Source organism: Blastococcus sp. SYSU DS0617, from assembly GCF_054051075.1.
On record NZ_JBJHAO010000011.1, the window covers coordinates 57,672 to 112,929 of the forward strand.

The following is a 55,258-nucleotide window of genomic DNA, read 5'->3' on the forward strand; positions in this document are numbered from 1 at the left end:
CGCGGTACCGGCGGTGCCGCGGCAGCGGCCCCCGTGGACGAGGCAGTCGCCTCTCCCACGGGGGTCGCTTCCATGTCCGGGAGGAACAGTGGTGCTGCCGGAGGAGCGGTGGTGCAGCCGGTGAAGTCGCGCGAGGAGCGCTGGCAGGACCGGCTCGCCCTGCCCGTCCTGATCGCCGCGCTCGCGTCTATCCCGGCGATGTTCCTGACCGTCGCAGACGGTCACCTCGGCACCGCGGGGCACGTCATCGACATCGCCAGCGGGGCCGTCCTGGTGGCGGAGACGGTCATCCTGCTGGTCGTCGCCGAGAGCAAACGGGCCTGGATCCGCGGGCACCTCGGCCTGATCGCGCTGACCCTCGCGGTCGTCGTCGCCATCGTCTTCGCCCTCGGCCCCGTGCAGATCCTCCGGCTGGTCCGAACCGTCGGCGCCCTCCGCATCCTCCGCGCCCGCCGGATCGTCAAGGCCGCCCGCAGCCTCGGCGATCGCCTGGGCTTCTCCGGCCGGCTGGCGCACGTGGTCTCCGCGGGCGCCGGGCTGCTCGTCGCCGTCTTCGTCGGCGTCGTCCTCGCCGACCCGACCTCGCGCTCCCGGGACCTGATCACCTGGGTCCTCGGTGACATCGGCACCCCGGCCATCGTCGCGCTGTCGGCCGTGGCGGGCCTCGTCCTCGGTGGCGCCACCTACCTCCTGGCGCGCGACCCCGGGAGCGACGTCGACGCCGATCCGGACGCCGAGGACACCCGCGCCCGGCCGGAGTGACCATCGCATGACGATCGGGCCGGGATGGTTCCGCGACGGCCCGGGTGGGCATCCCTCGGGGCATGGGACTCATGAGCAAGTTCGCGAAGGCCGGCGTCGCCAAGAAGGTCATGGACGAGGCCCGCAAGCCGCAGAACCAGCAGAAGATCAAGAGCGCGATCTCCAACTTCACCAACAAGAACAAGGGTGGCGGCACGGGCACCAAGCCCCGCTGATTGCCTGACTCCGGGGTCCCCGGCGGCGGTCGACCGCTCCGCGCGGTCGGCCCCCGGGACGCCGGGCCGCACCACTCGCGGCGCATGTAGTACACCCGGGACGTGCAGCGCATCGCCGTCCTCGACGACTACCAGTCCGTGGCCGCCGACTTCTGCGACTGGTCGCAGGTCCCCGGGCAGGTGCAGGTCGTGGAGTTCCACGACGCCGTCCCCGACGAGGACGCCCTGGCCGCGCGGCTGGAACCCTTCGACGTCGTCGTCGCCATGCGGGAGCGCACCGGCTTCCCGCGCAGCCTGCTCGAGCGGCTGCCCCGCCTGCGGCTGCTGGTCACCACCGGCATGCGCAACAAGGCCATCGACGTGGTCGCGGCCGGCGAGCTCGGCATCACCGTGTGCGGCACCGGCGCGGGCGCCGACGCCACCGTCGAGCTGACGTGGGGGCTGATCCTCGCCACCGTCCGGCACATCCCGCGGGAGGACGCCTCCGTGCGCGCCGGCGGATGGCAGCAGACCCTCGGGAGCGACCTGGCCGGGGCCCGGCTCGGGGTCGTCGGCCTCGGCCGCCTGGGCAGCCGCGTCGCCACCATCGGGCAGGCGTTCGGGATGGACGTCGTCGCCTGGAGCCAGAACCTCACCGACCAGCGCGCCGCCGAGGTCGGGGCCCGCCGGGTGGAGCGCGAGGAGCTCTTCGCCACCGCCGACGTCGTCTCGATCCACCTGCTGCTGTCCAGGCGCACCCGCGGGCTGATCGGCGCCGGCGACCTGGCCCGCATGAAGCCCACCGCCGTGCTGGTGAACACCAGCCGCGGGGCGATCGTCGAGCAGCAGGCGCTGCTCGACGCGCTGCACGGCGGCCGCATCGCCGGCGCCGGGCTCGACGTCTTCGAGACCGAGCCGCTGCCCCGGGACCATCCGCTGCGCTCGGCGCCGCGCACCGTGCTCACCCCGCACCTGGGCTACGTCACCCGCGGCACCTACGAGGTCTTCTACCGCGAGGCGGTCGAGGACGTCGCCGCATGGGTGTCCGGCGAGCCGATCCGGGTGCTCGGGCAGGCCGGCACGGCGGAGCGGGACGCTCACTCGCCCGGCCGCACCACGCCGCTCTCGTAGGCGAGGACGACCGCCTGGATCCGGTCGCGCAGGTCCAGCTTCGCCAGCACCCGCGCCACGTGGGTCTTCACCGTCGTCTCGCCCAGGAACAGCTGCCGGGAGATCTCCGCGTTCGACAGACCGCGGGCCACGAGGCCGAACACCTCCAGCTCCCGGGCCGTGAGCCGGTCGACGACGGCGGGCCGCGGCCGGTCGGGCGGGCGGCGGGTGAACTCCTCGATCAGCCGCCGGGTCACCGCCGGCGCCAGCAGCGCCTCGCCCGCCGCGACTGCCCGGATGCCCTCGACCAGCCGCTCCGCGGTCGTGTCCTTCAGCAGGAACCCGCCGGCGCCGATCCGCAGCGCTTCGTAGACGTACTCGTCGAGGTCGAAGGTGGTCAGCATCAGTACGCGCGTCCCGCCTGCGTCCGCGAGGATCCGCCGCGCCGCCTCCAGGCCGTCCATCCCCGGCATCCGGATGTCGAGCAGCGCGATGTCGGGACGCAGCTCGCCGGCCAGCCGCACCGCCTCCGCCCCGTCGGCGGCCTCGGCCACGACCGACAGGTCGGGCTCGGTCTCGAGCATCGTCCGCAACCCGGTGCGGATCAGCGCCTGGTCGTCGGCAACCAGCACCCGCAGGGCCGTCACGCGTGCTGCTCCTGCCGGGCGGTGCCGAGGGGGAACGTCGCGGACACGGCGAACCCACCAAGAGCGGCAGGCCCGGCGGTGAACTCGCCGTCGTAGAGGCGCACCCGCTCCCGCATACCGGCGAGCCCGTTCCCGGGGGTCCCGCCGGGGTGGGGTGTGCCGTCGTCGCGGACCCGCACCACGAGTCGGCCGTCCACCACGTCGAGGTGGACGGTCACCCGCGTCGCCCCGGCATGCCGGATCACGTTGGTCAGCGCCTCCTGGACGATCCGGTACGCCGCCAGGTCGACCCCGCCAGGGACGTCGCCGAGCGGACCGGCCGTCCGCAGATCGACATCCAGCCCGGTGGATCGGGCCCGGCCGACCAGCGCCGAGAGCCGACCGAGGCCGGTGTCGGAGGGGGCCGCCGGGGCATCGACGACCGACAGCACCCGGGCGAGCTCTGCCAGCGCGCTGTTCCCGGTGTCGACCACGACGGCCAGCGCCGCCGCCGAACGGTCCGGGTCCACGTCGAGGGACCGCCGGGCGGCGCCGGCCTGCACGACCATGACCATGAGGGTGTGCGCGACGACGTCGTGCAGCTCCCGCGCGATGCGCAGCCGTTCCTGCGCCGAGGCCGTGGCCGACCGGACGTCGCGCAGCCGGGCCAGCTCCGCGCTCTGCCCGGCCACCCGCTCGCCGAGGGCCACCTGCTCCGCCATGGCGCGACCGGCCAGCCAGGCCAGGCCGACCAGCACGACGGGGACGGCGAAGTCGCCGGCACCCGCTCCGCCGGCGGCGACGTTGACCCCGGCCACGCCCGCCCAGCCCACCGCGAGGCCGGCCCAGCTCCACCGCTCGGCATGCGCCCCGGCCGCGAAGGCGAGCACGGGGGCCGTCAGCCCCAGCGCCAGCACCGGGAGGGGGACGACCAGGACGGCGCCGGTGGCCAGCGCCCACGTCGCTGCCGACGCGGCGACCGGGGCGCTCCGGTGGGCCACGAGCGGGGCGGCGACCATCGCACCCGCGACGCAGGCGGCGACCACGGCCGGCCGGGCGGCACCAGCGTCCGCCGCCGACCACGCCGCCTCACCGGCTGCCAGCACGATCACCGCCGGGGGCAACCAGTCGGAGCGGGTGCGCGGACGCCCCGACCGCCCGGGGAGCGGTGCCGGTGCCGGTCCGGTCGGTCCCGGGTCCGCGTGCGGTCGCAGGGGAACGGTCCGGTCGTGGTCCCGCAGCAGCCCGAGCATCCGCCGCAGCTCGTCCAGCGCCTCCCTGCCGGCGGACTCCACCCCGGCGATGAGGGTCGTGGCGCGGTCGGGGTCGCCCGTTCGCCGCTGGGCCGCCCGGGCTCCGGCCAACATCCGCTCGACGTGTCGCTGCACCACGTCCTGCACGTCGCCGGCCAGCTGCGTGCGCACTGCGGTCGCGGCCGCTTCCTCCGCGACCGCTGCGGACGCCGCGATCTCCCGTGACTGCTCCTCGAGCAGCTCGCGCAGCGTGGCCCGGCCCGCCACCGCGTGCCCCATCCCGACGGCCGTGCCGACGAGGGCGGCCCCCAGCACGCCCGACAGGAGCGACGTGTCGGCGACGCCGATGACCACACCGACTGTGGCCGCGATCGCCGCGCCGCCCAGCCGGACCGACGACGGCGCGCCGTGCCGGCCCAGGGAGTACAGCGCCAGCATCAGGACCACGTAGCAGGTGGCGGTCCGGTCGAACGCGCGCACCGGTTCGGCCAGCTGGACGGCGAAGCCGGCGGCCACCGCGAGGGCTGCTGCCAGGGGGTGGGACCGCCGGCCGAGCAGGGGCAGCGGGAGGAGCAGGGGCGTGACGAGGGCGCCCGGCCGATCGCCGACGCCGACGAGCACCGCCTCGACCAGGCCGACGGCGCTCAGCCCGGCGGCGAGCGCGGCGTCGGCCGACCGGGGCCGGATGACGCCGAGGGGGCGACCCGGCGGGCGCGACGGCACGCGGCCACGCTAGCGAGCACGGCGCGGCACCACATCGTCCTGCGGAGCGACCCGTCGTCCTCCGCGCGGAGGAGCCGGCGGTGGTCCGGCCCGGCCACCGATCCGCCCGGCAGGCCGACGACGCGCGGCGGCCCGCCGACCAGCCTGGATTCCGCCAACGCCCACCGATCCAGGAGCTCCCCATGCACGCACGCCGTCTCTATGCCGCAGCACTCGTGGCCGCCCCGCTGGCCATGGGGGTCGCGGCGCTGGTCGATCCCACTCCAGAGGCCGACAGCACCGCAGCGCTCCTCGACCTCGTCGCCGAACGGCCGGGTGCCTGGTCGGCCGGGTTGCTGCTCTTCTTCCTCTCCGGGCTGCTCTGGGTGCCGGCGGGGCTGGGGCTGCTTCGGGTCCTGCTCCGCGGGCAGCTGCTGGGCCGCATCGCCGCGCTCGCCGTGCTCGTCGGCGGTGCGGCACTGGTCCCGCTCGACGCGGCCTCCCTCTACCTCGCCGAACTGGCCGGCAGCTCCGTGCCGCTCGCGCAGCAGGTTGCCGTCGTCGAGGGGGTGGAGGGCTCGCTCGCGCTGGTGCTGGCCGAGGTCGTCCACGTCGTCGGCCTGTTCGCCGGCCTGCTGCTGCTCGCCATCGCGGTGTTCCGGGCGCGCATCACCCCCGTCTGGGTGCCGGTCGTCCTGGTGGTCGCCCTCGCCGGTCTGCTCGCCGCCCCGCACCGGGCCGTCCAGGCGGTCGCTCTGGTGCTGCTCGTCGCCGCGTTCGCCGGCCTGGCCGTGCGGCTGACCGGCGCCGGTGCCGCCGACCGGTCGGACGAGGCGACGGCGGTGCGCGCCGGAGCGTGATCCGCACGCATGACGGGAGCCGGCGCCGGGTGGTCGGTGCCGGCTCCCGGAGCGCGCTATCCGGCGTCCCGGCGCAGCAACGACCAGCCGCCGGCAACCAGGGCCGTGGCCGCCCAGCCGACCAGGAGCGCGCCCGCCTGCCACGCGGTCATGTCCGGCTCGCCGAGCAGTGTCCAGACCGCTCCCGATCCCGGCAGGAACTCAGCCACGTCGGCCGCCCACGCCCCGAAGGCCGGCAGCAGCGCCGGCAGCACGAGCTGCAGCAGGAACACCGCCGCCAGCGCGGCGGCCGTGCTGCGCAGGAGGAATCCGAGGCCGGCGGTCAGCACCCCGGCAGCGAGGAGCACGCCGGCGACCCGGCCGAGACTCCCGGTCAGCTCCCCGGAGGAGAGCGCCAGGTCCGGCGCGAGCAGCTTCGCGAGGACGTCGGCGACGAAGGCGAGCAGCACCGCGGCCGCGGTGGCGACGGTGACCGGCACGGCCACCCGCGCGGCGAGCAGCACGCCTCGGCGCGGGGTCCACTGCAGCGTCGGCGCGATCGCCCCACTGCCGTATTCGGAGGTGACCGCGAGCAGCACCATCACCAGCAGCGCGAACTGCCCGATCAGCGTCCCGTACTCGCCGGCGACCGTCGCGGCCGTCGTCGTCCCGGAGGCGTTCGCCGTCTCCGCCTCGTCCAGGGCGGAGAGGGTCCCGATGCCGACGACGGTCACGGTGGCCGCCAGCAGGCACCACCAGGTCGTCCGCACGGTGCGCAGCCGCACCCACTCGGCGGCGGCAGCCCGCCCGAGGACCGTTGCCGTGCCGGGCCCGGCGGTCGGCGGGGCGAGCACCCCGGCGCTCATCGCTGCACCTCCCCGGCCGGCTGCGGGTCGGCCGCGACCCGGTATTGCACGCTGTCGCCGGTGAGATCGAGGTAGATCTGCTCGAGGGAGTTGTGCACCTCGGTCAGCCGGTGCACGGCCACCCCGACCTCCAGGGCGACATCGCCGACCGTCTCGGGCGACGCGCCCTCGACCAGCAGGTCGCCGACGTCGGTGGGGTGCACCCGCAACTGCCGGCGCCGCAGTGCGCCGGCCAGCTCGTCGGGGGACGGGGTGCGCACCTGCACCTGGCGGCGTGCGCTCTCGCCGCGCATCACCTCGGCCATGGCGGCATCGGCGATCAGCCGGCCACGCCCGATGATCACCAGGTGGTCGGCGGTCTGCTCCATCTCGCTCATCAGGTGGCTGGACAGCAGCACCGTGCGGCCCTCGTCGGCCAGCCCGCGCACCAGGCGCCGGATCCAGCGGACGCCGTCGAGGTCCAGGCCGTTCATCGGCTCGTCGAACAGCAGGACGGCGGGGTCGCCCAGCAAGGCGGTGGCGATGCCGAGCCGCTGACGCATGCCCAGCGAGTAGCCCTTCACGCGGCGCCGGGCGGCCGGGCCGAGGCCGACCTGGTCGATCACCTCGTCGACCCGGCGCAGCGCGATGCCGTTCGAGCGGGCGGCCACCCGCAGGTGGTCCCGGCCGCTCCGGCCGGGGTGCACCGCCTGCGCGTCGAGCAGCGCACCGGCCGTGCGCAGCGGCTCGGCCAGCCGGCCGAACGGGCGGCCGGCCACCAGCGCCGAGCCCGACGTCGGGCGGTCCAGGCCGAGGACCATCCGCATGGTGGTCGACTTGCCGGCGCCGTTCGGGCCGAGGAAGCCGGTCACCTTGCCCGGCTGCACCTCGAAGGTCAGGTCGTCGACGGCGCGCACGGCGCCGTACTGCTTCGTGAGCCCGCGCACCTCGATCATGCGGAGCCCACCGGCGGGCGGCACTGCCGCCAGGAGTTCGTCTCGGTCATGATCAGCAGCGTGGCGACCCGGGACGTGCGCGCGGATCACCCCGCAGGGCCGACCTGGGTCCCCCGCGTGGGGGAGGTGCGGAGCACGCCGCCGGGGGAATCGCCGGGCGGTGCGGCGCGTCAGGATCGACCCATGCCCCCGACTCCGCCCGCGAGCAGAGCCGCTGCCCTGTCCGCCCGCGTGCGCGACCAGATCGAGGCCGCCCGTCCCGGCTGGCCCGGTCGCGCCGCGTACGTCCTCGCGACGCTCCCGCTCGGGGCGCTGTACCTCGCCCTGTACTTCGCGCTGGCCGGCTCCGTCGTCGCGCTGATCTACGGCGTCGGGCTCGTGCTGGTCCCGCTGGTGCTCGCCACCACCCGCGGGCTCGCCGGCGTCGAGCGCCGGCTGGCCCGCGGACTCCTCCGCGTCGACCTCCCGGACGGCGAGCGGGTGCGCGACCAGCGAGGTCTGGTCCGCCGGGTCCGGCGGCTGGTGTTCGCGGCGGACACCTGGCGGGCGTTCGGCTGGCTGGGTGCCCGGGTGCTCATGGGCCTGGTCAGCCTGGCCACCCTGGCCCTCGGCGCCGGCCTGCTGGTCGTCCTCGGCTTCGACGCCCAGTGGAACGTCCTCACGGCGATCCCGCTGATGGCGCTCATCGTGGTCGTCGTCTGCGCCGTCCTGGTGGTGCTGGAGCTGCTCGTCCGGCTGGCTGCCGCCGTCGCACCGCGGCTGCTCGGCGCCGGGGCCGAGCAGCAGATCGCCGCCCTGCAGCAGAGCAGCCGCCGCCTCGCCGACCGCAACCGGCTGGCCCGCGACCTGCACGACACCATCGGGCACGCGCTGACCGCCAGCCTGCTGCAGGCCACCGCCGCCCGCCGCACGCTGACCCCGACCGACGACCGGCCCGCGCAGCCCGACTTCGCCCGCCAGGCGCTCGGGCACATCGAGGCGAACACCCGCACCGCGCTCGCCGAGCTGGACCGGGTGCTCTCGGTGCTGCGCGCGGAGGACGGCGGTCGCGACCCCGTCCCGTTCGCCGCCCCGTCCCTCGGTGACCTCGACCAGCTGCTCGCCGGGCTGCGTGACGGCGGGCTGCCGGTGGCCCTGGTCGTCGACGGTGCCGTGGACGACGTGCCGCCCGAGGCGCAGGAGCTGGCCTACCGGGTGGTGCAGGAGGGGACGACGAACGTGCTGCGGCACGCGGGCACCCCGCTGACCGTGGCGGAGGTGGTCCGCGACGGCGGCACCCTCGTCGTCCGCGTGTGCAACGAGCGGGCCGCGCAGCCGGACAGCCGGCCCGGTCCCGGCGGTGGCCGTGGGCTGGCCGGCCTGCGCGAGCGGGTGACGGCGTCCGGCGGCACGCTCCAGGCCGGGCCGACCCCGTCGGGCGGCTTCGACCTCACCGTCACCCTGCCGCTGCCGGGGGCCACGTGAGCCTGCGGCTGGTCCTGGTGGACGACGACGTGCTCGTCCGGTCGGGGCTGCGGGTGATCCTGGAGAGCGAGCCCGACCTCACCGTCGTGGGCGAGGCCGGCACCGGGCGCGAGGCGCTGGAGATGGCGGGCCGCACCGATCCGGACGTCGTCCTCATGGACGTGCGCATGCCCGACATGGACGGCATCGCGGCCACCGCCGAGCTGGTCGCCCGCGATCCGCAGCGGCCCCGCGTGCTCGTGCTGACCACGTTCGAGGACGACGACTACCTGTTCCGGTCGCTGAAGGCCGGGGCGAGCGGCTTCGCCCTGAAGCGGGCCGACCCCGACGAGCTGGTCGACGCCATCCGCGTCGTCGCGCGGGGCTCCTCGCTCGTGCTACCCGACCTGACCCGCCGGCTCATCGCCTCGCACGTGCCGTCGGCCGCGCGGGGGGCCGCCGCGCTGCCGGCCCTGACCGCTCGGGAGGCCGACGTCCTGCGGCTGGTCGCCGGCGGGCTGTCCAACGCCGAGATCGCCACCGAGATGTTCCTCAGCCGGGAGACGGTGAAGACCCACGTCAGCAGCGTGCTGCTCAAGCTGGGGGCCCGGGACCGCACCCAGGCCGTGATCGCCGCCTACGAGAGCGGCTTCATGACGGTCTGAGCGGGTCAGACCAGGAAGCGGTAGGCGGTCGAGCCGGGGGTGAGGTGCTCGATGCGCAGCGGGCTGGCCTCCACCCGCGCCAGGAGCTCCACCAGCCCCTCGACCCGGCCCAGCTCGATGCCGGTCAGCGCCGCACCGGTCTCCCGGTTGTCCCGCTTGACGTACTCGAAGCGCACGATGTCGTCGTCGGGGCCCAGCACCTCGTCGAGGAAGCGACGCAGCGCACCGGGCTCCTGCGGGAACTCGACCAGGAAGTAGTGCTTGAGCCCGCGGTGCACCAGCGAGCGCTCGACCACCTCGGCGTACCGGCTCACGTCGTTGTTGCCGCCGGACAGCACGCAGACGACGGTCTGGCCGGGCTGCAGCGTCACCAGCCCGCCGCTCAGCGCCGCCGGCGCCAGCGCCCCCGCGGGCTCGGCGATGACCCCGTCGGCCTGGTAGAGGTCGAGCATCTCGGTGCAGATCTGGCCCTCGGGCACGGCGAGCAGCTGCGCACCCGAGTCGCGCACGAGGGGATAGGTGACCGCGCCGGCCCGGCGCACGGCGGCGCCGTCCACGAAGGTGTCCATCTCCGGCAGGTCCACCGGCCTCCCGGCCGCCAGCGCGGCGGCCATGTTCGCCGCACCCGCCGGCTCCACCCCGACCAGCCCGGTCGTGGGGGAGTGGGTCCGCAGCCAGCTGCCGGCGCCGGCCAGGAGCCCGCCCCCGCCCACGGGGAGGACGACGACGTCGGGCCGCTCGGGCAGCTGCTCCAGGATCTCCACCGCCACCGTCGCCTGCCCGGCCACCGTCGCGAGCGAGTCGAACGCCGGCACCAGGGTCGCCCCGGACGCCGTCGCGAACTCCGCCGCCGCGGCCGCCGCGTCGTCGTAGGAGTCGCCGGTGATGATCAGCTCGACCATGTCGCCGCCCAGCGCGGCGATGCGTTCCCGCTTCTGCCGCGGCGTCGTCCCCGGCACGAAGACCCGGCCGCGCACCTGCAGGGCCCGGCAGGCGTAGGCGACGCCCTGCCCGTGGTTGCCCGCGCTGGCGCACACCACACCGGCCGCGCGCTCGGCGTCGGGGAGCGCGGAGATCATGGTGTACGCGCCGCGGATCTTGTACGAGCGCCCGACCTGCAGGTCCTCGCGCTTGAGCCACACGTCGGCGCCGGTCAGCCCGGACAGCCGGGCGTTGCGCTGCAGGGGCGTCCGCTCGGCCACCCCGTCGAGCCGGCGGACGGCGTCGAGCACCTGCGCGGTCAGGCGATCGGGGGAGGAGGTCGCGGCGCTCACCCCCTCATCGTCGTCCACCGGCCCCGGCATCCCCGCAGGGAGGCCGCCCCGGCGCGGTTGCGGCCCGATGGGATGAGCGGGCGCACGCCGATGCACCCCCTCTTCGCCACCGGCGGGGACCATGGACCACAGGTCGAGGCAGGAGGCGTGGATGGCGGGGTTCGAGCGAGGCGACGACGGGCGGCTGCCCGCGTCGCCGTCCGGCCGCATCCCGCAGTGGGTCCGCGACGAGGCCGCCGGGCGGCCGGTCCACCACGAGTCGTGGCGGACCTCGTCGCCACCGCCGGGCGGCACCGCGCCGGCGCCGCGACGCCGGCGTCGACGGCTCGCACGTCTCCGCCGGTGGCTGACCGCGGCGGTCGTCCTCGCCGCGGTCGTCGCCGGTGCCCTCCTCCTCGACCGCGCCGGCCTCCCGGGCAGCCGTGTCGCTCCGCTGGCCGGGAACGCGGGATTCCCGTCTCCCGGCGGTGACGCGGCCGGAGAACCACTCGGCGTCCCCCTGGACGCGCCCGCCGTCGGCGGCACGCACGCCTTCGTCGCCCTCCAGCCGGGGTCGGGCAGGCCGGTCGCGTACGACCCCTGCCGACCGATCCGCTACGTCGTCCGGCCGGACGACGCGCCACCCGGGACCGAGGGTCTGCTGGAGGAGGCCTTCAGCCGCGTCAGCGCGATCACCGGACTGCAGTTCGTCGAGGAGGGCCCGACGGACGAGCAGCCCTCGTCCGACCGGGAGCCCTTCCAGCCCGACCGCTACGGCGACCGGTGGGCACCGGTCCTGGTCTCCTGGCAGACGGAGCGGGACGACCCGGAGCTGGTCACCGCCGCCGGTCGGGCCGGCAGCGCGTGGGTGTCGCGGCCGGGAGGACCGCGGGTGTACGTCACGGGTTCGGTGACGCTGGATGCGGCCGATTTCGCCGAGATCCTCGGCTACCCGGGCGGGTACGACATCGCCCGCGCGATCGTGCTGCACGAGCTGGGCCACCTGGTCGGTCTGGGCCACATCGACGACCCGAGCCAGCTGATGTACCCGGAGACCGGGACGGCCCTCGATTTCGCGTCCGGCGACCTGACCGGTCTGGCCCAGCTGGGCCGCGGGGAGTGCGTGCCCGAACTCTGAGGCCCTCCGCCGGCGCGGCGATCAGGTCGGGAGCAGGCGCAGCTTCGGCTCGGTGCGCAGCCGCTTGAGGAGCTCGACCCGGTGCCGCCCGTCGGCGGAGCGCACGAACTGCAGGTCGTCGACCAGCGCCTTCATGAGCACCAGCCCGCGGCCGACCTCCAGCGGCGAGCCATCGGGCGCCATGGCCGACTCGAAGTCGAAGCCGTGTCCCTCGTCGAGCACGCTGAGGTGGCACACGTCGTCGGTGAGGGCGACGTCGACCTGGTACTCCTCGTGCTCACCGGCGTGCTGGACCACGTTCGCGCACGCCTCGGTCAGCGCCAGCAGGATCTCCTCGGTCGTCTGCGAGGCGACCTCCAGGTGCTCCAGCGCCTGCCGCACCAGCCCGCGCATCAGGGGCAGGCTGCGCGCGTCCCTGGGCAGGCGGACGCTGAACGAGATGTCCATGGCAGGTCTGTCCCCTCGGCACCGATGTCCTAGTCTCGACGAGGACGACGAGGTGAGGGGGGCGGTGCTGTGCTGTTCGACGTGGAGCGGTCGACCGTCGCCGGCCGACCCGCCCTCACGGTACGGGGTGAGCTCGACATGGCCACCGCCCCACGCCTCGACGCGGCCGCCGAGGCCGCGCTGGCCGGACCGGGCGACGAGCTGGTCGTCGACCTGACCCACACCGCCTTCCTCGACTCCTCGGGCGCTCGCGCCCTGCTCGGCGTGGCCCGCAGGGCCGAGGCGGCCGGTGTCCGGCTGCACGTGCTCGCCCCCCGGTCCAACGGCCCGGTGCGGCTCACCATCGACCTGCTCGACCTGGGCGCCTTCGTGCCGCTGGTCGCCTCGGGGGGGGAGATCCCCGCGGGCATCGCCGGGCGCGACGCCGGCACGTGACCTCCCGCCCGGTGGACGACGAGGCGCTGCGGCGCTGCGCCGACGAGCCGATCGCGATCCCCGGTGCCGTCCAGCCGCACGGGGTGCTGCTCGCCGTCACCGAGCCGGGTCTGGACGTCGTCGTCGCCTCGGCGAACGCCGCGGCCCTGTTCGGCCGACCGGTGCGGAACCTCGGCGACGTGCTCGACGACGACGCACTCGCGGTGCTGCGCGACGGGCTCGCCGGCGACCTGGGCGAGGTCAACCCGCTGCGCATGACCGTCGGCGGTGCGGAGGTCGACCTGGTCCTGCACCGCGCCGACGGGCTGCTGCTCACCGAGTGGGAGCCGGTCGCCGGCGCGGAGCAGGCCGGTGCGGCCTGGCACCGCCGGCTGCCGAGCGTGCTGCAGCGGCTGTCGTCGTCGGGCACGCTCGAGCGGCTCGCCGCCACCCTGGCCCGCGACGTCCGCACGGTCACCGGGTTCGACCGGGTGATGGTCTACCGGTTCGACCCCGAGTGGAACGGCGAGGTGATCGCCGAGGACCGGCGCGAGGACCTCGAGCCCTTCCTCGGCCTGCGGTTCCCGGCCGCCGACATCCCCGCCCAGGCCCGCGCGCTGTACACGACCAACTGGATGCGGCTGATCCCCGACGCCGGGTACGAGCGGGTGCCGCTGGAGCCGGCCGCGAACCCCCTGACCGGGCGCCCGCTGGACCTCTCGGGCGCCATGCTGCGCAGCGTCTCGCCGGTGCACCTGGAGTACCTGGCCAACATGGGCGTGGTCTCGTCGATGTCGGTCTCGCTGATCGACCGCGGCCGGCTCTGGGGCCTCATCTCCTGCCACCACTACGCCGGGCCGCACCGCCCCTCCTACGCCGACCGCACCGCCGCGGAGTTCCTCGGGCGCACCGCCTCGCTGCTGCTGCACACCGTCGTGGCGGAGGGGGAGCAGGAAGGTGTCGTCGAGGTCGCCGAGCGCACGGCCGATTTGGCCGCCGCCGTCGGCCGGACCCCGCGGGCCCTGGGCGCCGCGCTCACCGAGCAGGACGTCACCGTGCTCGACCTGCTGCCCGCCACCGGTGCCGCCGTCCGGCTGGACGGCCGGCTCCGGCTGCTCGGGACGACACCGCCGGCCGACCGCGTCCCCGGGCTGGTGGGAGAGCTGCTGGCCGCCGGCGTGACCGCGACCGACGCTGCCTCCCGCGTCGTGCCCGGCGCCGACGACCTCCTCGACTCCGCCAGCGGTGTGCTCGCCGTGCCGGTGGGCACGGGTGACTTCCTGGCCTGGTTCCGCCCCGAGACGCTGCGCGAGGTGACCTGGGGCGGCAACCCGTACGCGTCCAAGGTCGCGCAGACCGACGACGGACCGCGGCTGAGCCCGCGCCGCTCCTTCTCCGCCTGGAGCGAGACGGTGCGCGGGACGTCCCGCCCGTGGCGGGAGCACGAGGTGGCCGCCGCCCGCGCGCTGGCCGGGCACCTGGGCGCGGCCACGCTGAACCGCTCCGAGGAGGACAACCGGCTCGTCGGCGCGCTGCAGCGCACGCTCCTGCTCCAGGAGCTGCCCACGGTGCCCGGCCTGGCGCTGGCCGCCCGCTACCGGCCCAGTGCCGAGGACGTCGTCGGCGGTGACTGGTACGACCTGGTGCCGCTGCCGGGCGGGAAGCTCGCCGTGGTCCTGGGCGACGTCGCCGGGCACGGGCTGGCCGCCGCCTCGGTCACCGCCCAGCTGCGCCACGCGCTGCGGGCCCAGTTGCTGCGCGCCGCCGGGCCGGCCGCCGCGCTGCAGCTGCTCAACGAGGTCACCAGCGCGCTGCTGCCCGGCGAGATGGCCAGCGTGGTGGTCGCCGAGGTCGACACGGGCACCGGGGACGTCGTCGTCGCCAGCGCCGGCCATCTGCCGGTGCTGCACGCCCACGACGGCCACGCCGAGTACGTCATGGGCGGCCGCGGCCCGGCGCTGGGCGTGCTCGACCGGCCCACCTACGCCGAGGCCCGGCTGGCCCTGGCCGGCGACGACCGGCTGCTGCTGTTCAGCGACGGCCTGGTGGAGCGGGGGCGCGGCGGGCTGCAGAGCGGGTTGGACGCGCTGCGCGAGGCAGTCGCCGGCGCGCCGGCCGCACCCGAGCCGCTGCTCGACGCGGTGCTGGGGGCGCTCGCCCCGCCGGACGCCGACGACGTGACCCTGCTGGCCCTCGGGCGCACCTGAGCCCTCACCTGTCACAACCGGAGTGGCGTCACCGGTCGTGACCGCAAGTGCGCCCTAACGTGACGACGAGCCCGCTCGGCGGGCGGTCCTCACGCACGCCGACGCAGGAGCGCACAACCATGTCCCACCGGATGCTCACCCGCCGCAGCTTCGGCCGCACCGCCGCTGCGCTCGCCATGACCGGGGCGCTCGCGCTCACCGCTGCCTGCGGGTCGGACAAGAAGACGGAGCCGGCCGCGGCGAGCACCTCCGCCGCGCCGCCCCCGCCGGCCCTGGTGCCGTGGCCGCTCACCGGCGTCGAGGTCGAGGCAGTGCCCGCGCGGCCCGCGCTGGCGGTGAAGATCGAGAACTCGACGGCAGCCCGCCCGCAGAGCGGCCTGAACGCCGCCGACGTGGTGTGGGAGGAGGTCGTCGAGGGCGGCATCACCCGGTTCGTCGCCGTCTTCCACTCCACCCTGCCGCCGGACATCGGGCCGATCCGCTCGGTCCGGCCCATGGACGCCGCGATCGCCGGGCCGCTGCAGGGCCTGTTCGCCTTCTCGGGCGGCCAGCCGAAGTACGTGGACGCGATCGCCGCCACCGGCGCGCAGGTGCTCAGCCAGGGCGCCGGCGCGCCCGGCTTCTTCCGGCTGAACACCCGGAGCGCGCCGCACAACGTCTACGCCAACCCGGCGGACTTCGTCGCCCAGGCCGACCCCGCGCACCAGGCGTCCCCGGCCGGGGAGTTCGTCTTCGCGGGCGCCGGCCAGCCGGCCACCGCGGTGGCCCTGGGGGCGCCGGCCGCCGCGGTGCGGCTCCAGCTCTCCGGCAGCAGCCGCCCGAACTGGACCTGGAGCCAGCCGGACAACGGCTGGCTGCGGGCCGAGGGGGACACCCCCGCGACCGGTGCCGACGGCGCCCGGCTGCGCGCCAGCAACGTGGTCGTGCTGCGGGTCGACGTCGTCACCACCGGAGCCCGCGACGGAGCCGGCAACCCGGTGCCCGAGACCGTGATGGTGGGCGGGGGAGAGGCGCTCGTCGCCAGCGGGGGCAGCACCATCGCCGCCACCTGGTCCAAGGCCTCGCCGACCGCCCCGGTCGTGCTCGCCGGTCCCGGAGGCGCGCCGGTCGAGCTGGCACCCGGCAACACCTGGGTCGAGCTCGTGCCCAACGGCACCGGATCCGTCGCGCTGGGCTGAGCCGCTCGCGGGTCCGGCGATCAGGCGGCGGACAGCGGTGGCCCGTGGCCGGTGCCGCGGACCAGGACCTCCCCACCAGGCTCGGTGCCGGGAGCGTGCAGGCGCAGCGGCACGCTGCGCGCACCCGGCTCCGGGTCGGGCTCGTAGGCCAGCCGCCAGACGCCGGCCCGGGCGGTGAGCTCCTCCACCTGCCGCCACTCGTCCGGGTCGACGTAGGTCCGGACGATGCTGTGCCACACCACCGGAACCCCTGCCTGGGCCGTCGCCCCTGCTCCCAGCCGGCGGCCGAGCCACTCGGCGGCGCCGGCCCGCTCGACCGGGACGCGGGAGGAGCCGGCGACCTCGAGGGCGCCGCGCAGGCGCCGGAACCGCTCCACCTGGTCGCCCCAGATGCTGGCGCTCAACCGGAGGCGGGCCTCGTCGTCGCCCGGGTCGAGCGGCGCCGGGTCGCAGCCCGCCCGGTCGACGATCACCACCCCGTCCAGGTCCAGGTCCAGGTCGACGCCGGGAGCGGGCAGCCGGCACGGGGAGTCCGGCGGCCCCCAGACCTCGCCGAACCGGAACCGGTCGACCAGGAGGTTCAGCCCGGCCGAGGCGCCGATCTCCATCAGGTGCAGCGGCCCGCCGGTGCGGCGGGCGACCTCCGCGAGTCCGACGAGCAGCGGGACGGTCCGGCCCACCTCGTTGGTCTGGCAGGGCTGCCCGGTCAGCTCCCGCACCTGCGCCGTCTCGCGCTCCAGGACCCGCCGGGCCGGCGCCCAGGCCAGCTCCGGGGCGGCGGTGCCGCCCACGGTGGGGTAGTGCCCGGCCAGCTCGGGCGCCTGCCCGGTCAGCACCAGCCGGTGCAGGGCCGCGGCGAACCGCAGCGGCAGCGCCGATCCCTGCCGATCGTGGGCGTAGGTGTCCAGCACGGCACGGGTGACCCCGCCGGCGTCCCAGTCGTCGGCGGCACCCAGGAGCAGGGCCTGCATCAGCGGGGACGTGCGCTCTGCCTCGTGACCCGCGTGCTCCCGGAAGACGTCGGCGACCGTCATCGACATGGGCGCAGCATGGCGCAGCGCAGCATCCAGCGCTCTAGAGGTAGCCGCCCGGGGCCGGCTCCCGGCGGCCGCCGGACTGCGCGCGCTGCTCGCGCTGCGCGAAGAGCGAGGCGAGTGTCATCGGGCCCTCCGGGGCGCCTCCGTCGTCCCCGAGCCAGGCGCGGGCCTCCGCGGCGGACAGCGGCTCGAACTCCACCTGGCTGAGGCAGCGTCCGGGGCGGGTGATCGCCGGGTGGAGCCGGCCCACGTCCTCGTTGGTGGTCAGCAGGACGACCACCTTCAGCCCGTGGCCGAGGATGCCGTCACACAGGTTGAGCAGCCGGCCCAGCGAGGCACCCGAGCGGAGCTTGGCGTCGGCGGCGAGGTACTCGTCGCAGTCCTCCGCGACGATCAGCCGCCAGCGGTCGTCGCCGTCCTCGTCCTCGTCGCCGTCGGCACCGGCCACCTCGAGCAGGTAGCTGGGCTCGGCGAAGAGCCTCTCCGGGTCCATCACGTAGTGCGGCCTGCACCAGCTCGACCACTCCCGGCTCAGCGCGCGGACCGCGGTGGTCTTCCCCGTCCCCGGCTCGCCGTGCCACAGGACCAGGCGTCCGGCGCGTCCGTCGACCTCGGTCAGGGACATGAGCGCCGCGAGGCCCTCCGCCGTGCGGCCCGCGTAGTTCGCCGCGGCGTCGGCCCACCTGGGCGTGGTCACGCGGCGGGTGGACATCCGGCCGTAGCCGTCGGCGTAGGCCCAGAAGCCCATCCGCAGCGAGCCCTCCGGCTCCCTGACCAGCCGCCGGGCCGTCGCGGCCGCCGACTCCACGAGCGCCTGCACGGTCGTCAGGTCGCGGCCGACGACGTTCACCCGGGTCACCCCGCCACCGGCGGTGACCACGGTCAGCGTGTCGGCCGTCTCGAGGGCGAGCGTGCGCGCGCCGTCGTCATCGCGCTGGTCGAGCCGGCACGTCGCCCCGTCCGGCACCAGCCGGTGGAGGTCGGCGACGGTGCCCGCCACCTCGACCGCACGGAGGTAGGGCATGGCGTCGTCCCACTGCGCGCGGATGAGCAGGGCGTTCGCGACGTCGTCCGGCTGGTGCAGGGGGACGGTCGGCCGCAGGCCGCCCGCGGGCGGCTGATCGGGGGTGGACACGCTTCTCCTCGAGTTCCGGACGTCGGTGCCGCGGACGGTACGGCCGAGGGGTGACAGTGCCGACCGAGCCGGGCCGGCGTCCCGTGGGGGAGCGCCGGCCCGGTGTCAGTCGCCCTTGACGTTGACGATCTGCCGCAGCGTGTGCCGCACCTCGACCAGGTCGGCCGCGTCGGCCATCACCACGTCGATGTCCTTGTACGCGTCGGGGTGCTCGTCGAGGAACGCGTCCGAGTGCCCCCACGCGATGCCGGTCATGCGCGCGTTGAGGTCCTGCCGGGTGAACCGCTTCCGGGCCGCCGAGCGCGAGAAGTTCCGGCCTGCACCGTGCGGCGAGGACATCAGCGAGGGCACGTTCCCCTTGCCGACCACCACGTAGGACGCCGCTCCCATCGACCCCGGGATGAGGCCGAGCTGGCCCTCCCGCGCCGAGATCGCGCCCTTCCGCGACAGCCACACCTCACGCCCGTAGTGCGTCTCGCGCTCGGTGTAGTTGTGGTGGCAGTTGACCGTCTCGGTCCGCTCCACCTCAGTGCCGAGGAACCGGCCCAGCTGGTCGACGCAGCGGTCCATCATCTCCTCGCGGTTGAGGTAGGCGAACCGCTGCGCCCAGCGCAGCGCCTCGACGTACCGGTCGAACTCCGGCTCGCCCTCGACCAGGTAGGCCAGGTCGCGGTCGGGCAGCTGGATGTGCCGGCGACGGCACTGCTCCTGCGCCACCTTGATGTGCTTCTGCGCCAGCTTGTTGCCGACGCCCCGCGAGCCGGAGTGCAGGAACAGCCACACCCGGTCCTGCTCGTCGAGCGAGACTTCCGCAAAGTGGTTGCCTGCCCCGAGGGAACCGAGCTGCAGCGGCCAGTTCGTCGCGGCGCCGTCAGCCTGGTTCACGCCGGGCATCGCACGCAGCTCCTCGACCCGCGGCTGCGCTGACTCACGAACAGACTTGTTCTGCCGCCCAGCCGACAGGGGTATCGAGCGCGATATCTGCCCGTGCAGCACGTCCAGCGGGCGGCCGGCGACGTCGTCGGCGGTGAACTGGGTGCGGACGGCGATCATGCCGCAGCCGATGTCCACCCCCACCGCGGCCGGGATGATCGCGCCATCGGTCGGGATGACCGAGCCGACGGTCGCGCCCATGCCCAGGTGGGCATCGGGCATCAGAGCGAGGTGCGGGTAGATGAACGGCATCTGCGCGGTGCGCTCGGCCTGCTCGCGGGTGTTGTCCTCCAGGATCGACGCCCAGTTCAGCAGGCGTCCGTTGATCTTCTCCATCGTCCTTTCGATTCGCTCCGGTTGCGGTGATGTGTGCCCGAGGGCCGGTGCAGTCAACACACGCATCCGGAACGGCGCAGCTCCATTTGTCCGGGGAGCACCGGGAAGCAGGACGCCCCCCGCAGTCGATCATCGACTTCGTGCACGCGCCTGCGGCGTGTCCGGCCGTGTCGCCGGCAACAAGTCGATGATCGACTCGCGGCGCGGCGATCCGAGGGCGGCAGCGGCTCAGACGGTGAGCAGGCCGTTGGGCTGCTCGGTGAGCTTCCCGCGGTCGATCGCCGCGGTCAGCGCCTTCTCCAGCACCGCGGTCACCGCCGGCGAGCGGCGCTTGTGCCCGAACACCGCCGCGGTCTGGGTCAGCAGCTCGCCGCGCCCCATCCCGGCCGCGGCCCGGCACAGCGCGGCCATCGCGTTGGCGATCTCCTCCGGCGCCACCTGGTCGATCGGCCGGTCGGTGCTCGACACCTGCCGGCGGAAGCCCTCGTAGCTCTCCGGCGTCACGCCCTCGGGCCACAGGTGCTCGCCCTGCACGGCCGACGGCGGCAGCAGCGACAGCAGCATCGACTTCCGCGACTCGGTCGCCCGGTTCAGCCCGAACGCCCCCACGGTGAGCTTGGCCAGCCGGTCGACGTGGATCGGCCCCTCGGCCTTGATGCCGGCAGCCATCACCCGGCGCACCACGCGCGCCGCCTTGGACGCCGGCAGCTCGTCGAGCACCGACTTCTCCCCGGCGGTCTTCGGGATCCACGGCACGAAGGCGGTCTCGCCCTCCATGACGACCGGTCCGGCGGGCTTCTGGGGCGCCGGCTTCGCGGGCGCCTTGGCCGCCGGGGCCGTGGGCACCGCCACCGACGCGGTCACCGACGAGCGCAGCGCGGCCACACCCTTGAACGACTCGACCGCCGCCGTCGGCAGGGGGATGGGCGCGGGCGCGGCGGCGGGAGCCGGTGCGGCGTCGACCGCCTCGACCAGCCGGTCGGTCACCGCCGACGGGTGCAGCAGCCACGAGGGCAGCCACACCCGCTCGACGACCGGCCAGCGCAGCAGCCCGCCGAGCACCTCGACCGGCAGGCCGTCGCGGTCGCCGACCGTGCCGCGGCGGGCCCATGCGGGGCCGTCCAGCAGCACGGCCGCCACCGGGGTCTCCGGGTCGACAGGCCGGGAGATCGACAGGTCGACACGGAACTCCGACAGTCCGACGTCGGTGCGCACGACCAGCCCGCGCTCGCGCAGGGCGGCGGCGATCTCCTCGCGGTGCCGGTCGACGACGGCGACCGACCGCGGCGAGCGCGGCAGCACATCGGTGCCCCGCTCGGCCATGTCCAGGTAGGCGCGCAGGTGCTTGATGCCGACCGAGCTGGTCTCCTCCGCCCGCAGCTGCTCCGGGTCGAAGGAGGAGAAGACGACGACCTGCCGCCGGGCGCGGGTGATGGCGACGTTGAGCCGCCGCTCGCCACCGCTGCGGTTGAGCGGGCCGAAGTTGAGCGGCAGCGTGCCGTCGGCGGTGGGGGAGAAGCCGGTGGAGAAGAAGACGACGTCGCGCTCGTCGCCCTGCACGTTCTCCAGGTTCTTGACGAACAGACCCTCGCCGTCGGTGCGGTCCAGGGCCGCGGCCAGCCGCTCGTCGTCGGCGTCGCGCAGCAGCGACTCGATGTAGGAGCGCTGCTGGGCGTTGAAGGTGACCACACCGATCGAGGGCACCGCGTCCACGCCGTCCCACTTGGGCACCGCGTCGAACCGGCGGCGGATCTCCGCGACGATCGCCTTGGCCTCGATCGGGTTGGTGCGCAGCAGCCGCCCGGCGCCGGACCGGTGGAAGGTACCGGGCACCCGCACCAGCGAGACACCACGGCCGTCCGGCTCCGACGACGCCCGCCCGTGCGTGGGTGCGGGGAACGACGACAGCCGGTTCTCGTAGTACTGGGCGTTGGAGAACGCGATGAGCGACTCGTCCTGGCTGCGGTAGTGCCACGACAGCCAGTGCCGGGGCACCCGTGCCTGCACGCACTCGCTGAGGATCGACTCCTCGTCCTCGACGGCGGTCTCCACCTCGACCACGTCGTCGGAGACCGAGGCGGTCGGCTCGAGGAAGGACGTCGGCGGCATCTGCCTGGAGTCGCCGACGACGACGGCGGCCTTCGCGCGACCGAGCGCACCCACCGCGTCGGCCACCCGGATCTGCGAGGCCTCGTCGAAGACCACCAGGTCGAACTGCGCGGCGGCCGCCGGGAAGAACCGGGCCACCGAGTCCGGCGACACCAGCACGCACGGCATGACCGAGGTGATCAGCTCGCCGTACTGCCCCAGCAGCTGGCGGACACCCAGCCCGCGGCGCTGCTTGGCCAGCTCGCGCTGGAGCGCACCCACCTGGCCCGCACCCGCCGCGGCGTCGAAGGGCCGCGAGGCCAGCACCGCCGCCGGCAGGGCCTGGGTGAGGTGCTCGCGCACGGCCCGCGAGGCCGCCGTGAATCGGGCGATCGCCTTCTCGTGCATCCCCTCGTCGAACAGGTCCAGACCCGTCGCGTCCAGCCGCTCGGTGACCGAGGCCATCGCCATCCCGCGGTCCAGCGCCCGGACGGCGTCGTCGGCCGGGATCGCGCCGGTGACCAGCAGGCGCCGTGCGTCGAACAGCCCCGCGTAGCGCAGCGGCTCGAGGGTGTCGAGGAAGGTGACCCAGCGGCGCAGCGACATGAGCACCGAGCCGTCGGTGCCGCGCTCGGGCCGGGTCATCGACCAGCGCAGGGTGAAGCCGTCGTCCCCGGTCCAGGCGGCGAGCTGGTCGGCGCTGGCGCCGCACACGGTCAGCAGCGTCGTCACCGAGTCGTGCAGCCGGGCGACGGCCGCGGCCGCCTCCGGGCCCACCGGCATGCCGGCGACGATCAGCTTGCGCAGCGCCACGTGGAAGGGCGACGACCCGTCGACCGCCTGGCCGGCCCGGCGCAGCCAGGTGACCTGGCGCTCGGGCTCCTGCGGGTCGACGAACGGGTTCCAGCCCTCCGGCGCCGCCATGCCGGGGAGCGCGGAGACCCGGCCGGCGATCTGCTGCACCGCCGTCTGCACCCGCCACAGGTTCTCCACCAGCGCGGGGACGTCCTTCGGCTTGACCTTGGCGTCGGCGCGCAGGTGCGGGGCGAGCCGGTCGCGCACCGCGATCAGCCGGCGCCGGCGGCCCCACCAGGACGACGCCGCGGCGGTCTGCGCGGCCACGTAGATGTCGGCCAGCGGCAGGGCGAGCACCTCGGGGTCGACCAGGTCCATGCCCGGGTGCCGGAAGGCGAGGAACGCCGCGATCTCACCGAGTACCGCGCCGGTCGCCGTCGTCCACCGGCCGGAGAACGTCTCGTCGAGGACGTCGAGACCGACGGCCGGACCGGCGAGCAGGTGCCCGAGGGCGGCGAAGTCCTCCGGCGTGCGCGCGTGCCGCAGCACCTGGGTCAGCTCGGGGTGGCCGGCGACCGCGCGCACCGCCGCGTCGACGTCGGTGGCCGCGGCCTGCGTGGCGGGCAGGTCGATGGCGGGGGAGTCGACGAAGGCCCAGGGGTGGCGCAGCGAGGGCCGGGTCAGGTCGGCGATCTCGGGCAGCAGGGCCAGGGCGCGCCGCAGCTGGGTGAGCACCTCGGCGGGTGCGTTGGCCACGAAGGGCAGCGGGATCGGGAGGGGCTCGACGTCGGTGCCGGCGGTCAGCTCGGCGGTGCGGGCGGTGTACAGCGACAGCCCGGCGGCGTTCTCGGTGTGCAGCCGGTCGGCGTAGCGGGCCAGCAGCCGGCGGGCCGAGCGCAGGTTCTCGGAGTCGGCGGCCAGTCCCTGCTCGTCGACGGCGACCGCATGCTCCAGGGCCAGCCGGATCTGCGCCCGCACCATCGAGGCGCGGCTGCCCTTGTCGTGCAGGTCCAGGGCGAACATGCCCATGCCGACGGCGTCCAGACGGCGGGCGACGACGTCCAGGGCCGCCCGCTTCTCCGCCACGAACAGCACCCGCTTGCCCTCGGCGACCGCGCGGGTGAGCAGGTTGGTGATGGTCTGCGACTTGCCCGTCCCGGGCGGGCCCTCGAGGACGAAGGTGCGCCCGGCGCTCGCCTCGGCGATGGCCCGCAGCTGCGAGGAGTCGGCGGCGGCCGGCAGCTGCCCGGCCAGATCGTCGAGGTCGACGAAGGCGCCGGTGTCCAGCGCCGGGTCGACGAAGGGCTCGGTCGGCGCGTGCACCAGGTGGGAGACCAGCGGGTTCTCCGCGAAGTCGGCCCAGTGCTCGTCGAGGTCCTTCCACAGCCGGTACTTCGCGAACTGGAGGACGGCGAGGTCCGCCGTCGCCTCCACCCGGTAGGGCAGCCCGTGGCCGACCAGCGCGACCCGCATCGCCTCCAGCGCCGCTTCGACGTCCATCGTGCCGTCGGCGGTCTCGGTCAGCGTCGGGATGGTCAGCCCGTGCAGCTGGCGCAGCTTCTCGAGCAGGCAGTAGTTCGGCGTGCTCGTGCCGGAGTCGTCCAGGGTCAGCCGGTAGGAACCGGTGCGGCTCAGCGGCGTCAGGGTGACCGGGATGAGCACCAGTGGGGAGCGCAGCGGCCGTCCGTCGAGCTCCCACACCAGCGAGCCCAGCGCCAGGTACAGGTTGTTGGCGCCGGTCTCCTCCTGCACGGTCTTGGCGCGGTAGGCGAGGTTCCGCAGCCGGGGCAGGTAGCCGCCGGTGGTGACGTCGGCGTGCACCTCGCGGCGCTCGACGAGGAGATCGGCCAGCTGCACCGAGGGCAGATCAGCGGCGCCGGTGAGGCCCCGCTCGGTCTGGACGGCGGCCAGCTTGTCGCCGGGCAGCAGGGTGATCGGGGTGCCGTCGTGGACGAATCGCTCCAGCACGGGCAGCGAGCCGTCCGGCACCGTCAGCGCCAGCCCGGTGCGGTCGGTGTAGTTGATCAGCCGGTTGCGCAGGCTGAGGTCGAGCAGGGCGTTCTTCCACTGCTGCACCCGGGCCGGCGCCTCGGGCCGGGGTGCCGACGTCGTCGTCCCCTCGGGAGGCGCGGGGGCGCTGTGCACAGCGGCCCGGTACTCGACGACCTGCAGCACGCCCTGCTCGTCGCGGGCGCGCGCCGGCAGCGGCACGATGCCGTCGCGCCGGGCGCGGTGCACGTCGGTGACGCCGACGATCCGGTCGAGGTCGCCGGTGAGCCAGCCGTCGTAGGCGGCGCGGTGCAGGTCGGGGCCCTCGGCCATGCTCGTGAGCAGCGTGGTCTCGACCAGGCCGATCAGCCCGAGGTCGACCAGGTTGACCAGTCCGGCGGCGTCGGTGGTGGCCGCGGACTCCGCGCTGCGCTCCTCGCGCCAGTAGCCCAGGAAGGCGTGCCCGTCGGCGAGCCAGAGCAGCGGCCGGATCCCCGCCTGCTCGAGTGCCGCGGCCAGGAGCACCACGGTGTCCAGCGGCGTGCCGACCTTCCAGGTCAGGACGTCGCCCGGCGTCCGCACCTGCTGGCCGACGTCGGACCAGGTGGCCGGCGGCTCGCTGTAGCGCAGGCCCCGGCCGCGCAGCGTCTCGGCGATCGCGGTGACCACCTCGTCGACCCGCTCGGCCGTCGCGGCGTACCCGACCAGGGCGCCGCTGCCGGTGGTGGCCTCGAGGTGGTCGGCGGCCTCGGCGACCAGCGAGGTGACCGCGGGGTGGTTGGGCATGACGTGCGCGGCGAGCATCTCCAGCGCCAGGGGCAGGGGAGAGGCCAGCCACTGGTTGGCGGCCAGCACCTGCACGGGGCGGGCGGCGTCGCCGGCCAGGACCGGACCGTCCTCGCCGTCGACCAGCACCTCGACGTCGATGACGCCGGGCCGCTGCTCCTCGACCTGCAGCATCGCGGCCGGGTCCATGACCAGGCCGACGTCGGTGAGGACGGTCGTGCGGCCGGCGTCGATGTCGGCGAGCAGCTCCACGGGGCGGGCGATCGGCCCTTCGGCGTCGCGGACCGTCAGGCGGACCGTCGCGCCGCGGACCGTGGTCTCCGAGGTCAGCGCCAACCGCGGGACGACGGGGATGCCGTTGTGCGCCAGGGCGTAGCTGAGCACCGGGGTGGAGGTGATCTCGATGGAGATCGCCGCCGTCCGCGGCGCCACGGCGTCGCGGAGGTCGAGATCGGCAGTGCTCTCCATGTCACCTGTCTACCGGGTAGGGCGGAATGGTCCCTTCATGCTCCCCGACGGGTGGGGCGCGTGTGACACCTGCGTCGACAAGCCGGTGGGAATCACAGCGGCGGGGCCTTCGTGGCGCCGGGTCGTTCCGGAGTCGGGCGGTCCGGTGCGACGATGACGGCGGCTTCCACGTGGTCGTCGTCCCGGGTCCGGAGGTGGCATGGCGCACGCACCCGAGCTGCGGGCCGGCGACGCCGACCGGCAGTCCGCGGCCGACCGGCTGCGCGCCGCCCACGACGAGGGCCGGCTCGACCTGGCCGAGTACGACCGGCGGCTGGTCGAGGCGTACGCGGCGGTCACCTACGGCGACCTCGACCGGCTGTTCACCGATCTGCCGCAGCGGTCGTCGTCGTCACCGGTGCCGGCGTACACCGTGGCGTCGGCTGCGGGCGTGGCCCGGGCGGCGGGTGCCTCGGTGGTGCGGCGTCCGGCCGGCTTCCCGCTGGCGCTGAAGATCCTGTGGACGATCTGGGCCAGCGTGGTGGCGATCAACGTGACGGTGTGGCTGCTGGTGAGCTTCGCCGCGGAGGACCCGGTGCACTTCTGGCCGATGTGGCTGGCCGTGCCGGGCGTCGCGCTCGGCATCGGCACCGCGATCACGATGCAGGTGCGCAGCACCTCCGAGTGAGACCGCCGGCCGCCCGTCAGTTCCGGCGCAGGTGGCGGCCATCGGGCAGGGTGCGCCCGCTCAGCAGGGCCACCAGCTCGCCGGTGTCCGCACGAACGGGCTCGCCGTCGCCCCAGGACCGGTCGGCGTCGGCCGCCTCGAGTCGTACGCCGGCGAGGTCGATGCCGAAGAACGCCCCCTCGGCGGCGGCGAGGTGGTCGAGGACCGCGGTCACGGCCTCGGCCGGTGCGACGGGCGGTCCGTCCATCGGCACGGTCACGTCGAGGGAGTGGATGACGGCGTGGCTCAGCGCACCGGCCGCGCCGCCGCCCGGCGGCTGCCACGCGTGCAGTTCGGGGGAGCGCAGGGCGGCGAGGAGCTCGGCGGCCGGGAGGGCTGCATCGCGGGCGGCCACCGTGTCGGACAGCCGGGTGAAGTCGCCATCCGCGGCCGCCATCTCGGCGCCGAACTGCTCGGGCGTGAGGCGTGCGGGCATCGTGACGTGGGCGACGACGTGCCGGACCTGCCAGCCCTCGCACAGCGTCGGGGCGTCCCAGGTGCCGGCGGTGCCGTCGGCCAGCAGGTCGGCGAGGCCGTCGTACGTGCGGGCGACCCAGGCCCGGAGGTCCTGATCGGTCCGGTCGTTCCTGGTCCCGGTCATCCCGTGCCCCTTCCGTGCCGCCACCGCTCGGTGGCCGTCGTGACGTAGACCCTTCGCGCTGGCGGAACTGATCGCCGGCCGCAGTGTCGGAACGGATCGCCGGCTGTTGGCCGCCGCAGGTCGTCAGAAGCTGCTGTGTGCCAGCGAGGTGGTCGCGATCAGCAGCGCGATGCTCCCCGGGCCGAGCAGCCACCCCGCCCGTCCGACGGCGCGTGTCGCGACACCGCGCCGGGCGAGCACGGCCAGGACCAGCCCGGCCAGCAACAGGACGCCCTGCACCGCCCAGCCGGCCTTCACCCAGGCCGCGGCAGTGGTGCAGGGCCGGCACTCGGTCACGGTGCAGCTGTACATGTCGGTGCAGGTCTGCAGCACTCCGAAGGCAGCGCCGAACCCACCGAACGTGGCGAGCACGAGGACGACGGTGAGCGACAGTGTCAGCGGCACCCCGAGCGGTCGGGGTGGACGGCGCAGCGCCGTCACGATCCGGCCCCGGGGCTCGCCGCCGCGGCGTGGTCCGTCATCGTCCTCCGTCTGGCCTCACGTGCGCTGCTCCCGTCGTGGCCTTCTCTGCCGGCTGCTCGCGGTGGGGCTTGGGCCCTGGCTGCCGGAGATCATGCGACCGGCGCGGACTGTGCCATGCGCATTCGTGAGTGTCCGGCAGGCGACGAGCCAGGTCGGTCGGGCCTTCTGCCGCACCGAGTCGAGCCCACTCGCGTCTAGTCCCCGCGGACATCTGTGGACAAGCGTCTGAGCTGGGCATTCAGGTGGTGCGGCTCGCCGTGAAGCGATAGGATTCGCACATGTGTTCGACCGGTTGTGCGACTCCGCTGGCGTGCCTCTCCGGTGCGCTGGAGGCGCTCGGCTCCCACCGGCTGGACGGCCAGTTCGGGCCGGCGCTCTTGGAGCGGCTCGGCCCGCTGCTGACCGCGGCCAACCGGCTCGCCGCCGAGGTCGCCCGCACGGTGCGGCAGTGCGAGGTGGCCGGGGCCGCCGAGCACGACGGCAAGGCCTCGATGGCCTCCTGGCTGCGCGGGCACCACCGGCTCTCCCAGGGCGAGGCGTGCCGAGTGGTGCGCACCGGGCGCGCCCTGGAGCAGCTGCCGGTGCTGGCCGCGGCGGCGTCGGCCGGTGCGGTGACGGCGGAGGCGGTAAACGCGATCGCACCGGTCGCCGCGGCGGAGAACCTGGCCGCCGCCGACGCGCAGGACGTGGACGTCGCGGAGATCGACGCGGCCCTGACCCGGGCGGCGATGACCGCACCGCACGCCGACCTGCGCCAAGCCGTCGGGCACTACCTGGCCCGGCTGGACCCCGACGGCACCGAACCGGATCCCACCGAGTGCCGCAGCCTCGTGATCGCCCGGGACAGCAAGGGCATGGTCACCGGCCGTTTCGTCCTCGACGCCGTGGGCGGGGAGAAGTTCCAGGCCGCGATCGAATCGATCCAGCAGGCCCACCGCCCCGCCGGAGACGCTCGCACCCGCGCCCAGCAGGGCGGCGACGCCCTCGTCCAGCTCGCCGACAACGCCCTGGCCGCCGGCAACCTGCCCACGATGCGCGGCCACAAGCCACACGTCGTGGTCACCATCGACCTGGCCGACCTCGTCGACCCCAACGCCGGCGCCGGCGCGGGGCGCACCGGGTTCGGCGGCCTCATCTCCGCCGCGAAGGCGCGCTGGCTGGCCTGCGACGGCAACGTCACCCGCATCGTCATCGGACCCGACAGCCAACCCCTGGACCTGGGCCGCAACACCCGCCTGTTCCCACCACACCTGCGCCGCGCCGTCGAGGTGCGTGACCGCTCCTGCGTGTTCGCCGGCTGTGACGCCCCCACCCACTGGTGCGACGTCCACCACCTCATCCACTGGATCGACGACGGCAACACCGACCTCGACAACGCAGCGCTCCTCTGCGAGCGCCACCACACCAAGGTCCACCACGGCTTCCGGCTCACCCGGCTTCCCGACGGCCGATGGCGCACCTGGCGCCCCGACGGCACCGAGATCGTCGTCGTTCCCGAACCGTTCCTCGTCTCCGCCTGAGCAGCGCGCGGCTGTCTTCGGCGCGCGGTTCTGTCCTGCGCAGGCTATGTCCGGATGTGCGGCTGTACTCGGCGACGGCGACGGCGACGGCGACGGCGGACGGCGACGGCGCCGTCCGCAGGCCCGGCAGTGCTGCCTCCAGCCGGGACCGGTACGAATGGGCCGTGAGCGAATCGCAGCGGTACGAGTCGGGGCTGGTCGTCGAGAACCGCGGGCACGTCCGCGTGCTCACCCTCGACCGGCCCGAGCGGCGCAACGCGCTCTCCTCCGAACTGCAGGCCGACTTGGTCGACCAGCTGCTCGATGCGGGGGAGGGCGGCGAGGTCCGCGCGATCGTGCTCACCGGAAACGGGCCCGCGTTCTGTGCCGGCTTCGACCTCAAGGAGATCCGCGAGAAGGACGAGCGGGGGGAGCGGTTCCGACCGCCGATGAACCGGCCCGGTCGGTCGCTGTTCGAGGTCGTCACCGAGACGCCCGTGCCCATCGTTGCCGCTCTGCAAGGGCACGCCGTCGCCGGCGGATTCGAGCTGGCACTCGCCTGCGACCTCCGCATCGCCGCACCCGGGATCAAGCTCGGACTCCCCGAGGCGACCATCGGCATGGGCGCCAACTTCGGCTCGGTCGTGCTGCCCAAGCGCATCCCGATGGGCATCGCGCTGGAGATGCTCCTGACCGGCGAATACGTCACCAGCGAGGACGCCGCCGGTTGGGGCCTGGTCAACCGCATCGTGGACGCCGACGCCGTCCTGCCCACCGCGCTCGACCTCGCCGAGCGGATCGCGGCGAACGCGCCGATCAGCGTCCGCCGGATGAAGGAGACCGCCGTGAAGGGCGTCGACCTGCCGCTGTGGCAGGCCCTGCGCCTGGATGTCGGCCCCAACCCTTATCTCAGCGAGGACCGCCGCGAGGGCATCGCCGCCTACCTGGAGAAGCGCCCGCCGGAGTGGCGCGGCCGGTAGCCGACCCCCCTCGGGGTGCGCGAGAGCGCAGCGGTCGAGCGGCGGAGTGGATCGAGGCGCGCATCGGTCGGGGCGCGGAGCGGTCGCGCGGTCCACCGGCGGCGACCTGGCGCCCCGCCCGGCAGAATCGCCCGGTGCCGAGGACCAGCGCCGGGATCCTGCTGCACCGGCCGGCGCCCGCCGGCCGGGAGGTGCTCCTCGGGCACATGGGCGGCCCCTTCTGGGCGCGCAAGGACGACGGCGCCTGGTCGATCCCCAAGGGCGAGCACGGGCCGGACGAGGACCCGCTGGCCGTCGCGCACCGCGAGTTCGCCGAGGAGCTCGGCTCCCCGGTCCCGGCCGCTGCCCTTCTGCCGCTCGGGGAGCTGCGCGCCTCCGGCAAGGTGCTCACCGTCTGGGCGGCCGAGGGTGACCTGGATGCCGCCGCGTGCACCAGCAACACCTTCGAGCTGGAGTGGCCGCCCCGGTCAGGGCGCATCCAGGAGTTCCCGGAGGTCGACCGGGCGGCCTGGTTCGGCATCGACGACGCCCGCAGCAAGCTGGTGCGGGGGCAGGTGCCGTTCCTGGACCGGCTGCTCGCCGCCGTCGGCGGCGGACGCTGACCCACCGGACAGCAGCCGGCTCCGCTGGACGCCGCCGTCGGTGGACGCTGACCCACCGGGCAGCAGCCGGCTCCGCTGCTCGACGCCGGCGGTGAACGCTCCCCACACCGGGCCACGAACCGGCTCCGCTGCTCGCCGCCGTCGGCGGACCCTGACCGCACCGAGCCACGGGCCGACTCCGTTCCGTGCATGACGGTTCGATTACCAGTAGTCCCACATGGCCCGGAACGGCCCGCGACGGCCCCCGGCCCTGCCACTGTTCGGCATCCGGTTCCACCAGGCCCAACGGGGAGGCATCCATGACCTGCACGCAGTGCGAAGCGATCGAGCAGCGCGGCCGGTTCTGCGTCGGCTGTGGCAAGCGTCTGCCGCCCTCCCCGCTCCCGGCCCGCCGGCAGCGGCTCGCGCCGCAGCACCTGCGCGACGACGACACGCAGCCGGTGCTCCGCTTCGGCGTGACCCCGCGGACGCCGCTGGAGCGACAGCAGAACGCGCTCGTCTGACCGTGCTGCCCGTGACGGGCCTCACTGCTAGCAAATCGCTTGCAAGAGTTAGCACCCCGTGGGATCGGGGCATGACCAGAACAGTCAGGTCATCCCCGATCCCACGGAGTTGTCTCAGTCATGACCGACACCACCACGAAGATCCAGAACCAGTTGCGCGCCCTCGTCCTGCTCACGCAGACCGAGGAGCAGGTCGCCCGGACGCGGATCTCGCAGGCGCGGACCGACGCCGTCCGGCGTGAGCTGACCCAGAACGCCGACAACGCGGCCGCCCGCACCATCGAGATCACCGAGGCGCTGCGCGCCGCGGGCGGGGTCCCGGACGTCGTCACCCCGGCGATCGGCCGGCTCTCCGCGACGCTCAAGGCGACCTTCGAGCAGGCCGCCCCGCTGGAGGAGGCGCTGCTCACCGACCTGCAGCTCGAGCACCAGCTCCTCGACCGGGCCACCTACGTGAAGGTGCTGGCCGAGAAGGCCGGAGAGACCACGGTGCAGCGGCTGGCCGAGAAGCTGATCGACGCCCACAAGGCCACCGTCGAGTGGCTGACCGTCGTGCTCGCCGAGGAGGCGATGGGCGGCCCCGCCGCGCTGGTCGCCACCCCGCTGCAGAAGGTGGCCGGCACCGTCGCCCGCGCCGCCGGTGCTCCGGTGCGCTTCGTGCACAACACGGTCAACAGCGCCGTCGACACCGTGCAGCACGCCGGTGAGGAGACCACCGAGCGCCTCGGCGCCGTGGCCGACCGCGCCGCCGCCCTGACCGGCGCCGTCCGCGAGACGCTGATCGTCAGCCGCTCCGCCGGCCTGCGCCGCGCCGAGCGGATCGCCGAGCGCGAGGGCAACGCCGAGGCGGCCGACATCGCCAAGACCGCCCGCGAGGAGCTCGGCGACGTCAGCGCCGACGAGCTGCCGATCAAGGGCTACGACTCGATGGCGGCCAACGACGCCGTGAAAGCGATCAAGCAGCTCTCGACCCCGCACGACATCAACGTGATCATCCGCTACGAGGAGACCCACAAGAAGCGGTCGAACGTGGCCAGTGCCGCGCAGACCCGCCTGGCCGACCTGGCCAAGGAGGCCGTCGGCGTCTCCAGCTGAGCGAGGACCCCGTCCTCCTCGTCGCTCGCGCGCTGGCCGACGGGGATGACGGACGGGGCCGGCCAGGGCCCGCATCCCGTCAGGGGTGCGGGCCCTCGGCATGTGCGGACCGCGATCAGGCGATGCCGGTCGGGTGACATGCGTCGCGTCCCGGTTTGCCACGCCGGGGCAGCGGGGGACACCCGGACGATGAGCATCACCCCCGAGGCCCTGGAGGCGGAGTTCTCGCTGACCACGGCCGCCACCCGACTGGACTTCCTCAGCCGCCGCGACAACGGCGATACCGCCCTCAACACCGTCCAGGACGACGACCAGGACTCCTGGGCGTCCTTCAAGACCACCGACACCCAGCTCGACGTCCACGAGTCGCTCGAGCTGCTGGCCCTCGGCGAGGTCGTGGCCCGCAAGGCGCACGACAGCCGGCTGGTCGGCATCCGGGCCGCCCTGCGCGGTGGTGCCGACTGGGACCAGATCGCCCAGGCGCTGGGCGTCACCGCCGAGCAGGCCTGGGACACCTTCCTGCGTTCGATCGACCGGCAGCTCGACGACGACGCGGCCGCGGCCGCGCGCGAGCTGGCCGGCGCCCGCCCCGGCCGCTGAGGCCCGGGGCGGCGCAGCCCGGCGCGGGTCCTACCAGCGCAGCGGCTGGATGGAGCGCGAGTTCGCGGTGCGGCAGGGCCGGCAGTGCCCCCAGCTCACGATGTGCACCGGGGTGGCCGGGCCGCCGCACTCGGGGCACTCGACCGGCTCCTGCGCCTTGGCGCGGGCCTCGGTGATCTCCACGGAGCGCTCCTCGTGGATCGCGGCGTCCCCGCGGCAGGGGCACCCGAGATGGGCTTCGGCGCATCGTCCGTGCTGAGCGGGAACGGGGTGCCTCCTGGACGCCGACCGCAGCGGAGAACCGTGCGGACTGAGGTCAGGATACCGACACGCAGCGGCACAGGAACCCGTGAGTGACGACAAAGCTGGTGGGCATGACCCCATCGGGGTCCCGCCGTCACTGCCGGACCGCCCGTCCCACCGTCGATCCCGGCGGTGGAGCCGCTTCCGAGGAGGAGTCATGTCCACGCCCGCACACGACCCGCACGACGACGCCGACCAGCCGACCGGGCGTTCGACCGAGGAAGGCCGCCGACGCGGTCGGCTGCTCATCCCGGGGATCTTCGTCGGCGCGATCCTGCTGATCTTCCTGTTCATCCTGCTGGTGAGCCAGCTCGGCCGGTGACATCCCGGGCCGGGGGCGCCGCAGCGCTCCCGGCTCAGCGGTGCAGCAGGGCGAACGTGGCGACGGCGTGCCCGATGGCCTTCCCGTCCTGCTCGACCTCCGCCTCGCAGACGGTCAGGTGCTGGCCCCGGGTGCGCAGCCGGCCGGTGACCACGAGCCGGCCCTTCGTGCCCGGCCGCAGGTAGGTCACCGTCAGCTGGCTGGTCGCCGGCACGTCGTCCTCCCCGGTGGCTGTGCGCACCGCCGTCCCCATCGCGGTGTCGACCAGCGTCGCGAGCACGCCGCCGTGCAGGGTGCCCGCCGGGTTGAGGTGCTCGTCGGTGACCTCGAAGGCGATGCGGGCCGACCCGTCGTCGGCGGCCTCCACCCGTGCGCCCAGTCGTCCGGCGAACCCACCCGATGCCCCGTCGTCAGCCATGGAGCGCAGCTACCCGGCCGGCCGGACGGCACACCCGCCGCGGCCCGACGGTCAGGCGGCCCGGCGCACGCCGTCCAGCGCCGAGCGGCTCCCGGCCTTGGCGGAGGAGATGACGCTCAGCGAGCCGTCGGACTCCAGGACGACGGCGGCGATGTCGGCGAGGTCGCCGCTGCCCGTAGCACGGACCGCCTGCCGGATCTCGTCCTCGGTCACCCGCTGTTCCTTGAGGGCATGGGGCAGGAGCCGGCCGTCGTCGAGCAGCAGGGTCGGTCGCGCGGTGACGATCGACCGCCCGCCCGGCAGGTGCGTGGTGGTCCAGGCGACCAGGAACTGCAGGCCGGCCAGCAGCGCCAGGGCGGTCGCACCCTCGGCCCAGGAGACGTCGCCGCTCAGCAGGATGGTGGCCAGCGTCGAGCCGAGCGCCACGCTGACGACCAGGTCGAAGGCGTTGAGCTTGCTTAGCGTGCGCTTGCCGGTGAGCCGGAGCACCACGACGACGGTGACGTAGGCGGCGGTGCCCACGGCGAGGACGCGGGCGATGTCGGACCAGGAGTCGAACCACATGGTGGGGGCTCTACCCCGTCCGGCCGGATCACCCGTCCTTTGGCAGGGTGATCCGAATGCAGTGGCTGGACTGGTCGATCACCGTGCTGGGCGTTCTCGTCGTCCTCGTCGCGCTGCGGGACATCTTCCACACGTTGTGGCACCCCAGTGGGCGAGGCGCGATCAGCTCGTGGGTGATGGCGACCGTGTGGCGGCTGGGCCGGCGTCGCCGGGAGCGCGGCGCCGTGGGTGTCCTCACCGGGCCCACCGCTCTGCTGCTGGTGATCGTCGTCTGGATCGCGCTGCTCGTGGCCGGCGGTGCCCTCGTCTACGCGCCGCACATCCCCGAGGGGGTCGTCTTCCAGAGCGGTCTGGACGTCAGCGAGCGCAGCGCCGTCCTGGACGCGGTGTACCTGTCCACGGTCACGCTGGCGACCCTCGGCTACGGCGACATCGTGCCGGTCAGCGGCTGGCTGCGGATCGCCATGCCGCTGCAGGCGCTCGTCGGCTTCGCGCTGCTGACCGCCTCGGTCACCTGGGTCCTGCAGGTCTATCCGGCGCTCACCCGGCGGCGGGCGCTGGCCGTGCGGCTGGCGCAGCTGCGCGCGCTCCCGCACGACGAGCTGCTGCACGACCCGCACTCGTCCGTGGCCGCGCCCCTCCTGGTGGAGCTCGCAGCGGCGCTCGCGCAGGCACGCGTGGACCACACGCAGTACATGGAGACCTTCTACTTCCGCGACAGGAGCGAGGAGGCGTCGCTGCCCGCGATGCTGGGGGTCGCCTCGGCCCTGGCGGACACCGGGCGGTCCGCCCCGCGCGCCGACGTCCGGGCCGCCGCCGTGCTGCTGAGCAGAGCCCTCGACGACCTGGCCGGCGTCGTCGACGCGCAGTTCCTGCACGTCGGTGGCGGTACCGACGACGTCCTGGCCGCCTACGCCCGCACCCACCAGTTCGGGCCTCAGGACCGGTCGCCGGCCTCCTGACGCTCGGCCGCCCGGCGGTAGAGGACCCGCCCCGGTGACGCGGTGACGCCGTGCATCAGCGTGCTGGCGGCCACGACCAGGGTGCCGGCGGCCAGCACGGTGGGGTCGGCGCCCAGCCGCTGGGCCTCCATCGACAGGTAGAACAGCGCGGACACACCGATCGGCCCGAACCACCCCAGGTGGACGGCGTCGGGCAGTCCCAGCTTCAGCGGCGCGCGGAGCAGGAGCAGGACGGGGAGCCGCCGCAGCAGCAGGATCGCGACGGCCAGGGCCGGCCCCTGCCATCCCAGGTCGGCCCAGGCGGACCAGGGGAGGGCCGCCCCGATGCCGATGAACAGCGGGATGACCAGGAACCGGTTGATCGCCTCGTCGATGGGGGCGTCGGTGGTGCGGTCGGAGCCGGTGGCGACCAGGTTGAACGCCAGGCCGCAGACGAACACCGCGAGCACGCCGTCGACCTCGATGAGCCCGGACAGCCCGAGCACCGCGAAGGCCAGCACGACGGTGAACAGGGCCAGGGGGCCGTGGTCGGTCGAGCCGTGCTCCTCGCCCGCCCGCAGCGCGCGGCCGCCGAGCCAGCCCAGGCCCGCCCCGACGACCACCGCGCCGGCGACCTGCCAGAGCGACTCGAGCACGGCGGCCCCCCCGCTCAGCGGGCCGGCGACCGCGACGGCGAGCAGGACCAGCGGCAGCGCCAGCCCGTCGTTGGCACCCGACTCCAGCGACAGGACCTGCCGGTCGCGGGCGGGCAGGTCCTCCTCCGCAGGCTGACCGGTGACGACGTTGGAGGCCAGGACGGGGTCCGTCGGGCACAGGGCGGCACCCAGCAGCGCGGCCGCGCCCAGCCCCACGCCCAGGAAGGCCGCGGACAGCCCCGCGGTGATCACGGCCATGGCCGGCATCGCGACCGCGAGGAGCAGCAGGACCGGGCGCAGCCGGGAGCGGGCGTCCCCGAACGGGTAGCGCAGCGCCACCGACATGACGGAGACCGCCAGCAGCAGCCGGGTGGCCGTGTGCACCCAGGTGTGGTCCTCGGTCATCGGCGCCACGGGGAGCACGTCGAGCACGGCCGGTCCGATCGCGATCCCGACCAGCAGGCCGACGAGCGGCTCGGACACGGGGAGGCGGCGCAGCCGGGTGGACAGCGCCGCGACACCGATCGCGAGCAGGCCGCCGGCCAGCAGCAGGACGTCGATCGTCATGGCGGCCGCATTGCCCTCACTCCCGGACGATCATGCGGGAGTGCTCTCCGGGCGGTCACCCGATCGTGCCGCCCCGTCGACGTCGTCGCGGTTCCGGTCCAGGAAGTAGGCCCCCAGAGCGCCGGCCACCGTGGCGAAGACGGCCACCGAGTAGACGGCGAGCAGTACGTCGAGGATCCGCGCCAGGCCGCTGTCGGCCGACAGCGGCCTGGCGCTGACCGTGGCGAGCGCGGCGTCGTACAGCGCCACGGCGTAGTCGTCGTAGTTCCCCAGGACGTAGAGCAACTGACTGGCGGCAAGGACGACGACGCCGGTGACGGCACCCAGCCAGCCGATCCGACCCGTCAGCAGCCGGCCCGCCGAACGCGAGCCGCGGACCGCCGCCGACAGGACGCCACCGACGCGGGCCGTCCTCGCCACCCGCGCGAAGCGCAGGAACGTGAGCGCCCGGAAGAACCGGAGGAACGGGATCGCCAGGAAGATCAGCTGCCACCAGTTGCGCGTCCAGAACCGGCGCTTGTCCCGGGCGGACACCGCGCGGTAGGCGAACTCGGCGACGAACACGGCCCACGACAGCCAGCCGAGCACTGTCAGGGTGGTCACCAGCCAGGGTTCCCGGGCGAGTGACTGACCGAGGACGATCAGCACGAAGACGAGCCCGAGAACCCCCATCGGCTTGTCGAGCCGCCGGGCCAGTCCTTCGGCCTCGGGGGTCTCCTCGTGGACCGTCCGCTGCTTCTCCATGGGGTGCGCCTACCCCGCGGGAGCGCGTCCGGAAGTTTTTTCCACGGTCGTGTCGATTCCGGCGCGGCCTGATCGACGGAAAGGTGGAGCGGGGCCCACGCCGGTCGCCGACGACCGGCCTCCGCTCCACAGGACGGGAGAACTCCGATGCGCTTCATGGTGATCGTCAAGGCGACCGAGGACAGCGAGAAGGGCGTCATGCCCGGCCGGGAGATGCTGGAGGCGATGGGCGCCTACAACGAGGAGCTGGTCAAGGCCGGCGTCATGCTCGACGGCGACGGGCTGCGCCCCAGCTCCCACGGCGCCCGGGTGCGGTTCGACGACACGGGCGAGGCGACCGTGATCGACGGCCCGTTCACCGAGACCAAGGAGCTCGTGTCGGGCTACTGGATCTTCGAGGTGTCCTCCCGCGAGGAGGCGATCGAGTGGGCCCGCAAGGCACCCTTCCGCGGCGGGGAGCTGGAGATCCGTCCGTTCTCCGTCGCGGAGGACTTCGGCGAGGCGTTCACGCCCGAGCTGCAGGACCGGGAGAACCAGCTGCGGGACACGCTCAGCGACCAGCGCGAGGCGTGACCACCCCTCCGGCCCCGGCGGCGTCGGCGACCGCGGACCTGCACCGCGTCGTCGACGCCGTCTGGCGCATGGAGTCCGCCCGGATCGTCGGCGCGCTGACCCGGGTCACCGGCGACATCGGGCTGGCCGAGGAGCTGGCGCAGGACGCGCTGGTCGCCGCGCTCGAGCAGTGGCCGGAGACCGGCGTGCCCGCCACGCCGGGCGCCTGGCTGATGGCCACCGCCAAGCACCGGGCGATCGACACCTTCCGCCGGGCGCAGAACCTGCGGCGCAAGACGCAGGAGCTGGGCCGCTCGCTGGTCCAGGAGGAGAGCGCCGAGGAGGACTGGGCCGCCGCGCTGGACGAGGTCGTGGAGGACGACGTCCTGCGGCTGGTGTTCATCTCCTGCCACCCGGTGCTCTCCCGGGAGGCGCGGGTCGCGCTGACGCTGCGGCTGGTCGGTGGCCTCACCACCGACGAGATCGCACGCGCCTTCCTGGTGCCGGAGAAGACGCTGGCCCAGCGGGTGGTGCGGGCCAAGCGGACCCTCACCGCCGCCCGGGTGCCGTTCGAGATGCCGACCGGGGCCGACTTCGCCGCCCGGCTCTCCTCGGTGCTCGAGGTGCTCTACCTGGTCTTCAACGAGGGGTACGCGGCCACGGCGGGGGAGGACCTGACCAGGCCCGCGCTCTGCCAGGAGGCGATGCGGCTCGGGCGCATCCTCGCCGGTCTCGTGCCGGGGGAGTCGGAGGTGCACGGCCTGGTCGCCCTGCTGCAGCTGCAGGCGTCGCGGCTGGCCGCCCGGATCGGTCCCGGCGGCGAGTCGGTGCTGCTCGCCGACCAGGACCGCAGCCGCTGGGACCGCGTGCTGATCACCCGGGGGCTGGAAGCGCTGGAGGAGGCGGAGCGGACGGCGCGGGACGCGCTGGGCCCCTACGCGCTGCAGGCGGCCATCGCGGCCTGCCACGCGCGCGCCCGCAGCGTCGAGGAGACCGACTGGGCGCGGATCGCCGGGGCCTACGAGGCGCTGGCAGCACTGACGCCGTCGCCGGTGATCGAACTCAACCGTGCCGTCGCCGTGTCGCGCGCCTACGGCCCGGCAGCCGGCCTCGAGCTGGCCGACGCGCTGCTCGGCGTCCCGGCCCTGAGCGGCTACCACCTCCTGCCCGCGGTCCGCGGCGACCTGCTCCGCTCGCTGGGGCGCGACGCCGAGGCCCGGGCCGAGTTCGAGCGGGCCGCCGGGCTCACCCGCAACGAACGCGAGCGGGCGCTGCTGCTGGAACGGGCCGCCGACTGCGGGGAACCGCCGGGGCTCGCACCCTCCTGACCTGCGCCGAGCCGCCGGGGGAGGGGTCCGGCGGCGGCCGGGGACCGAGGCGGGTGGTCGACCCCGCGCCCGGCGTGCTTAGGTGTGCCTTGCCTACCGGCCGGGCGTGGTTCCGGCCCCGATGCAGGAGGACCCTCCGTGACCACGCCGCGCCGGGCGCTTCCCGCTCTGCTGACCTCCGCCGTCGTCCTGACCGGGCTCGCCGCCTGCGGGAACTCGGAGGCCTCGGACGCCGAGACGCTCACCGTGTACAGCGCCCAGCACGAGAGCCTCGTCCGCACGATGCTCGAGGGCTTCACCGACGAGACCGGCATCGAGCTGGAGTTCCGCGACGCCAACGACTCCGAGCTGGCCAACCAGATCGTGCAGGAGGGCGAGTCGTCACCGGCGGACGTGTTCCTGACCGAGAACAGCCCGGCGATCGAGGTCGTCGACCAGGCGGGGCTGCTGGCGCCCATCGACCCGGAGACCCTGGAGCAGGTCGAGGCGGCCTACCGGCCCGAGTCGGGCACGTGGACCGGGTTCGCCGCCCGGTCGACCGCGCTCATCCACAACCCGGACGAGATCGCCGAGGACGAGCTGCCCGCCTCGATGCTCGACCTCGCCGACCCGGAGTGGGAGGGCCGGGTCGCCATCGCGGCCGGCGGCGCCGACTTCCAGGCGATCGTCAGCGCGGTCCTGGCGCTGGAGGGCGAGGAGGCCACCCGCGAGTGGCTCACCGGCCTGGAGCGCAACGCCGAGATCTACGCGAGCAACACCGCGATCATGAAGGCCGTCGACGAGGGCGAGGTGCCGGTCGGCATCACGTACCACTACTACTGGTTCCGCGACCAGGCGCAGGACGGCCTGGTCGGTGACGACGCCGAGCTGCACTACTTCCGCAACCAGGACCCCGGCGCGTTCGTCAGCGTCTCCGGTGCCGGGGTGCTGGCCTCCTCCGACCAGCAGGAGGACGCCCAGCGCCTCGTCGAGTGGCTGACCGGCCCGGAGGCGCAGGAGCGGCTGGCGGAGAGCACTGCGCTGGAGTACGCCGTGGGGGTCGGGGTCGACTCCGCCGACGCCCTCCCGCCGCTGGCCGAGCTGCAGGCACCCGACGTCGACCCCGGCAGCCTGGACGCCGCGAAGGTCACCGAGCTCATGCAGGACGTGGGGCTCCTCTGACCACCTCGCAGCTCCGGGCCCCGGCCCCCGGTGCGCCGCCGGCGGACCGGGCACCCGGCGTGCCCGGGCGCCGGCTGCGGCGTTCCCCGGTCACCGTCGCGCTGGCACTGGCCGTCGCGGCCCTCGCGCTGCTGCCGCTGGGCTACATCGCCTGGTACTCGGCCGACCTCGGCTGGTCGGGCATCCGGGAGCTGGTCCTGCGTCCCCGCGTCGGCGAGCTGCTGTGGAACACCGTCCGCCTCGTGCTGGGCACCGTGCTGTGCTGCGGGGTGCTCGGGGTCGGCGCCGCCTGGCTGGTCGAGCGCTCGGCGGTGCCGGGCCGGCGGATGTGGCACGTCCTGCTCGTCGCGCCGCTGGCCGTGCCGGCATTCGTGAACAGCTACGCGTGGATCTCGCTGCTGCCCGGCCTGGACACCTATGCCGGCGCGCTGCTGGTCGTGACGCTCTCCTACTTCCCGTTCGTCTACCTGCCGGTCGTCGCCGCCTTCCGCGGGCTGGACCCGGCCCTCGAGGACACCGCCCGCGGCCTGGGGCTCTCGACGTGGGCGGTCTTCCGCCGGGTGCAGCTGCCGCAGCTGCGGGTCGCACTGCTGGGCGGCAGCCTGCTGGTGGCCCTGCACGTCCTCGCCGAGTTCGGTGCGCTGCAGATGCTGCGCTACCCGACCTTCACCACCGCGATCTACGACCAGTACCGGGCCACCTTCAACGGCCCGGGCGCGACCATGCTGGCCGGCGTCCTGGTGGTGCTCTGCCTGGTGCTGCTGCTGGCCGAGATCCGGCTGCGCGGACGGCGGGGGTACGCGCGCAGCGGTCGCGGCGCACCGCGCCCGCTGCGGCCGATCGCGCTGGGACGGCTCACCGCACCGGCGCTGCTCGCGCTCGGCGCGCTGGCCGCGCTGGCCGTGGCGGTCCCGCTCTGGAGCCTGGGCTACTGGATGGCGCGCGGCGCCTCCTCCGCTCTCGACTGGGCCGACCTCACCTCCACGACCTCGACCACGCTGGGGCTGGCCGCGGCCGCGGCGGCGATCACCACGGCGATGGCGCTGCCCACCGGCTGGCTGGCGGTGCGGGCCCGCGGGCGGACCGCCACGCTGCTCGAGCGCAGCACCTACCTGGGCAGCTCCGTGCCCGGCATCGTCGTCGCCCTCGCCCTGGTGACGGTGAGCATCCGGGTCACCCCGTGGCTGTACCAGACGGTGCCGGTGCTCCTGGCCGCCTACGCGATCCTCTTCCTGCCGCGGGCCATCGTGACCGTCCGCTCGGCCGTCGAGCAGGCCCCGCCGCTGTTCGACGACGTCGCGGCGTCGCTGGGTGCCTCGGCTCCCGACCGCCTCCGTCGCGTGACCCTGCCCCTGCTGGCTCCCGGCATCGGCGCCGGCGCCGCGCTGGTCTTCCTCGCCGTCGTGACCGAGCTGACCGCCACGCTGCTGCTGGCGCCCACGGGAACGCGCACGCTGGCCACCGCGTTCTGGGCGGCGAGCAGCGCGGTGGAGTACGGCGCGGCGGCCCCCTACGCGGTGGTCATGGTGCTGCTCTCGGTGCCCGCCACCGTCCTGCTGTCCCGAGACGCCCAACGAGGTCTGACCCCATGAGCTCCCTGACCGTGACCGGCCTGGCGAAGTCCTACGCCGCCGGCGTCCCCGTGCTCGGCGGGGTGGACCTGCACGTGCCCAGCGGGAGCTTCACCGCGCTGCTGGGCCCCTCGGGCTGCGGGAAGACGACCCTGCTGCGGCTCATCGCCGGGTTCGAGGACCCCGACGCCGGCACCGTGGTCGTGGGGGACCGGCTGGTGGCCGGCGGCCCGGGGCGCAGCGTCGCCGCACGCCGGCGCGGCATCGGCTTCGTGCCGCAGGAGGGCGGGCTGTTCCCGCACCTCACCGTGGCCGGCAACATCAGCTTCGGGTTGCCGCGGCGCCAGCGGCGCGAGGGCAGCCGGGTCCGCGAGCTGCTCGCGCTCGTCGGCCTGGACGGCGCGCTCGCCGACCGGTCGCCGCACCAGCTCTCCGGCGGCCAGCAGCAGCGGGTGGCGCTCGCCCGGGCCCTGGCGCCCGAGCCGTCGCTGGTGCTGCTCGACGAGCCGTTCTCCTCGCTCGACGCGACGCTGCGGGAGGAGACCCGGCTCGCCGTCTCCGCCGCGCTGGAGGCCACCGGCGCGACCGCGGTGCTGGTCACCCACGACCAGGCCGAGGCGCTGTCGATGGCCGACCAGGTCGCGGTGCTGCGGCACGGGCGCCTGGTGCAGCTGACCGACCCCCGCACCCTCTACCGCAGCCCGCAGGACCTCGACGTGGCGGCGTTCGTGGGGGAGGCCGTCGTCCTCGACGCCGACGTGCGGAGCGGCACGGCGCACTGCGCGCTCGGGGCGGTCCCCGTCGAGGGCGGGTACCCGGACGGGCGGGCGCGGGTGCTGCTGCGACCCGAGCAGCTGCGACTGTCGAGTCCGTCAGCGGCACCGGGGGCGGTCGTGGCGCGGATCGGCGGCGTGGACTTCTTCGGCCACGACGCCCGGGTGCGCCTGGTCCTCCCGGGGGCGGGCGCGGTGAGCGCGCGGCTGGTCGGGGCGGACCTGCCCGCGCCGGGCGAGGAGGTCGCCGTCACCGTCCGCGGCCCGGCCCAGGCCTTCCCGCCGGCGGCAACCGGTGAGCTGCCACGGCCGGCGGTGCCGGCCTGAGCGGAACGTCCCGGCCCGGCAGCGCACCGACCACGCTTAGGTCAGCCTAAGCTGACCGCGTGGACCTCTTTCTCTTCTCCGTCGATCCCCAGTGGGGCGGCGAGGTCGTCGCCGCAGGAGCGGCCGGGATCATCGTCGACTGGGAACGCCGGGGGAAGGAGCGGCGGCAGCTGGGCGAGGGCACCCAGATCAGCACCGACACCCCCGAGGACCTCACGCGGATGCGGTCGGCCACCGAGGGCCGGCTCATCTGCCGGCTCAACGGCTACGGGCCCTGGACCGCGGACGAGGTCGAGGACGCCGTCGCCCGCGGCGCGGACGAGCTGCTGCTGCCGATGGTGCGCACGGCGGAGTCGGTGGACCGGACCCTCGACATGGTCGCGGGACGGTGCGGCCTGGGCGTGCTGATCGAGACGCAGGCCGCCGTGGACGCGGCCGCCGCCATCGCGAGCCGGCCGCTGTCCCGGGTCTACATCGGCCTCAACGACCTGCGCATCGACCGCCGGTCCGACCAGCTGTTCCGGCCTCTCGTCGACGGCACCGCCGACGCCGTCCGCGCCACGGTCACCCAGCCCTTCGGCGTCGGCGGGCTGACGCTGCCCGGCGGGGGTTTCCCGGTGCCCAGCGAAGTGCTCGCCGCCGAGCTCGTCCGGCTGCGCACCGACTTCACCTTCCTGCGCCGGTCCTTCATTGCCGACATGCAGGGCCGCGACCCGCAGGTGGAGGTGCCCCGGCTGCTCGACTTCCTGGCCGGCCTGCGGCGCGCCGACCCGGCCGTGGCCGCGGCGCACCGGCAGCGGCTCCTGGCGGTCACCCGGGAGGCCGCCCCGGCCCCGCCGGTCGCGCTCGGTGTGGGTCCCGCGGCGTGAGAGCGGTCGTCACCGGGGGCGGCGGCTTCGTCGGCCGTCACCTGGTGCACCGGTTGCGGGCAGAGGGCTGGGACGTCGTGCCGCTGGGCCGTGGCCAGGTCGACCTTGCCGATCCGGTAGCGGCGTCGGCCGCGGTGCGCGCGGCCGACCCGGACGTGGTGTTCTCCCTCGCCGCCGGGCGCGCGAAGGCCACACCCGGGGAGCGGGCCGCCACCGTGGCGGTCAACACCAGCCCGTGGCTGGTGGACGCCCTGCCCGACCGGTGCCGCACCGTCGTCCGGCTGGGATCGTCGACCGAGTACGCCGCCTCCGCCGCGCCGCTCACCGAGCAGGCCGCCCTGGAGCCGCGGGGCTTCTTCGGTGCGACGAAGGCGGCGGGCTCCCTGCTGCTGCAGGCGGCGGCCGCCGAGCGCGGCGTCCGGGCGGCGGTGCTGCGCGCCTTCCAGGTCTACGGCCCCGGTGACCACCCCACCCGGCTGGTCCCCGTGGTCCTCGAGGCGGCGCGCACCGGCGGGACGGTGGCCCTGCCCCCGCACGTCAGCCGGCGCGACTGGGTGTGGGTGGGCGACGTCGTCGACGCCTGCCTCCGCGCCGCCCGGCAGGAGGACCTGCCACCGGGCGTCGTGCTCAACATCGGCACGGGGGTGCAGACCAGCACCGAGGAACTGGTCGAGATCGCCTCCCGGGTCACCGGCCGGCCGATCGCCACCGCCCCCGGCGCCCATCCGGGCCGGCACTGGGACACCGCCGACTGGGTCTGCGACCCGTCCGCCGCGCGCCGGCTGCTGGGCTGGGCGCCCACGGTCGACCTCGCCGAAGGGCTCGCCCGCACCTGGGCGGAGTCGTGACGCCGCGGATCGCCGTCGTCGTGCCGGTGTACGGCAACGCCGCGACGCTGGACCCCCTGGCCCGGCGGGTGGCCGCGGCGCTGGAGGGGCGGAACTGGCGGCTGCGGCTGGTCATCGACGCCTCGCCCGACGACAGCGCGGCCGTCGCCGGGGCCCTGGCGGCGCGGGACCGGCGGATCTCGGTCAGCGGCCTCACCGTCAACGGTGGCCAGCACGCGGCGATCGCCCACGGCCTGGCTGCCGAACCGGACGCCGACGTGTGGGTCTGCCTCGACGCCGACCTGCAGGACCCGCCCGAGGCCCTGCCGCTGTTGCTCGACCGCCTCGCCCGGGGTGACGTCTCGGCGGTCTTCGCCGGGCGCCGGGGCCGCTACGAGTCCGCGGCCCGGCGGCTCACCGGCGGCCTGCACCGGTGGGTGGCGGCGCGGCTCACCGGGCTGCCGGCCGACGCCGGCGCCTTCCTGGCGATGGATCCGGCGGTGCGCGAGGCCGTCGTCACCGCGGTGCGCGACGAGGGCGCGCCCAGCGTCGTCCTCGCCGTGGCGCGGGCCGGTCGCCCGGCGGTCAGCGTCCCCGTCGAGCGGGACCTCCGCACCGAGGGCCGCTCCGCCTGGACCGGCCGCGCGCGGCTGCGCCAGTCGCTCCGCTCGCTGGCCTGGGCGCTGCGGTCCCGCCGCTGAGCCGGCCGCTCAGCCGCGGTCTTCCCAGCGCTGCAGCACCAGGCGGGTCTGCGTGCCGTAGAAGGTCCGCTCCTCGACCATCCGGAGGCCGGCGTCCCGCAGGATGTCGTCGTCGTCGGTGGGCACGGGCACCCCGTCGATCAGCCGGCGGACCAGCCACACCCGGTCGGCGTCGGACGGCGCGTCGTCCGGGGGCAGCACCACGTCGGCCCGCAGCCGCGGGGCCAGGGTGCGCACGTAGTGGTCCAGCCCGATCGCCGCGCGCTGGTCGGCGGCCACCACCGGCTCACCGGCGACCTGGAGACCGGCCAGCGTGCGGACGAGGTCGTCGGCGCGCTCGCGGGGCGCGCGGTCGGCGAGGGGGACGCTGGTGAGCAGCGCGCAGGCCAGCAGCAACCCGGCCAGCGGTGCCCGGGCGCCGCGCGGCGCCGCCATCGCACCCGCGGCGGCCAGGACGCCGAGCCCGAGCAGGCCGGCGAGCAGGTAGCGCGGGTGGTAGACGGGCCGGAGGAACTCGGCCCCCACCAGCAGCAGCAGGGGCACGCAGGTCCACGCCAGCCCGAGCACGCGCAGCTCCCGGCCCTGGCGGCCGCCGCCCCGCACCGCGCCGATCACCGCCAGCCCGACGGCGAGGACGAGCAGCGGCGTCCGCCCGCCGACCCACGCCTCGACGGCGTAGCCGACCAGCCGGCCGTCCGTGTCGCGCAGGTGCTCGGCGTTGCGCGACCCGGTGCCGTTGAGCAGGTTGAGCCCGACCAGCAGGCCGGCCGGCAGGGCGGCGGCCGCTCCGACGAGGACCACCGGCAGGGCGCGGCGCCCGCGCAGCACCGCCGCGGCGACGACGAACGCCGCCAGGACCGTGACCGCGTACCAGTGGCCCAGCCCCATGCCGGCACCCGCGAGCCCGAAGAGCACCAGCCCCCGGGGCGGGGCCTGGAGCCAGCGCACGAGGCCGAGCGCGGTCGCCCCGGTCGCGAGGACGGTGAGCCCGTAGCTGCGAGCCTCGACCGAGTGCACGACGAGCAGCGGGCTCGCGGCCAGGACCAGGCCGGTGAGGACGCCGGTCGCCGTCCCGCTCAGGCGGGTGACGGCCCGGGTGATCAGCGCCAGCCCGCCGGCGGCCGACAGGAGCGAGAGGACCCGGAGAGAGGTGTCGCCGCCCAGCCCCGGCACGGACATCCAGGCGTGCACCACCACGTAGTACGGCGCGTTGTACGACGGCGGGACGCCCTCGAGGTAGCTGGTCACCCCCTCGCCGCGCACGATCGCCGTCAGGATGTCCCCGAGCGGCCGCCGGCCGACCTCCGCGGTGAAGAGCTCGTCGAACCAGAGCCCGTGTCCCGGGAGCAGCAGCAGCACGCCGAGCCCCACCATCAGCGCGGGCGGGAGGAGCTCGACCGGGGACCAGCGGCGCTCCCCGCCCCGATCGGCCGGTGCGGCGTCCTCGGGGGCGGTCCGGACCCGCGTCGCCGTCACGCCCCGAGGCTAGGGCAGGCGCTCGTCGAGGGTGTCCGCGAGGGCGACGGCGGCGGGATCGGCCGGTGCGCGGTCCGCCGCGGCGCGGAGCAGGTCCACCAGCGGCCCGGCGACGGCGGGGGAGAGCGCGGTGATCCAGGCGGCCGACGCGGCGCGCGCCTCGGCCACGTGCTCGGTCCCGCCGTCCGGCCGGTGCGCCACCACCTCGGGACGGGAGGCCAGCAGCCCGGCCTGCCGCCAGTCGCCCGCCGTCGTCCGGGCCGCCAGCCGCTCGAGCCGGCCGGCGACCGACCGCAGCAGCTCCGCGTCGGTCACCGGGCGTCCGGCTCGCGGCGCATCGGCACGTGCGGGATGCCGTCCTCGTCGTAGCCCGGACCGCTGCGCCGGAAGCCGAAGCGCTCGTACCAGCCCTCCAGGTGGGCCTGGGCGCCGAGGGTGAGCGGGACGGCGCCGTGGTCGGCGATGCCCTGCTCGATCAGCCGGGCGGCCAGCCCCGCGCCGCGGAAGGCCGGCGCGGTCACCACCCGGCCGATCGCCTTCGTCGCCCCGTTCTCGAGCACCCGGATGGTGGCCGCGACCTCGCCGTCGGCCTCGAACCACAGGTGCTCGGTCGACGGCTCCAGGTCCCGGCCGTCCAGCTCGGGATAGGGGCACTGCTGCTCCACGACGAAGACGTCGACCCGCAGCCGGCACAGCCGGTACACCTCGAAGGGGGACAGGTCCGCGAACCGGGCCCGGCGGAACTGGAGCGCAGCATCACGTGGAGCGTTGGGCACCGGGTCATCCTTCAGGGTCCCGCGTCGAGCCTGCGAGGCGTGGGGGGAAGGGTGGTCCTTGTCAGCCGCGGTTGCCGTACCGGCGCATGGTCAGTGGTCCCCGCACCGACAGGAGCAGCGCCGACCCGGGACGGCAGGTGTCCGGCGGGTGACGAGATGCCGAACGGTGGGCCGCCTGCGCGCATGAGCCGCGCAGCGTGGGTAGTGCCGGGCCATGTCGATGTGGACGCCGATGGAGCCGAACCTGGGGACGCCCGACGAGGGCATCCCCGCCGCCGATCCGGGAGCCGGTGCGCCGCCGACCGCCGAGGGCTTCGGCGTCGGCGGGGAGGAGCCCGACCGGCCCGAGGAGACGCCGTCGGACGCGGCCGAGGAGAGCGAGTCGCCGGAGGACCCGCCGTTCCGGACGCCGGACCCCGACGAGGTCGGGACGGACTGAGCCGCGCCCTGGGCTACGCGCCGAGAGCCGTGGTGGCCCTGTCCACCAGCTCGAAGTGGCCGACCGCCCAGAAGGCGACGCCGGCGGCGGCCAGACCGCCGACGGTGACGGCCAGCGAGCTCACCGGGTGCTGCTTGGCGTGCGCCCAGGCATCGGAGGCCTTGCGGCGGAACGTGGCGAAGAAGCGCGCCGCCCACGCGAACTCGGTCGACCAGATCCACAGGCCCAGCAGCACCGGCGGGATGGTGAGCGGCCCGGGCAGCACGGCCAGGGCGACGCCGAGTGCCACGCACAGCAGGCCGACGACGAAGACGCCGATCCGCCAGGCCAGGGCGACCTGGCTGTTGCGGTGCACGCGCTCCCGGAACGACCCGGGGCGCACCTCGCGCGGCTGCCCGAGCCCGTCGGTGCAGTGGACGCACCGGCTCGCGCCGGAGGCGGTCGGGTGGGCGGAGGTGGGCGCCGTGGTCGGGGCGGCCGGGGACGTCGTCACGGGAGGAGCGGGTACCCGGCGTCGCGGTGGGTCACTCATGTTGTGCGCAACCGGTCGGTGTGCCTCAGCCCACCAGAGTCGTGAGGGCGGTGCGGAGATCGGTGGCGGGTCGGCCGAGCAGCCGCTCGAGCTCGGTCGACGGGACGTCCAGCTCGCCGTCGGCGGTGGCCCGCTCGAGGGCGACGACGACGTCCGCCGTCGCCTCGTCCAGGCCGGCGGCCAGCAACCCGGCGCGGAGATCGGCAGGCGGGACGTCGCGGTAGGCCAGGTCCGTGCCGGTCACCTCACCGAGGACGGCGGCCAGCTCGGCCATCGTGAACGACGGCCCACCCAGCTCGTAGGTCGCGGACCCGGGGGTGTCGGCCACCAGGGCCGCCGCGGCCGCCTCGGCGTAGTCCGCCCGCGGGGCGGCGGCGACCCGACCCTCGCCGGCGGCGCCGACGATCGCGCCGGTGGAGCGGTACTGCGCCAGCTGGGCGGTGTAGTTCTCGACGTACCAGCTGTTGCGCAGCAGCACCGTGTCGATGCCCGACTCGCGCAGCAGCTGCTCGGTGAGGCGGTGCTCGACGGCGAGCGGGGTGCTGTTGGTGTCGGCGCGGGCGATGCTGGTGTAGACGATCCGCCGTACGCCGGCCGCTCGGGCTGCCTCCACCACGTTGCGGTGCTGGGCCTCGCGCCGGCCCACCTCGCTGCCGGAGACGAACAGCAGCCGCTCGACGTCCGCGAAGGCGGCGCTGAGGGCGGCCGGGTCGTCGTAGTCGGCGATGCGGACCTGCACGCCGCGCGCGGCCAGATCTGCCGCCTTGCCGGTATCCCTGACGACCGCGACGACGTCGGTGGCGGGGACGCCTCGGTCGAGCAGCGAGGAGACGGCGAGGTGGCCGAGGTGCCCGGTCGCGCCGGTGACGGCGTAGGAGGTCATGGCGGGGACAAGGTGCATGAACCCTCAACCATTCCCCGCCGCGGCCGGATCAGGTGCCGTAGCGCAGCGCCGCGCGCTCGCGTGCCTTGGCCGCCTCGACCTCGCGGTCCTTGGGCGGAGCCGTCGTCACCAGTTCGGCGAGCAGCCGGGCGGAGATCCCGGCGATCTCCTCGACGGCCCGGTCGAACGCCTCGACGTTCGCCCGGGACGGCTTCGTCGTCCCGCTGATCTTGCGGACGTACTGCAGCGCGGCGGCACGGATCTCGTCGTCGGTCGCCGGCGGCTCGAAGTTGGAGAGCGGGCGGATGTTCCGGCACATGGCCGGGAGCGTAGGAGCGCCCGGTCGGCCGGGGAAGCCCGCGGTCCGCGCGTGGTGGTGGCGGTCCGCCGGGGTAGGGCGGAGGGGATCCGTCCGGCCGCGGGAGGAGGGGACGTCGTGGTGGTGCTGCTGGTCGACGTGGCGAACGTGGTGGGCGCACGACCGGACGGCTGGTGGCGGGACCGCGCCGGGGCGGCGATCCGCCTGCTCGACCGGCTGGCCGTGCTGCCCGGCCGGACCGTTCCCGGCCCCGACGGCGGGCCGGTGAGCTGCTCGGCGGTGGTGGCGGTGGTGGAGGGCCGGGCGCGCGACGTGTCGGCGCCGGCGGCGGTGCGGGTGGTGCACGCGCCGGGCAGCGGCGACGACGCGCTCGCCGCGGAGGCCGCCGATCTCGCCGCGGACGGGCGCAGCGTCCTGGCGGTGACCGCCGACCGCGGCCTGCGCGCCCGGCTGCCCGCCTCGGCGCGGGCCACGGGACCGGGCTGGCTGCTGGCCCTGCTCGACGACGTGGCGCCCGCCGGTTGACCCGGCCGGCCTCCGGGTAGCCCTGCGCGGACGCACCACCCAGCCGAGGAGCTGACCCCCGCCCATGCCGATCCCCACCGACGACGCACCGCTGACCGTGCTGGTCACCGGCGCCTCCAGCGGCATCGGCCGCGCGACCGGCCTGGAGCTCAGCGGCCGCGGTGCGCAGCTCGTGCTGATGTCCCGCGACCGCGCGTCCCTCGAGGAGGCGGCCGCCGAGATGCGGGCCGCCGGTGCGGCCGAGGTCGTCGTCTGCGCCGGCGACGTCACCGACGAGGACTCGGTGCGGGCCGCGGTCACCGCCGCCACCGGTCGCTTCGGACGGCTCGACGTCGTCGTCCACTCCGCCCAGGTGATGGCCTACGGGCGGATCGAGGACGTGCCCCGCGAGGTCTACGAGACGGTGGTCGACACCGCCCTCCACGGCACCGCCAACCTCGCCCGTGTCGTGCTGCCGGTCTTCCGGGAGCAGCACGCCGGCCACCTCGCCGTCGTCAACTCGCTGCTGGGCAACGTGACGGCACCCACGATGGGCAGCTACGTCGCCGCCAAGTGGGGGCAGCTGGGTCTGGTGCGGACGCTGCAGCTGGAGACCCGCGACGAGCCGGGTATCTCCATCTCCATCGTCCAGCCCGGGGGAGTGAACACCCCGATCTACAGCCAGGCCGCGTCCTGGACCGGCAACACCGGCCGTCCGCCACCGCCGGTCTACTCGCCGTTCCGGGTCGCCCGCAGCGTGCTGTCCACGCTGGACCGGCCACGGCGCGTGGTGCAGGCCGGCCTGTTCAACCCGCTCATCACCGCGGGCTTCCGGATCGTGCCGGGCGTCTACGACCTGCTGGTGGGCCCGCTGCTGCAGCAGCTGGCGGTGTCCAGCGACGAGGTGCCGCCCACTCCCGGCAACGTCCTGGAGAGCAAGCCCGCCGGCAACGCCACCGAAGGCCGCTGGCGCAGCATCTGAGGCGTGGCGGGAGGGCGGTGGGCTCCCGCACCGCCGTCGATCTCGCCGCCCGGGCGGCGAGGTCGACGGCGGGGGCGAACGGTCAGGTCGCCGAGAGGCCCCGGGCCACCTCGCTGGGGCGCTGCTGCTCCCCGGCGTAGGAGCTGATGGCGACCAGCGTGCCGGTCAGCGCCGGGATGACCCACTGCAGGGTGTCCAGCTGCTGCTGGGCGGCGGCCACGTCGGCCCGGGCCGCCTTGGTCCGCTTGCTCGGCCGGGTTCCCGACTTCGACGGCACCCCACCGGCGGCGGACACCCGGGCGCCGAGCACCCGGCTGTAGGCCGTGGCGCCCAGGGCGGCGGCGGTGACCAGCGTCTTGAGCGCCGACATGCCGGCGACCCCCTCCTGGGCGGCCACTCGCTGCTTGTTCGCGCGCAGCTGGCCGACGCTGCCGACCAGGTGGGCCCCGATGGCCGCGGCGTTGACCGGCGTCCACCGGTCCCATCCGGCGTTGGCGACGCGGCCGGTGGCCGAGTCCGTGCCGGCCTCGGCCGCGGCCGCGTTCAGCGCGACGGCATTGGCCAGCGTGCCGCCGAACCAGGCGGACAGCCCGAGGTCGTGCAGCGTGCGGGAGAGGGAGTTGCGGGCCATGAGGGACTCCAGAGCTGTGGGCGGAAGGTCGGTTCTCCCTACCCGCAGCCGATGACCGCATGCCGGTTGCGCGCGGCCGGTGTGCGCAGCGGCGTCAGCGCCGGCGGAGCAACCGGGCCACGCGGTGGGTGCGCCCGGCGCGCAGCTCGTCCGCCGTGGGCGGCGCCGGCTCGGGGACCGCGGCCAGCGCGGCATGCCGCTCGTGCAGCCGGGTGCGGACGTCGTCCGGCGTCAGGGCACGGCGCTGGCGCTCGTCGCGGGCCAGCACCGCACCGGTCGCGGCGACACCGGCGAGGCCGGCCAGTCCGAGCAGCTTCCAGGGGCGCACGTCCGTAACGTAGCGCCCCGTGCCTGCGCTTTCCCTCGAGGCCGCCGTCGAGCTGACCCGCACCGGTGACGTCTGGATCTTCCGCGGCGTCTCGGTCGCCGACCGGGCGATCCGTGCGGTGACCAACGCGCCGGTCAACCACGTCGGGATGGCGGTCGTGCTGGAGGATCTGCCGCCGCTGCTCTGGCACGCCGAGCTCGGGCGCTCGCTGCCCGACGTCTGGTCCGGGGAGCACCAGCGCGGGGTGCAGCTGCACGACCTGCGCGACGCCGTCCTGACCTGGCGGCAGAAGTACGGCCAGCAGCCCTTCCTGCGGCAGTTGGTCGGCCCGGCCGACGACGGCGGGGTGCCGCCCGAGATGGAGGACGCCGTGCTGCGCACCGTGGCCCGGCTGGACGGCAGGCCGTTCCCGACGACCCGTGGTCTGGCGAAGGGCTGGGTCAACGGGCGGCTGCGCCGGCGGACCTCGGCCGAGGCGGTCTACTGCGCGGAGTTGGTCGCGGCGACGTACACGGCGATGGGCCTGCTGCCCGCGTCGCGACCGCAGAACTGGTACGACCCGGGGAAGTTCTGGTCAGGGGACGACCTCCAGCTGCTGCAGGGCGCCCGCCTCGGCGAGGAGATCCCGGTGGACGTGCCGCCGTCGTGAGTCAGCGGCGCACGCGGTAGGTGCTCTGCACCATGCCGCCGGCGAACGACCGCGTCCGGACGTGCTCGAGCCGGATGTCGGCCGACAGCTCGCCGAACGGGGTGTGGCCCGTGCCGATCAGCACCGGCACCCGTGACAGCGTCAGATCGGCGATCAGTCCGGCGCGCAGGAACGTGTGCACCGTCCGGCCGCCGTCGACGTACACCCGCCGGTAGCCCGCCGCGGACAGGGCCGGCACCGCCTCGTCGAGGGAGCGGTGCACGGTGATCCGCTCGTCGGCGCCCGGCTCCAGCGTCGTGCTGAGCACGTGCACCGGCCTGCCCTGGTAGGGCCACTCGGCGAAGGGTGCGATGAAGTCGTAGGTGCTGCGGCCCATGACGAGCGCGTCGACGCCGCCGACGAACTCGGTGAACCCGAAGTCCCCGCCCTCGCCGTCGTCGGGCTGCGGCGCACTGCCGTCGTCGGGCGCAGCGCCGCCCTCGCCGTCACTGCCGTTCCCGCCCCCGTCGAGCCAGGAGACGTCGCCGTCGAGGCGGGCGATGAACCCGTCGACGCTCATGCCGAGGAACACCGAGCCGATGAAGGTCGCAGTCATGCCGGCAGCGTCCCGGTCGGGTGTGACAGTTCGGCGGCGGTGGCGGGCGACCGTGCCGACGTCCTCGCCCGGGCACGACGGCGCGGCCGTGCCCCCCGTGGTCGCCGAGGTCCGCGAGCAGCTCCGGCGTCCGGCGGGCGACGCCCGGTACTCCGTCGAGCCCCCTGTCGACGCCGTCCCGCACCTCGCGGTCTCACTCCATGGCACGACCCTTCGAGATGGCTTGACACGTTTGCCATAGCAAGACAGGGTGGCGCCAGTCACAGGCCTCACCCGGAGCGCCCATCGACATGTCGACCCCGGCGAGCCCCCGGCGGACGCGGAAACGAGGACGGTTCATGAGAAACACGGCACTCCTGCCCCTGGTGGTTGTCGGCGTGGTGGTCCTCGCCGGCTGCGGTGGCTCGCCGGAGGAGGCGACGCCCGGGGCGCCCGAGTCGACCGCCGACGTCGGCGAGGCCTCGGAGGTCACCCCCGTGGACGACGCCGTCCTGGAGCAGGCCCGGGAGGAGGGAGAGGTGCTGCTCTACACGAACGCCGAGGACCAGCAGACGGCACCGATCAAGGCAGCCTTCGAAGCGGCCTTCCCGGACATCACGCTCCGGAGCCTGCCCCTGGACGACGACGAGATGCTCCAGCGCTACGCGACCGAGGTCGCGACGGGCACCCCGACCGCCGACGTCGTGATGAACAGCGACGCGGCGGGCTGGCTCGACTTCGTCGACGCCGGCAACGTCGAGGACTACGAGGACCCGAACACCCCCAACCTGCCGGACTACGCCCTGCTGGGTCCCGGCGTGTACGCGGCGTCGCTCGATCCCGTCATCGCCGTCTTCAACAAGCAGCTGCTCCCCGAGGACCAGCAGCCCACGACCCTCGCCGAGCTGGCCGAGATGGCTCCCGAGCTCGACGGGCAGATCGGTACGACGGACATCAGCAACTCGGTGCAGATGGCCTCGACCACGACCTTCATCGAGGAGAACGGCGCGGAGGGGTGGGCCCTCCTCGACCGGATCGGCGAGCACGCCAGCGTCGAGAACAGCAACGGACCGCTCGTGACCAAGACGGCCCAGGGCCAGTACGTCGCCGACTTCTTCGTCTCCGGCAGCGTGCGCGCGTTCATCACCGGGGACGTGGCGCAGGTCGTGAACTACCGCTACCTGCAGGACGGGACGCCGCTGAACCCGCGCGGCGTGGCCGTGACCGCGGAGGCGCCGCACCCCAACGCCGCCAAGGTCTTCCTGAACTGGCTGCTGTCGGTCGACGGGCAGGAGGCGGCCTGCGAGGGCGGCTTCACCCCGTACCGCAGCGGCGTCGAGTGCCCCTTCGGCCTGCCCGAGGTGATCGCGGCCGTCGGCGGGGAGGAGAACCTGCTGATCGGCAGCTACGACCGGGAGGTCGTCGAGCAGCAGGACGAGATCATCGAGCGCTGGAACGAGGCCTTCGGTCGATGAGCGTGCTGACCGGGCCGGCGCCGGGGCTGGCCGTCCCCGACACCGGCGCGTCGCGACTCCGGCGGGTCCGGGTGCCCACGGCGGTGAGCCACTACCTGATCTGGGCGGGAACGCTGCTGCTCGTCGTCGGGCCGGTCGTGCCGATCACCGTCGCGGCGCTGTGGTCCACCCCGCTGTACGTGGACGGCGGCGGCCTCACGCTCGACAACTTCCGGGACCTGCTCACCGACCTGGCCTGGTGGACGGCCGTGGCCAACAGCTTCCTGTTCGCCTCGCTCACCACCGCGTTGTCCGTGGTGCTCGGGGTCGGGTCGGCCGTGCTCCTGACCCGGACGAACGTTCCGCTCAAGGGCCTGCTC

Annotated in this window: 59 protein-coding genes (1 of these 59 running past the window's edge); 33 read left to right on the forward strand and 26 right to left on the reverse strand. The window is 74.9% G+C overall.

All coding sequences use genetic code 11. The features are described from left to right. Positions 1-111: 111 nt before the first annotated feature. The 3 genes from ACI793_RS13345 to ACI793_RS13355 all read left to right on the forward strand — a co-directional run bounded on the left by ACI793_RS13345 (position 112) and on the right by ACI793_RS13355 (position 2,087). Positions 112-762, forward strand: a complete 651-nt coding sequence (locus tag ACI793_RS13345) for a hypothetical protein (protein ID WP_456606855.1) — start codon at positions 112-114, stop codon at positions 760-762. Between the two features lie 71 nt (positions 763-833). Then, entirely contained in the window at positions 834-977 is a 144-nt protein-coding gene (locus ACI793_RS13350; RefSeq protein WP_456606856.1) for a hypothetical protein, read from the forward strand. A gap of 102 nt (positions 978-1,079) precedes the next feature. Beyond that, positions 1,080-2,087, forward strand: coding sequence for a D-2-hydroxyacid dehydrogenase family protein (locus tag ACI793_RS13355; protein ID WP_456606857.1), 1,008 nt, complete (start codon positions 1,080-1,082; stop codon positions 2,085-2,087). On the opposite strand, the gene ACI793_RS13360 is transcribed toward ACI793_RS13355, so the two are convergent. After that, the gene (locus ACI793_RS13360) at positions 2,054-2,713 is read right to left on the reverse strand and encodes a response regulator (RefSeq protein WP_456606858.1); all 660 of its coding nucleotides are present in this window, start codon (positions 2,711-2,713) and stop codon (positions 2,054-2,056) included. The two genes, ACI793_RS13355 and ACI793_RS13360, sit on opposite strands and share 34 nt — an antisense overlap. Further along, positions 2,710-4,668: a histidine kinase gene (locus ACI793_RS13365; RefSeq protein WP_456606859.1), complete on the reverse strand. Its 1,959-nt coding sequence runs from the start codon at positions 4,666-4,668 to the stop codon at positions 2,710-2,712. The genes ACI793_RS13360 and ACI793_RS13365 overlap by 4 nt, the downstream gene beginning before the upstream one ends. A gap of 182 nt (positions 4,669-4,850) precedes the next feature. On the opposite strand from ACI793_RS13365, the gene ACI793_RS13370 reads away from it, so the two are divergent. Continuing rightward, positions 4,851-5,507 (forward strand): hypothetical protein, encoded by a 657-nt coding sequence (locus tag ACI793_RS13370; RefSeq protein WP_456606860.1) that lies wholly within the window; start codon positions 4,851-4,853, stop codon positions 5,505-5,507. Between the two features lie 56 nt (positions 5,508-5,563). On the opposite strand, the gene ACI793_RS13375 is transcribed toward ACI793_RS13370, so the two are convergent. Beyond that, the gene (locus ACI793_RS13375) at positions 5,564-6,352 is read right to left on the reverse strand and encodes a hypothetical protein (protein WP_456606861.1); all 789 of its coding nucleotides are present in this window, start codon (positions 6,350-6,352) and stop codon (positions 5,564-5,566) included. Then, complete coding sequence (locus tag ACI793_RS13380; protein ID WP_456606862.1) at positions 6,349-7,287, reverse strand: ABC transporter ATP-binding protein; 939 nt, start codon at positions 7,285-7,287, stop codon at positions 6,349-6,351. Before ACI793_RS13380 ends, ACI793_RS13375 begins: the two co-directional genes overlap by 4 nt. A gap of 183 nt (positions 7,288-7,470) precedes the next feature. Here ACI793_RS13380 and ACI793_RS13385 point away from each other — a divergent pair, with 183 nt between their 5' ends. Together ACI793_RS13385 and ACI793_RS13390 are read left to right on the forward strand one after the other, a co-directional pair. After that, positions 7,471-8,751 (forward strand): sensor domain-containing protein, encoded by a 1,281-nt coding sequence (locus tag ACI793_RS13385; protein ID WP_456606863.1) that lies wholly within the window; start codon positions 7,471-7,473, stop codon positions 8,749-8,751. Continuing rightward, positions 8,748-9,395: a response regulator gene (locus ACI793_RS13390; protein WP_456606864.1), complete on the forward strand. Its 648-nt coding sequence runs from the start codon at positions 8,748-8,750 to the stop codon at positions 9,393-9,395. The genes ACI793_RS13385 and ACI793_RS13390 overlap by 4 nt, the downstream gene beginning before the upstream one ends. A 5-nt stretch (positions 9,396-9,400) precedes the next feature. Here the strand turns inward: ACI793_RS13390 and ilvA are convergent, their stop codons facing one another. Further along, complete coding sequence (gene ilvA, locus ACI793_RS13395) at positions 9,401-10,669, reverse strand: threonine ammonia-lyase IlvA (RefSeq protein WP_456606865.1); 1,269 nt, start codon at positions 10,667-10,669, stop codon at positions 9,401-9,403. A 151-nt stretch (positions 10,670-10,820) separates the two neighbouring features. On the opposite strand from ilvA, the gene ACI793_RS13400 reads away from it, so the two are divergent. After that, positions 10,821-11,786 carry a matrixin family metalloprotease gene (locus tag ACI793_RS13400; protein WP_456606866.1) on the forward strand — a complete coding sequence of 322 codons (966 nt, stop codon included), beginning with the start codon at positions 10,821-10,823 and terminating at the stop codon, positions 11,784-11,786. Positions 11,787-11,807: 21 nt separating this feature from the next. On the opposite strand, the gene ACI793_RS13405 is transcribed toward ACI793_RS13400, so the two are convergent. After that, complete coding sequence (locus tag ACI793_RS13405; RefSeq protein ID WP_456606867.1) at positions 11,808-12,233, reverse strand: ATP-binding protein; 426 nt, start codon at positions 12,231-12,233, stop codon at positions 11,808-11,810. Positions 12,234-12,314: 81 nt separating this feature from the next. On the opposite strand from ACI793_RS13405, the gene ACI793_RS13410 reads away from it, so the two are divergent. The 3 genes from ACI793_RS13410 to ACI793_RS13420 all read left to right on the forward strand — a co-directional run bounded on the left by ACI793_RS13410 (position 12,315) and on the right by ACI793_RS13420 (position 16,032). Further along, the gene (locus ACI793_RS13410; RefSeq protein ID WP_456606932.1) at positions 12,315-12,668 is read left to right on the forward strand and encodes an STAS domain-containing protein; all 354 of its coding nucleotides are present in this window, start codon (positions 12,315-12,317) and stop codon (positions 12,666-12,668) included. Beyond that, entirely contained in the window at positions 12,665-14,854 is a 2,190-nt protein-coding gene (locus ACI793_RS13415; protein ID WP_456606868.1) for a SpoIIE family protein phosphatase, read from the forward strand. The genes ACI793_RS13410 and ACI793_RS13415 overlap by 4 nt, the downstream gene beginning before the upstream one ends. Before the next feature lie 119 nt (positions 14,855-14,973). Beyond that, positions 14,974-16,032 (forward strand): DUF3048 domain-containing protein, encoded by a 1,059-nt coding sequence (locus ACI793_RS13420; RefSeq protein ID WP_456606869.1) that lies wholly within the window; start codon positions 14,974-14,976, stop codon positions 16,030-16,032. 20 nt (positions 16,033-16,052) lie between these two features. Here ACI793_RS13420 and ACI793_RS13425 read toward each other — a convergent pair whose 3' ends face one another. From ACI793_RS13425 to ACI793_RS13440, 4 genes are all read right to left on the reverse strand, one after another. Beyond that, complete coding sequence (locus ACI793_RS13425) at positions 16,053-17,072, reverse strand: DUF2332 domain-containing protein (protein WP_456606870.1); 1,020 nt, start codon at positions 17,070-17,072, stop codon at positions 16,053-16,055. Between the two features lie 34 nt (positions 17,073-17,106). Then, positions 17,107-18,204 carry a DUF5925 domain-containing protein gene (locus ACI793_RS13430; protein WP_456606871.1) on the reverse strand — a complete coding sequence of 366 codons (1,098 nt, stop codon included), beginning with the start codon at positions 18,202-18,204 and terminating at the stop codon, positions 17,107-17,109. A gap of 105 nt (positions 18,205-18,309) precedes the next feature. Continuing rightward, a complete protein-coding gene (locus ACI793_RS13435; RefSeq protein WP_456606872.1) occupies positions 18,310-19,473 on the reverse strand; it encodes an RtcB family protein in 1,164 nt (387 codons plus the stop codon). A gap of 228 nt (positions 19,474-19,701) precedes the next feature. Beyond that, positions 19,702-25,599, reverse strand: coding sequence for a DUF4011 domain-containing protein (locus tag ACI793_RS13440; RefSeq protein ID WP_456606873.1), 5,898 nt, complete (start codon positions 25,597-25,599; stop codon positions 19,702-19,704). Between the two features lie 199 nt (positions 25,600-25,798). On the opposite strand from ACI793_RS13440, the gene ACI793_RS13445 reads away from it, so the two are divergent. Continuing rightward, positions 25,799-26,266, forward strand: a complete 468-nt coding sequence (locus ACI793_RS13445) for a DUF1707 SHOCT-like domain-containing protein (RefSeq protein ID WP_456606874.1) — start codon at positions 25,799-25,801, stop codon at positions 26,264-26,266. Positions 26,267-26,282: 16 nt separating this feature from the next. On the opposite strand, the gene ACI793_RS13450 is transcribed toward ACI793_RS13445, so the two are convergent. Further along, positions 26,283-26,906: a maleylpyruvate isomerase family mycothiol-dependent enzyme gene (locus tag ACI793_RS13450; RefSeq protein WP_456606875.1), complete on the reverse strand. Its 624-nt coding sequence runs from the start codon at positions 26,904-26,906 to the stop codon at positions 26,283-26,285. Positions 26,907-27,029: 123 nt separating this feature from the next. After that, positions 27,030-27,350: a hypothetical protein gene (locus ACI793_RS13455; RefSeq protein WP_456606876.1), complete on the reverse strand. Its 321-nt coding sequence runs from the start codon at positions 27,348-27,350 to the stop codon at positions 27,030-27,032. A 356-nt stretch (positions 27,351-27,706) separates the two neighbouring features. Between ACI793_RS13455 and ACI793_RS13460 the strand changes: the two genes are divergently transcribed. From ACI793_RS13460 to ACI793_RS13485, 6 genes are all read left to right on the forward strand, one after another. Further along, the gene (locus tag ACI793_RS13460; protein ID WP_456606877.1) at positions 27,707-28,948 is read left to right on the forward strand and encodes a DUF222 domain-containing protein; all 1,242 of its coding nucleotides are present in this window, start codon (positions 27,707-27,709) and stop codon (positions 28,946-28,948) included. Positions 28,949-29,112: 164 nt separating this feature from the next. After that, the gene (locus ACI793_RS13465; protein WP_456606878.1) at positions 29,113-29,907 is read left to right on the forward strand and encodes an enoyl-CoA hydratase/isomerase family protein; all 795 of its coding nucleotides are present in this window, start codon (positions 29,113-29,115) and stop codon (positions 29,905-29,907) included. Positions 29,908-30,041: 134 nt separating this feature from the next. After that, positions 30,042-30,509 carry an NUDIX domain-containing protein gene (locus ACI793_RS13470; RefSeq protein WP_456606879.1) on the forward strand — a complete coding sequence of 156 codons (468 nt, stop codon included), beginning with the start codon at positions 30,042-30,044 and terminating at the stop codon, positions 30,507-30,509. Between the two features lie 299 nt (positions 30,510-30,808). Beyond that, complete coding sequence (locus tag ACI793_RS13475) at positions 30,809-31,012, forward strand: hypothetical protein (RefSeq protein WP_456606880.1); 204 nt, start codon at positions 30,809-30,811, stop codon at positions 31,010-31,012. A gap of 120 nt (positions 31,013-31,132) precedes the next feature. Next, positions 31,133-32,107: a ferritin-like domain-containing protein gene (locus ACI793_RS13480; protein WP_456606881.1), complete on the forward strand. Its 975-nt coding sequence runs from the start codon at positions 31,133-31,135 to the stop codon at positions 32,105-32,107. Positions 32,108-32,296: 189 nt separating this feature from the next. Beyond that, positions 32,297-32,707 carry a hypothetical protein gene (locus ACI793_RS13485; protein ID WP_456606882.1) on the forward strand — a complete coding sequence of 137 codons (411 nt, stop codon included), beginning with the start codon at positions 32,297-32,299 and terminating at the stop codon, positions 32,705-32,707. Positions 32,708-32,737: 30 nt separating this feature from the next. Here ACI793_RS13485 and ACI793_RS13490 read toward each other — a convergent pair whose 3' ends face one another. After that, positions 32,738-32,890 (reverse strand): hypothetical protein, encoded by a 153-nt coding sequence (locus ACI793_RS13490; protein ID WP_456606883.1) that lies wholly within the window; start codon positions 32,888-32,890, stop codon positions 32,738-32,740. A 277-nt stretch (positions 32,891-33,167) separates the two neighbouring features. Between ACI793_RS13490 and ACI793_RS13495 the strand changes: the two genes are divergently transcribed. Next, positions 33,168-33,332: a hypothetical protein gene (locus tag ACI793_RS13495; protein WP_456606884.1), complete on the forward strand. Its 165-nt coding sequence runs from the start codon at positions 33,168-33,170 to the stop codon at positions 33,330-33,332. Positions 33,333-33,366: 34 nt separating this feature from the next. On the opposite strand, the gene ACI793_RS13500 is transcribed toward ACI793_RS13495, so the two are convergent. Then, the gene (locus ACI793_RS13500) at positions 33,367-33,750 is read right to left on the reverse strand and encodes a PaaI family thioesterase (protein WP_456606885.1); all 384 of its coding nucleotides are present in this window, start codon (positions 33,748-33,750) and stop codon (positions 33,367-33,369) included. A gap of 51 nt (positions 33,751-33,801) precedes the next feature. Beyond that, the gene (locus ACI793_RS13505) at positions 33,802-34,314 is read right to left on the reverse strand and encodes a DUF421 domain-containing protein (RefSeq protein WP_456606886.1); all 513 of its coding nucleotides are present in this window, start codon (positions 34,312-34,314) and stop codon (positions 33,802-33,804) included. A gap of 56 nt (positions 34,315-34,370) precedes the next feature. Between ACI793_RS13505 and ACI793_RS13510 the strand changes: the two genes are divergently transcribed. Further along, the gene (locus ACI793_RS13510; protein ID WP_456606887.1) at positions 34,371-35,276 is read left to right on the forward strand and encodes a potassium channel family protein; all 906 of its coding nucleotides are present in this window, start codon (positions 34,371-34,373) and stop codon (positions 35,274-35,276) included. Here ACI793_RS13510 and ACI793_RS13515 read toward each other — a convergent pair. Together ACI793_RS13515 and ACI793_RS13520 are read right to left on the reverse strand one after the other, a co-directional pair. Next, on the reverse strand, positions 35,252-36,478 hold the full coding sequence (locus ACI793_RS13515; protein ID WP_456606888.1) for a cation:proton antiporter domain-containing protein: 1,227 nt from the start codon (positions 36,476-36,478) through the stop codon (positions 35,252-35,254). The two genes, ACI793_RS13510 and ACI793_RS13515, sit on opposite strands and share 25 nt — an antisense overlap. Before the next feature lie 30 nt (positions 36,479-36,508). Continuing rightward, on the reverse strand, positions 36,509-37,222 hold the full coding sequence (locus tag ACI793_RS13520; protein ID WP_456606889.1) for a hypothetical protein: 714 nt from the start codon (positions 37,220-37,222) through the stop codon (positions 36,509-36,511). Between the two features lie 147 nt (positions 37,223-37,369). Between ACI793_RS13520 and ACI793_RS13525 the strand changes: the two genes are divergently transcribed. From ACI793_RS13525 to ACI793_RS13560, 8 genes are all read left to right on the forward strand, one after another. After that, positions 37,370-37,795 carry a YciI family protein gene (locus tag ACI793_RS13525; protein ID WP_456606890.1) on the forward strand — a complete coding sequence of 142 codons (426 nt, stop codon included), beginning with the start codon at positions 37,370-37,372 and terminating at the stop codon, positions 37,793-37,795. Beyond that, a complete protein-coding gene (locus ACI793_RS13530; RefSeq protein WP_456606891.1) occupies positions 37,792-39,102 on the forward strand; it encodes an RNA polymerase sigma factor in 1,311 nt (436 codons plus the stop codon). The genes ACI793_RS13525 and ACI793_RS13530 overlap by 4 nt, the downstream gene beginning before the upstream one ends. Positions 39,103-39,240: 138 nt before the next feature. Further along, a complete protein-coding gene (locus ACI793_RS13535) occupies positions 39,241-40,263 on the forward strand; it encodes an iron ABC transporter substrate-binding protein (protein ID WP_456606892.1) in 1,023 nt (340 codons plus the stop codon). A gap of 59 nt (positions 40,264-40,322) precedes the next feature. Beyond that, positions 40,323-41,855 carry an ABC transporter permease gene (locus ACI793_RS13540; RefSeq protein WP_456606893.1) on the forward strand — a complete coding sequence of 511 codons (1,533 nt, stop codon included), beginning with the start codon at positions 40,323-40,325 and terminating at the stop codon, positions 41,853-41,855. Further along, positions 41,852-42,934: an ABC transporter ATP-binding protein gene (locus ACI793_RS13545; RefSeq protein ID WP_456606894.1), complete on the forward strand. Its 1,083-nt coding sequence runs from the start codon at positions 41,852-41,854 to the stop codon at positions 42,932-42,934. Before ACI793_RS13540 ends, ACI793_RS13545 begins: the two co-directional genes overlap by 4 nt. Before the next feature lie 59 nt (positions 42,935-42,993). Then, the gene (locus tag ACI793_RS13550; protein WP_456606895.1) at positions 42,994-43,803 is read left to right on the forward strand and encodes an aldolase/citrate lyase family protein; all 810 of its coding nucleotides are present in this window, start codon (positions 42,994-42,996) and stop codon (positions 43,801-43,803) included. Further along, entirely contained in the window at positions 43,800-44,651 is an 852-nt protein-coding gene (locus ACI793_RS13555; RefSeq protein ID WP_456606896.1) for an NAD-dependent epimerase/dehydratase family protein, read from the forward strand. The genes ACI793_RS13550 and ACI793_RS13555 overlap by 4 nt, the downstream gene beginning before the upstream one ends. Further along, the gene (locus ACI793_RS13560) at positions 44,648-45,331 is read left to right on the forward strand and encodes a glycosyltransferase (protein ID WP_456606897.1); all 684 of its coding nucleotides are present in this window, start codon (positions 44,648-44,650) and stop codon (positions 45,329-45,331) included. Before ACI793_RS13555 ends, ACI793_RS13560 begins: the two co-directional genes overlap by 4 nt. Positions 45,332-45,340: 9 nt before the next feature. Here ACI793_RS13560 and ACI793_RS13565 read toward each other — a convergent pair whose 3' ends face one another. From ACI793_RS13565 to ACI793_RS13575, 3 genes are read right to left on the reverse strand one after another with little or no spacing between them, the layout of a single operon-like run. Continuing rightward, complete coding sequence (locus ACI793_RS13565) at positions 45,341-46,807, reverse strand: ArnT family glycosyltransferase (protein WP_456606898.1); 1,467 nt, start codon at positions 46,805-46,807, stop codon at positions 45,341-45,343. Positions 46,808-46,816: 9 nt separating this feature from the next. Next, entirely contained in the window at positions 46,817-47,122 is a 306-nt protein-coding gene (locus ACI793_RS13570; protein WP_456606899.1) for a hypothetical protein, read from the reverse strand. Next, positions 47,119-47,583, reverse strand: a complete 465-nt coding sequence (locus ACI793_RS13575) for a GNAT family N-acetyltransferase (RefSeq protein ID WP_456606900.1) — start codon at positions 47,581-47,583, stop codon at positions 47,119-47,121. Before ACI793_RS13575 ends, ACI793_RS13570 begins: the two co-directional genes overlap by 4 nt. Positions 47,584-47,815: 232 nt before the next feature. Between ACI793_RS13575 and ACI793_RS13580 the strand changes: the two genes are divergently transcribed. Further along, positions 47,816-48,022: a hypothetical protein gene (locus tag ACI793_RS13580; protein ID WP_456606901.1), complete on the forward strand. Its 207-nt coding sequence runs from the start codon at positions 47,816-47,818 to the stop codon at positions 48,020-48,022. Positions 48,023-48,035: 13 nt separating this feature from the next. Here ACI793_RS13580 and ACI793_RS13585 read toward each other — a convergent pair whose 3' ends face one another. From ACI793_RS13585 to ACI793_RS13595, 3 genes are all read right to left on the reverse strand, one after another. Continuing rightward, complete coding sequence (locus ACI793_RS13585; protein ID WP_456606902.1) at positions 48,036-48,515, reverse strand: PGPGW domain-containing protein; 480 nt, start codon at positions 48,513-48,515, stop codon at positions 48,036-48,038. Between the two features lie 64 nt (positions 48,516-48,579). Then, positions 48,580-49,437 carry an SDR family oxidoreductase gene (locus ACI793_RS13590; RefSeq protein WP_456606903.1) on the reverse strand — a complete coding sequence of 286 codons (858 nt, stop codon included), beginning with the start codon at positions 49,435-49,437 and terminating at the stop codon, positions 48,580-48,582. A gap of 49 nt (positions 49,438-49,486) precedes the next feature. Continuing rightward, positions 49,487-49,756 (reverse strand): DUF2277 domain-containing protein, encoded by a 270-nt coding sequence (locus tag ACI793_RS13595; RefSeq protein WP_456606904.1) that lies wholly within the window; start codon positions 49,754-49,756, stop codon positions 49,487-49,489. Positions 49,757-49,873: 117 nt separating this feature from the next. On the opposite strand from ACI793_RS13595, the gene ACI793_RS13600 reads away from it, so the two are divergent. Both ACI793_RS13600 and ACI793_RS13605 read left to right on the forward strand, forming a co-directional pair. Next, positions 49,874-50,281, forward strand: coding sequence for a hypothetical protein (locus ACI793_RS13600; RefSeq protein WP_456606905.1), 408 nt, complete (start codon positions 49,874-49,876; stop codon positions 50,279-50,281). A gap of 64 nt (positions 50,282-50,345) precedes the next feature. After that, on the forward strand, positions 50,346-51,242 hold the full coding sequence (locus tag ACI793_RS13605; protein ID WP_456606906.1) for an SDR family NAD(P)-dependent oxidoreductase: 897 nt from the start codon (positions 50,346-50,348) through the stop codon (positions 51,240-51,242). Between the two features lie 82 nt (positions 51,243-51,324). Here the strand turns inward: ACI793_RS13605 and ACI793_RS13610 are convergent, their stop codons facing one another. Continuing rightward, a complete protein-coding gene (locus ACI793_RS13610; RefSeq protein WP_456606907.1) occupies positions 51,325-51,873 on the reverse strand; it encodes a hypothetical protein in 549 nt (182 codons plus the stop codon). 94 nt (positions 51,874-51,967) lie between these two features. Continuing rightward, the gene (locus ACI793_RS13615; protein WP_456606908.1) at positions 51,968-52,201 is read right to left on the reverse strand and encodes a hypothetical protein; all 234 of its coding nucleotides are present in this window, start codon (positions 52,199-52,201) and stop codon (positions 51,968-51,970) included. Positions 52,202-52,220: 19 nt separating this feature from the next. On the opposite strand from ACI793_RS13615, the gene ACI793_RS13620 reads away from it, so the two are divergent. Then, entirely contained in the window at positions 52,221-52,850 is a 630-nt protein-coding gene (locus ACI793_RS13620) for a hypothetical protein (RefSeq protein ID WP_456606909.1), read from the forward strand. 1 nt (position 52,851) lies between these two features. Here the strand turns inward: ACI793_RS13620 and ACI793_RS13625 are convergent, their stop codons facing one another. Further along, positions 52,852-53,445 carry a dihydrofolate reductase family protein gene (locus tag ACI793_RS13625; RefSeq protein WP_456606910.1) on the reverse strand — a complete coding sequence of 198 codons (594 nt, stop codon included), beginning with the start codon at positions 53,443-53,445 and terminating at the stop codon, positions 52,852-52,854. Between the two features lie 338 nt (positions 53,446-53,783). Here ACI793_RS13625 and ACI793_RS13630 point away from each other — a divergent pair, with 338 nt between their 5' ends. Then, a complete protein-coding gene (locus ACI793_RS13630; RefSeq protein ID WP_456606911.1) occupies positions 53,784-54,899 on the forward strand; it encodes an ABC transporter substrate-binding protein in 1,116 nt (371 codons plus the stop codon). Beyond that, positions 54,896-55,258: the 5' end (the start) of an ABC transporter permease gene (locus tag ACI793_RS13635; RefSeq protein ID WP_456606912.1), read on the forward strand. Its footprint extends 1,389 nt past the window's final position; the window shows 363 of its 1,752 coding nt (coding positions 1-363); its start codon is at positions 54,896-54,898; its stop codon lies beyond the right edge, outside the window. The genes ACI793_RS13630 and ACI793_RS13635 overlap by 4 nt, the downstream gene beginning before the upstream one ends.

Bases quoted from the DNA above. Each gene is read 5' to 3' on its own strand.
- ACI793_RS13475 (WP_456606880.1), top strand. From the start codon at position 30,809: ATGACCTGCACGCAGTGCGAAGCGATCGAGCAGCGCGGCCGGTTCTGC.
- ACI793_RS13480 (WP_456606881.1), top strand. From the start codon at position 31,133: ATGACCGACACCACCACGAAGATCCAGAACCAGTTGCGCGCCCTCGTC.
- ACI793_RS13590 (WP_456606903.1), bottom strand. From the start codon at position 49,437: ATGACCTCCTACGCCGTCACCGGCGCGACCGGGCACCTCGGCCACCTC.
- ACI793_RS13420 (WP_456606869.1), top strand. From the start codon at position 14,974: ATGTCCCACCGGATGCTCACCCGCCGCAGCTTCGGCCGCACCGCCGCT.
- ACI793_RS13445 (WP_456606874.1), top strand. From the start codon at position 25,799: ATGGCGCACGCACCCGAGCTGCGGGCCGGCGACGCCGACCGGCAGTCC.
- ACI793_RS13400 (WP_456606866.1), top strand. From the start codon at position 10,821: ATGGCGGGGTTCGAGCGAGGCGACGACGGGCGGCTGCCCGCGTCGCCG.
- ACI793_RS13605 (WP_456606906.1), top strand. From the start codon at position 50,346: ATGCCGATCCCCACCGACGACGCACCGCTGACCGTGCTGGTCACCGGC.
- ACI793_RS13520 (WP_456606889.1), bottom strand. From the start codon at position 37,222: ATGGAGAAGCAGCGGACGGTCCACGAGGAGACCCCCGAGGCCGAAGGA.
- ACI793_RS13460 (WP_456606877.1), top strand. From the start codon at position 27,707: ATGTGTTCGACCGGTTGTGCGACTCCGCTGGCGTGCCTCTCCGGTGCG.
- ACI793_RS13500 (WP_456606885.1), bottom strand. From the start codon at position 33,750: ATGGCTGACGACGGGGCATCGGGTGGGTTCGCCGGACGACTGGGCGCA.
- ACI793_RS13425 (WP_456606870.1), bottom strand. From the start codon at position 17,072: ATGTCGATGACGGTCGCCGACGTCTTCCGGGAGCACGCGGGTCACGAG.
- ACI793_RS13595 (WP_456606904.1), bottom strand. From the start codon at position 49,756: ATGTGCCGGAACATCCGCCCGCTCTCCAACTTCGAGCCGCCGGCGACC.
- ACI793_RS13350 (WP_456606856.1), top strand. From the start codon at position 834: ATGAGCAAGTTCGCGAAGGCCGGCGTCGCCAAGAAGGTCATGGACGAG.
- ACI793_RS13505 (WP_456606886.1), bottom strand. From the start codon at position 34,314: ATGTGGTTCGACTCCTGGTCCGACATCGCCCGCGTCCTCGCCGTGGGC.
- ACI793_RS13385 (WP_456606863.1), top strand. From the start codon at position 7,471: ATGCCCCCGACTCCGCCCGCGAGCAGAGCCGCTGCCCTGTCCGCCCGC.
- ACI793_RS13625 (WP_456606910.1), bottom strand. From the start codon at position 53,445: ATGACTGCGACCTTCATCGGCTCGGTGTTCCTCGGCATGAGCGTCGAC.
- ACI793_RS13495 (WP_456606884.1), top strand. From the start codon at position 33,168: ATGTCCACGCCCGCACACGACCCGCACGACGACGCCGACCAGCCGACC.
- ACI793_RS13525 (WP_456606890.1), top strand. From the start codon at position 37,370: ATGCGCTTCATGGTGATCGTCAAGGCGACCGAGGACAGCGAGAAGGGC.
- ACI793_RS13580 (WP_456606901.1), top strand. From the start codon at position 47,816: ATGGAGCCGAACCTGGGGACGCCCGACGAGGGCATCCCCGCCGCCGAT.
- ACI793_RS13370 (WP_456606860.1), top strand. From the start codon at position 4,851: ATGCACGCACGCCGTCTCTATGCCGCAGCACTCGTGGCCGCCCCGCTG.
- ACI793_RS13375 (WP_456606861.1), bottom strand. From the start codon at position 6,352: ATGAGCGCCGGGGTGCTCGCCCCGCCGACCGCCGGGCCCGGCACGGCA.
- ACI793_RS13515 (WP_456606888.1), bottom strand. From the start codon at position 36,478: ATGACGATCGACGTCCTGCTGCTGGCCGGCGGCCTGCTCGCGATCGGT.
- ACI793_RS13610 (WP_456606907.1), bottom strand. From the start codon at position 51,873: ATGGCCCGCAACTCCCTCTCCCGCACGCTGCACGACCTCGGGCTGTCC.
- ACI793_RS13450 (WP_456606875.1), bottom strand. From the start codon at position 26,906: ATGACCGGGACCAGGAACGACCGGACCGATCAGGACCTCCGGGCCTGG.
- ACI793_RS13545 (WP_456606894.1), top strand. From the start codon at position 41,852: ATGAGCTCCCTGACCGTGACCGGCCTGGCGAAGTCCTACGCCGCCGGC.
- ACI793_RS13405 (WP_456606867.1), bottom strand. From the start codon at position 12,233: ATGGACATCTCGTTCAGCGTCCGCCTGCCCAGGGACGCGCGCAGCCTG.
- ACI793_RS13485 (WP_456606882.1), top strand. From the start codon at position 32,297: ATGAGCATCACCCCCGAGGCCCTGGAGGCGGAGTTCTCGCTGACCACG.
- ACI793_RS13630 (WP_456606911.1), top strand. From the start codon at position 53,784: ATGAGAAACACGGCACTCCTGCCCCTGGTGGTTGTCGGCGTGGTGGTC.
- ACI793_RS13380 (WP_456606862.1), bottom strand. From the start codon at position 7,287: ATGATCGAGGTGCGCGGGCTCACGAAGCAGTACGGCGCCGTGCGCGCC.
- ACI793_RS13440 (WP_456606873.1), bottom strand. From the start codon at position 25,599: ATGGAGAGCACTGCCGATCTCGACCTCCGCGACGCCGTGGCGCCGCGG.
- ACI793_RS13435 (WP_456606872.1), bottom strand. From the start codon at position 19,473: ATGGAGAAGATCAACGGACGCCTGCTGAACTGGGCGTCGATCCTGGAG.
- ACI793_RS13510 (WP_456606887.1), top strand. From the start codon at position 34,371: ATGCAGTGGCTGGACTGGTCGATCACCGTGCTGGGCGTTCTCGTCGTC.